General features: G+C 43.9%; 59 protein-coding genes (2 of these 59 only partly in view). 21 read left to right on the top strand and 38 right to left on the bottom strand.

Going from position 1 to position 55903, the window contains the following annotated elements; genetic code table 11:
- The 6 genes from VPNCDNU1_RS18420 to VPNCDNU1_RS18395 all read right to left on the bottom strand — a co-directional run.
- Nucleotides 1-552, bottom strand: partial view of a sugar ABC transporter ATP-binding protein gene (locus VPNCDNU1_RS18420; protein WP_104401677.1) — the 5' end (the start) only. The gene continues 951 nt to the left of window position 1, outside the view; the window shows 552 of its 1503 coding nt (coding positions 1-552); its start codon is at nt 550-552; the stop codon falls past the left edge of the window.
- Nucleotides 553-561: 9 nt separating this feature from the next.
- Nucleotides 562-1524, bottom strand: coding sequence for an ABC transporter permease (locus VPNCDNU1_RS18415; protein ID WP_104401676.1), 963 nt, complete (start codon nt 1522-1524; stop codon nt 562-564).
- A 56-nt stretch (nt 1525-1580) separates the two neighbouring features.
- Nucleotides 1581-2696 (bottom strand): sugar ABC transporter substrate-binding protein, encoded by a 1116-nt coding sequence (locus tag VPNCDNU1_RS18410; protein ID WP_104401675.1) that lies wholly within the window; start codon nt 2694-2696, stop codon nt 1581-1583.
- 164 nt (nt 2697-2860) lie between these two features.
- On the bottom strand, nt 2861-3793 hold the full coding sequence (locus tag VPNCDNU1_RS18405; protein ID WP_104401674.1) for an electron transfer flavoprotein subunit alpha/FixB family protein: 933 nt from the start codon (nt 3791-3793) through the stop codon (nt 2861-2863).
- Between the two features lie 9 nt (nt 3794-3802).
- Nucleotides 3803-4552, bottom strand: coding sequence for an electron transfer flavoprotein subunit beta/FixA family protein (locus VPNCDNU1_RS18400; protein ID WP_104401673.1), 750 nt, complete (start codon nt 4550-4552; stop codon nt 3803-3805).
- 78 nt (nt 4553-4630) lie between these two features.
- Nucleotides 4631-6124, bottom strand: a complete 1494-nt coding sequence (locus VPNCDNU1_RS18395; protein WP_237324167.1) for an aldehyde dehydrogenase family protein — start codon at nt 6122-6124, stop codon at nt 4631-4633.
- A 163-nt stretch (nt 6125-6287) separates the two neighbouring features.
- On the opposite strand from VPNCDNU1_RS18395, the gene VPNCDNU1_RS18390 reads away from it, so the two are divergent.
- The 4 genes from VPNCDNU1_RS18390 to VPNCDNU1_RS18375 are packed head-to-tail and all read left to right on the top strand — an operon-like array spanning nt 6288 to nt 11067.
- Nucleotides 6288-7448 (top strand): acyl-CoA dehydrogenase family protein, encoded by a 1161-nt coding sequence (locus VPNCDNU1_RS18390; RefSeq protein ID WP_104401671.1) that lies wholly within the window; start codon nt 6288-6290, stop codon nt 7446-7448.
- Nucleotides 7445-8212, top strand: a complete 768-nt coding sequence (locus VPNCDNU1_RS18385) for a 3-ketoacyl-ACP reductase (protein WP_104401670.1) — start codon at nt 7445-7447, stop codon at nt 8210-8212. Before VPNCDNU1_RS18390 ends, VPNCDNU1_RS18385 begins: the two co-directional genes overlap by 4 nt.
- Before the next feature lie 11 nt (nt 8213-8223).
- Complete coding sequence (locus tag VPNCDNU1_RS18380; protein ID WP_104401669.1) at nt 8224-9393, top strand: dihydrodipicolinate synthase family protein; 1170 nt, start codon at nt 8224-8226, stop codon at nt 9391-9393.
- 42 nt (nt 9394-9435) lie between these two features.
- Nucleotides 9436-11067, top strand: coding sequence for an electron transfer flavoprotein-ubiquinone oxidoreductase (locus tag VPNCDNU1_RS18375; protein ID WP_371410802.1), 1632 nt, complete (start codon nt 9436-9438; stop codon nt 11065-11067).
- Between the two features lie 55 nt (nt 11068-11122).
- Here the strand turns inward: VPNCDNU1_RS18375 and VPNCDNU1_RS18370 are convergent, their stop codons facing one another.
- From VPNCDNU1_RS18370 to VPNCDNU1_RS18355, 4 genes are all read right to left on the bottom strand, one after another.
- Complete coding sequence (locus VPNCDNU1_RS18370) at nt 11123-11488, bottom strand: VOC family protein (RefSeq protein WP_104401724.1); 366 nt, start codon at nt 11486-11488, stop codon at nt 11123-11125.
- Between the two features lie 143 nt (nt 11489-11631).
- Nucleotides 11632-12024, bottom strand: a complete 393-nt coding sequence (locus VPNCDNU1_RS18365; RefSeq protein WP_104401667.1) for an NUDIX hydrolase — start codon at nt 12022-12024, stop codon at nt 11632-11634.
- A 47-nt stretch (nt 12025-12071) separates the two neighbouring features.
- The gene (locus VPNCDNU1_RS18360; RefSeq protein ID WP_104401666.1) at nt 12072-12290 is read right to left on the bottom strand and encodes a DUF3565 domain-containing protein; all 219 of its coding nucleotides are present in this window, start codon (nt 12288-12290) and stop codon (nt 12072-12074) included.
- A 92-nt stretch (nt 12291-12382) separates the two neighbouring features.
- Nucleotides 12383-12814: a hypothetical protein gene (locus VPNCDNU1_RS18355; RefSeq protein WP_104401665.1), complete on the bottom strand. Its 432-nt coding sequence runs from the start codon at nt 12812-12814 to the stop codon at nt 12383-12385.
- Nucleotides 12815-12895: 81 nt separating this feature from the next.
- Between VPNCDNU1_RS18355 and VPNCDNU1_RS18350 the strand changes: the two genes are divergently transcribed.
- Nucleotides 12896-13333 carry an Rrf2 family transcriptional regulator gene (locus VPNCDNU1_RS18350; protein WP_104401664.1) on the top strand — a complete coding sequence of 146 codons (438 nt, stop codon included), beginning with the start codon at nt 12896-12898 and terminating at the stop codon, nt 13331-13333.
- A 450-nt stretch (nt 13334-13783) separates the two neighbouring features.
- On the opposite strand, the gene VPNCDNU1_RS18345 is transcribed toward VPNCDNU1_RS18350, so the two are convergent.
- From VPNCDNU1_RS18345 to VPNCDNU1_RS18335, 3 genes are all read right to left on the bottom strand, one after another.
- Nucleotides 13784-14638, bottom strand: a complete 855-nt coding sequence (locus VPNCDNU1_RS18345) for a sugar phosphate isomerase/epimerase family protein (RefSeq protein ID WP_104401663.1) — start codon at nt 14636-14638, stop codon at nt 13784-13786.
- Complete coding sequence (locus tag VPNCDNU1_RS18340) at nt 14631-16157, bottom strand: CoA-transferase (RefSeq protein ID WP_104401662.1); 1527 nt, start codon at nt 16155-16157, stop codon at nt 14631-14633. The genes VPNCDNU1_RS18345 and VPNCDNU1_RS18340 overlap by 8 nt, the downstream gene beginning before the upstream one ends.
- A 66-nt stretch (nt 16158-16223) precedes the next feature.
- Nucleotides 16224-17819: a GMC family oxidoreductase gene (locus VPNCDNU1_RS18335; protein ID WP_104401661.1), complete on the bottom strand. Its 1596-nt coding sequence runs from the start codon at nt 17817-17819 to the stop codon at nt 16224-16226.
- A gap of 186 nt (nt 17820-18005) precedes the next feature.
- On the opposite strand from VPNCDNU1_RS18335, the gene VPNCDNU1_RS18330 reads away from it, so the two are divergent.
- The 8 genes from VPNCDNU1_RS18330 to VPNCDNU1_RS18295 all read left to right on the top strand — a co-directional run bounded on the left by VPNCDNU1_RS18330 (nt 18006) and on the right by VPNCDNU1_RS18295 (nt 26015).
- Entirely contained in the window at nt 18006-18722 is a 717-nt protein-coding gene (locus VPNCDNU1_RS18330; protein WP_237324166.1) for a TetR/AcrR family transcriptional regulator, read from the top strand.
- 295 nt (nt 18723-19017) lie between these two features.
- Nucleotides 19018-20040 (top strand): aldo/keto reductase, encoded by a 1023-nt coding sequence (locus VPNCDNU1_RS18325; RefSeq protein WP_104401660.1) that lies wholly within the window; start codon nt 19018-19020, stop codon nt 20038-20040.
- A gap of 75 nt (nt 20041-20115) precedes the next feature.
- Nucleotides 20116-20631 (top strand): VOC family protein, encoded by a 516-nt coding sequence (locus VPNCDNU1_RS18320; RefSeq protein WP_104401659.1) that lies wholly within the window; start codon nt 20116-20118, stop codon nt 20629-20631.
- A gap of 45 nt (nt 20632-20676) precedes the next feature.
- Nucleotides 20677-22083: an ABC transporter substrate-binding protein gene (locus tag VPNCDNU1_RS18315; protein ID WP_104401658.1), complete on the top strand. Its 1407-nt coding sequence runs from the start codon at nt 20677-20679 to the stop codon at nt 22081-22083.
- A gap of 90 nt (nt 22084-22173) precedes the next feature.
- A complete protein-coding gene (locus VPNCDNU1_RS18310) occupies nt 22174-23064 on the top strand; it encodes a carbohydrate ABC transporter permease (RefSeq protein WP_104401657.1) in 891 nt (296 codons plus the stop codon).
- Nucleotides 23065-23075: 11 nt separating this feature from the next.
- The gene (locus VPNCDNU1_RS18305; RefSeq protein WP_104401656.1) at nt 23076-23888 is read left to right on the top strand and encodes a carbohydrate ABC transporter permease; all 813 of its coding nucleotides are present in this window, start codon (nt 23076-23078) and stop codon (nt 23886-23888) included.
- A 16-nt stretch (nt 23889-23904) separates the two neighbouring features.
- Complete coding sequence (locus tag VPNCDNU1_RS18300; protein WP_104401655.1) at nt 23905-25032, top strand: ABC transporter ATP-binding protein; 1128 nt, start codon at nt 23905-23907, stop codon at nt 25030-25032.
- Nucleotides 25029-26015 carry a zinc-binding dehydrogenase gene (locus VPNCDNU1_RS18295; RefSeq protein WP_104401654.1) on the top strand — a complete coding sequence of 329 codons (987 nt, stop codon included), beginning with the start codon at nt 25029-25031 and terminating at the stop codon, nt 26013-26015. Before VPNCDNU1_RS18300 ends, VPNCDNU1_RS18295 begins: the two co-directional genes overlap by 4 nt.
- A gap of 154 nt (nt 26016-26169) precedes the next feature.
- Here VPNCDNU1_RS18295 and VPNCDNU1_RS18290 read toward each other — a convergent pair whose 3' ends face one another.
- A complete protein-coding gene (locus VPNCDNU1_RS18290) occupies nt 26170-26922 on the bottom strand; it encodes an SDR family NAD(P)-dependent oxidoreductase (RefSeq protein ID WP_104401653.1) in 753 nt (250 codons plus the stop codon).
- Nucleotides 26923-27265: 343 nt separating this feature from the next.
- On the opposite strand from VPNCDNU1_RS18290, the gene VPNCDNU1_RS18285 reads away from it, so the two are divergent.
- Nucleotides 27266-27631, top strand: a complete 366-nt coding sequence (locus tag VPNCDNU1_RS18285) for a nuclear transport factor 2 family protein (RefSeq protein WP_104401652.1) — start codon at nt 27266-27268, stop codon at nt 27629-27631.
- Between the two features lie 134 nt (nt 27632-27765).
- Here VPNCDNU1_RS18285 and VPNCDNU1_RS18280 read toward each other — a convergent pair whose 3' ends face one another.
- The 3 genes from VPNCDNU1_RS18280 to VPNCDNU1_RS18270 form a co-directional block, all read right to left on the bottom strand.
- Nucleotides 27766-28158 carry a hypothetical protein gene (locus tag VPNCDNU1_RS18280; RefSeq protein ID WP_104401651.1) on the bottom strand — a complete coding sequence of 131 codons (393 nt, stop codon included), beginning with the start codon at nt 28156-28158 and terminating at the stop codon, nt 27766-27768.
- Between the two features lie 200 nt (nt 28159-28358).
- Nucleotides 28359-29015 carry a Qnr family pentapeptide repeat protein gene (locus VPNCDNU1_RS18275; protein WP_104401650.1) on the bottom strand — a complete coding sequence of 219 codons (657 nt, stop codon included), beginning with the start codon at nt 29013-29015 and terminating at the stop codon, nt 28359-28361.
- A gap of 271 nt (nt 29016-29286) precedes the next feature.
- A complete protein-coding gene (locus VPNCDNU1_RS18270) occupies nt 29287-30360 on the bottom strand; it encodes a serine hydrolase domain-containing protein (RefSeq protein ID WP_167404831.1) in 1074 nt (357 codons plus the stop codon).
- 462 nt (nt 30361-30822) lie between these two features.
- Here VPNCDNU1_RS18270 and VPNCDNU1_RS18265 point away from each other — a divergent pair, with 462 nt between their 5' ends.
- The 3 genes from VPNCDNU1_RS18265 to VPNCDNU1_RS18255 all read left to right on the top strand — a co-directional run bounded on the left by VPNCDNU1_RS18265 (nt 30823) and on the right by VPNCDNU1_RS18255 (nt 34016).
- Nucleotides 30823-31440 (top strand): NAD(P)H-dependent oxidoreductase, encoded by a 618-nt coding sequence (locus VPNCDNU1_RS18265; RefSeq protein ID WP_104401648.1) that lies wholly within the window; start codon nt 30823-30825, stop codon nt 31438-31440.
- Nucleotides 31440-33359: a monovalent cation:proton antiporter-2 (CPA2) family protein gene (locus tag VPNCDNU1_RS18260; protein ID WP_104401647.1), complete on the top strand. Its 1920-nt coding sequence runs from the start codon at nt 31440-31442 to the stop codon at nt 33357-33359. The genes VPNCDNU1_RS18265 and VPNCDNU1_RS18260 overlap by 1 nt, the downstream gene beginning before the upstream one ends.
- 318 nt (nt 33360-33677) lie before the next feature.
- Nucleotides 33678-34016, top strand: coding sequence for a DUF3316 domain-containing protein (locus VPNCDNU1_RS18255; protein ID WP_104401646.1), 339 nt, complete (start codon nt 33678-33680; stop codon nt 34014-34016).
- 232 nt (nt 34017-34248) lie between these two features.
- On the opposite strand, the gene VPNCDNU1_RS18250 is transcribed toward VPNCDNU1_RS18255, so the two are convergent.
- The 5 genes from VPNCDNU1_RS18250 to VPNCDNU1_RS18230 form a co-directional block, all read right to left on the bottom strand.
- Nucleotides 34249-35793, bottom strand: a complete 1545-nt coding sequence (locus tag VPNCDNU1_RS18250) for an ATP-binding protein (protein ID WP_167404830.1) — start codon at nt 35791-35793, stop codon at nt 34249-34251.
- 84 nt (nt 35794-35877) lie between these two features.
- Nucleotides 35878-36618: a substrate-binding periplasmic protein gene (locus VPNCDNU1_RS18245; RefSeq protein WP_104401644.1), complete on the bottom strand. Its 741-nt coding sequence runs from the start codon at nt 36616-36618 to the stop codon at nt 35878-35880.
- Nucleotides 36619-36807: 189 nt separating this feature from the next.
- Complete coding sequence (locus VPNCDNU1_RS18240; protein ID WP_104401643.1) at nt 36808-37284, bottom strand: GNAT family N-acetyltransferase; 477 nt, start codon at nt 37282-37284, stop codon at nt 36808-36810.
- Nucleotides 37285-37299: 15 nt separating this feature from the next.
- The gene (locus VPNCDNU1_RS18235; RefSeq protein ID WP_104401642.1) at nt 37300-37719 is read right to left on the bottom strand and encodes an N-acetyltransferase; all 420 of its coding nucleotides are present in this window, start codon (nt 37717-37719) and stop codon (nt 37300-37302) included.
- Nucleotides 37720-37727: 8 nt separating this feature from the next.
- Nucleotides 37728-38642 (bottom strand): GlxA family transcriptional regulator, encoded by a 915-nt coding sequence (locus VPNCDNU1_RS18230; protein ID WP_104401641.1) that lies wholly within the window; start codon nt 38640-38642, stop codon nt 37728-37730.
- A gap of 96 nt (nt 38643-38738) precedes the next feature.
- Between VPNCDNU1_RS18230 and VPNCDNU1_RS18225 the strand changes: the two genes are divergently transcribed.
- Nucleotides 38739-39287: a cysteine hydrolase family protein gene (locus VPNCDNU1_RS18225; RefSeq protein WP_104401640.1), complete on the top strand. Its 549-nt coding sequence runs from the start codon at nt 38739-38741 to the stop codon at nt 39285-39287.
- 139 nt (nt 39288-39426) lie between these two features.
- Here VPNCDNU1_RS18225 and VPNCDNU1_RS18220 read toward each other — a convergent pair whose 3' ends face one another.
- The 5 genes from VPNCDNU1_RS18220 to VPNCDNU1_RS18200 all read right to left on the bottom strand — a co-directional run bounded on the left by VPNCDNU1_RS18220 (nt 39427) and on the right by VPNCDNU1_RS18200 (nt 42708).
- Nucleotides 39427-40086 (bottom strand): hypothetical protein, encoded by a 660-nt coding sequence (locus VPNCDNU1_RS18220; RefSeq protein WP_104401639.1) that lies wholly within the window; start codon nt 40084-40086, stop codon nt 39427-39429.
- A gap of 206 nt (nt 40087-40292) precedes the next feature.
- Complete coding sequence (locus tag VPNCDNU1_RS18215; protein WP_104401638.1) at nt 40293-40703, bottom strand: GFA family protein; 411 nt, start codon at nt 40701-40703, stop codon at nt 40293-40295.
- A 101-nt stretch (nt 40704-40804) separates the two neighbouring features.
- Nucleotides 40805-41305: a GNAT family N-acetyltransferase gene (locus tag VPNCDNU1_RS18210; RefSeq protein WP_104401637.1), complete on the bottom strand. Its 501-nt coding sequence runs from the start codon at nt 41303-41305 to the stop codon at nt 40805-40807.
- Between the two features lie 13 nt (nt 41306-41318).
- Nucleotides 41319-41576, bottom strand: a complete 258-nt coding sequence (locus tag VPNCDNU1_RS18205) for a hypothetical protein (protein WP_145959466.1) — start codon at nt 41574-41576, stop codon at nt 41319-41321.
- A gap of 196 nt (nt 41577-41772) precedes the next feature.
- Nucleotides 41773-42708, bottom strand: a complete 936-nt coding sequence (locus tag VPNCDNU1_RS18200; protein ID WP_104401635.1) for a helix-turn-helix domain-containing protein — start codon at nt 42706-42708, stop codon at nt 41773-41775.
- A gap of 208 nt (nt 42709-42916) precedes the next feature.
- On the opposite strand from VPNCDNU1_RS18200, the gene VPNCDNU1_RS18195 reads away from it, so the two are divergent.
- Nucleotides 42917-43312 carry a rhodanese-like domain-containing protein gene (locus tag VPNCDNU1_RS18195; RefSeq protein ID WP_104401634.1) on the top strand — a complete coding sequence of 132 codons (396 nt, stop codon included), beginning with the start codon at nt 42917-42919 and terminating at the stop codon, nt 43310-43312.
- A gap of 78 nt (nt 43313-43390) precedes the next feature.
- On the opposite strand, the gene VPNCDNU1_RS18190 is transcribed toward VPNCDNU1_RS18195, so the two are convergent.
- Entirely contained in the window at nt 43391-43594 is a 204-nt protein-coding gene (locus VPNCDNU1_RS18190; protein WP_237324165.1) for a tautomerase family protein, read from the bottom strand.
- 350 nt (nt 43595-43944) lie between these two features.
- Here VPNCDNU1_RS18190 and VPNCDNU1_RS18185 point away from each other — a divergent pair, with 350 nt between their 5' ends.
- Nucleotides 43945-44154, top strand: coding sequence for a cold-shock protein (locus VPNCDNU1_RS18185; RefSeq protein WP_101110120.1), 210 nt, complete (start codon nt 43945-43947; stop codon nt 44152-44154).
- A 117-nt stretch (nt 44155-44271) separates the two neighbouring features.
- Here the strand turns inward: VPNCDNU1_RS18185 and VPNCDNU1_RS18180 are convergent, their stop codons facing one another.
- Complete coding sequence (locus VPNCDNU1_RS18180) at nt 44272-45123, bottom strand: hypothetical protein (protein WP_104401632.1); 852 nt, start codon at nt 45121-45123, stop codon at nt 44272-44274.
- A 327-nt stretch (nt 45124-45450) separates the two neighbouring features.
- Between VPNCDNU1_RS18180 and VPNCDNU1_RS18175 the strand changes: the two genes are divergently transcribed.
- The gene (locus VPNCDNU1_RS18175; protein WP_104401631.1) at nt 45451-45882 is read left to right on the top strand and encodes a hypothetical protein; all 432 of its coding nucleotides are present in this window, start codon (nt 45451-45453) and stop codon (nt 45880-45882) included.
- A gap of 120 nt (nt 45883-46002) precedes the next feature.
- Here the strand turns inward: VPNCDNU1_RS18175 and VPNCDNU1_RS18170 are convergent, their stop codons facing one another.
- From VPNCDNU1_RS18170 to VPNCDNU1_RS18135, 9 genes are all read right to left on the bottom strand, one after another.
- The gene (locus VPNCDNU1_RS18170) at nt 46003-46821 is read right to left on the bottom strand and encodes an alpha/beta fold hydrolase (protein ID WP_104401630.1); all 819 of its coding nucleotides are present in this window, start codon (nt 46819-46821) and stop codon (nt 46003-46005) included.
- A 96-nt stretch (nt 46822-46917) separates the two neighbouring features.
- The gene (locus tag VPNCDNU1_RS18165) at nt 46918-48375 is read right to left on the bottom strand and encodes a hypothetical protein (protein ID WP_104401629.1); all 1458 of its coding nucleotides are present in this window, start codon (nt 48373-48375) and stop codon (nt 46918-46920) included.
- The gene (locus VPNCDNU1_RS18160) at nt 48372-49391 is read right to left on the bottom strand and encodes a glycosyl hydrolase family 8 (RefSeq protein WP_104401628.1); all 1020 of its coding nucleotides are present in this window, start codon (nt 49389-49391) and stop codon (nt 48372-48374) included. The genes VPNCDNU1_RS18165 and VPNCDNU1_RS18160 overlap by 4 nt, the downstream gene beginning before the upstream one ends.
- Nucleotides 49388-51361 (bottom strand): cellulose biosynthesis cyclic di-GMP-binding regulatory protein BcsB, encoded by a 1974-nt coding sequence (locus VPNCDNU1_RS18155; RefSeq protein ID WP_104401627.1) that lies wholly within the window; start codon nt 51359-51361, stop codon nt 49388-49390. The genes VPNCDNU1_RS18160 and VPNCDNU1_RS18155 overlap by 4 nt, the downstream gene beginning before the upstream one ends.
- Nucleotides 51354-53588: a UDP-forming cellulose synthase catalytic subunit gene (bcsA, locus tag VPNCDNU1_RS18150; RefSeq protein ID WP_104401626.1), complete on the bottom strand. Its 2235-nt coding sequence runs from the start codon at nt 53586-53588 to the stop codon at nt 51354-51356. The genes VPNCDNU1_RS18155 and bcsA overlap by 8 nt, the downstream gene beginning before the upstream one ends.
- Before the next feature lies 1 nt (nt 53589).
- Nucleotides 53590-54132 carry a hypothetical protein gene (locus tag VPNCDNU1_RS18145; protein WP_104401625.1) on the bottom strand — a complete coding sequence of 181 codons (543 nt, stop codon included), beginning with the start codon at nt 54130-54132 and terminating at the stop codon, nt 53590-53592.
- A 267-nt stretch (nt 54133-54399) separates the two neighbouring features.
- On the bottom strand, nt 54400-54762 hold the full coding sequence (locus tag VPNCDNU1_RS18140) for an MmcQ/YjbR family DNA-binding protein (RefSeq protein WP_104401624.1): 363 nt from the start codon (nt 54760-54762) through the stop codon (nt 54400-54402).
- A gap of 53 nt (nt 54763-54815) precedes the next feature.
- The gene (locus VPNCDNU1_RS28845; protein ID WP_167404824.1) at nt 54816-54971 is read right to left on the bottom strand and encodes a hypothetical protein; all 156 of its coding nucleotides are present in this window, start codon (nt 54969-54971) and stop codon (nt 54816-54818) included.
- 118 nt (nt 54972-55089) lie between these two features.
- Nucleotides 55090-55903 carry the 3' portion of a hypothetical protein gene (locus VPNCDNU1_RS18135; RefSeq protein ID WP_104401623.1) on the bottom strand. It continues 644 nt past the right edge of the window, so the window shows 814 of its 1458 coding nt (coding positions 645-1458); its start codon lies beyond the right edge, outside the window; its stop codon occupies nt 55090-55092.

Below are 55903 nucleotides of genomic sequence, written 5' to 3'. Positions count from 1 at the left end.
GAATAGGAGTTCGATCTCTTTTCTTGGCAAAACCGACGTTGGTTCGTCAAGCAAGATCACCAAGTCACCATCTACGCGCTCTTCCAACGCCAATACTTTCGCCAGTTCCACAAGTTGCCTTTGGGTAAAAGAAAGGCTTGAAGTCATCACGCTCGGATCTATATCCAGCTTCACTTTTTTAAGCTGAACGCGAGCGGCTTCTGCCATCGCTTTCCAATTTAAAATGCCAAAGGTCTTGAATTGGTCTTCAAACCCAAGGAACAAATTCTCCATCACACTCAAGTTGAGAATCAGAGATTGCTCTTGGAATACCATTCCGATCCCTTGTGTCATTGCCTGTCTTGGGTTTTCAAATTTGACGGGTTGACCGTCAATCAAAACTTGCCCACCATCGTGCTGATAAGCACCATAGATCACCTTCATCAAGGTGGATTTTCCTGCACCGTTTTCGCCAACTAACCCAACTACTTCTCCGGGGTGGATCTCGAAGTTGATCTTTTTCAGGGCATGCACGCCAGGGAAGGTTTTATCTACGTCTACAAACTGCAACATCAGAAACTCCTATTTGACGAGCTGTGTTAGGTGGCGGTTAGTGGCTAGCGCAACAGCAAGAATCACCATTAGGCCAAGTACACCCTGTTGGATGTAAGTGGGAAAACCGACTAATACCATGCCATTGTTAATCACGTTCACAATAAGGACGCCAATCAAGCTTTGCCAAACACCTCCGACACCCCCTGTAAGTGCTGTACCTCCAACAACCACCGAGGTAATGGCAATAAACATGTAACCGTCACCGAGGTTACTGGCTACCGAGCCAATTCGTGCCACCGCAAAAATTGCTCCTGCCGCAAAAAATACTCCTGCTAAAGCAAACCCTAAAACTCGGACTCGGTTTACTTTTACACCGGATGCATGTGCTAATTCTTCTCCACCACCGATGGCGTAGAAATGCCTTCCTAATGACGTATGATTTTGAATGAACCACGCCCCTACTAGTGCAGCGAGCGCTGCGTATACCATGAGAGGGAAACCCCAGAATCGCTCAGTCAACAACATACGAAACACGGTATCTTTTGCTTGAATGCGGTTCCCATCTGTCAGAAACATGGTTAAACCAATGCAGGTAAACCCCATTCCTAAACTGGCTAGAAAAGAAGGAATTCGGAGCATCACATGCAATAACCCATTAATTAAGCCAAGTACGGCACCAATCAACAGGGCGATTGGCACTGCAAGCCAACCCCAAGATTCAAACCCGCCTAAATAACTAATCGTGATGGCGAGCATGGCACCGCTGAATGCCACTATTCCTTCCATTGACAAGTCAATTGAACCCATAAGAATGATGAAGGTCACTCCGATCGCGACCATAAGCGGAGCGGCAGATGCCGTAGCAATACGTGCAAAATTGCGAACAGAAAAGAAATTAGAATTAATGGTGGTAAGTATCAGACACAACACTAAAAGCACCAAAACAGGCGCCCAACGTTGTAGAGTAGACTTACTGATGTTCAATGACATATCACTTCCTTATGTTCTTATTTGGGGTGCTTTCACACCCCATGAAATATCAGTAATTAAAACGTACGGTATTGAATAAGACCGCTAGAAAGAGAGAAGTAGTCTTCCCAATTGTAGGTCGGAATATTGGCGACGTTTTCCTCGTACCATTGTTTGGCATCTTTCTGTGTGATGATTACAGCAGGACCATAAAACTCTCGGTGCGCTTTTGGCTCTTCAGAAGGCTTGTACGTACCAATAGCGGCGTGATAAGCCAAAGATAACGCAATACCACCAGCCCAATATGGGTTAGTGCTGACCGTACAAAGCACTTCGCCATCGATCACCAACTTAACCACGTCAGCCGTTCCGTCAAAGGAAACAATTGGAATTTCACCAGCAAGTCCTTCTGCTCGAAGGGCTTCTAAAATACCAAGCGTCATGCTGTCGTTAGAGGAGAACACTCCCTTAATATCATCACCAAATCGTGTCAGCATGGTGCCCATCACATCGACCGCTTTAGATGTACTCCAATCTGCCGCTTGCCAATCAAGAAGCTCAACATCTGGGTAGCCTTCCAACGCTTTTAGCAAGCCGGCTTTTCGCTCAATCGCAGGAACATTGGAGGCAATACCGCCAATCCCTACAATTCCGCCTTTGCCGTCAATTGCATCCAGCAAAATCTTGGCAATCTTTTGTGATGGCTCATAGTCGGACCAACTAATGTGGCAAACGTAGTTATCGCCAAAGTCCCAAGGATGAAGATCATCGGTTTTGTTCCAAATAGTACTAACAAAACCGTTCGCGTCTTTACATGCTTGAACGACAGATCGTGCATTGGGGGAATCGTTAGCATCGACTGCAAGCGCCAAGCGACCTTTGGTCAAAGACAACAGTGACTTTGTATCCGCCAGCACTTTCTCGTTGTTTCCGCCATGGATGATATGGGTTAAGTCCATACCCAATGACTCAGCAAACGCTTTACCGCCAGAGACTATGGTGTTCCAGTATGGGTTATCAGGCGTTCGATACCCCCACGCTAAAACAGGCGCTGTTTTTTGCCCAGCGGCAAGAACCGAACCAGCACCAAAGGTGGATGCCGCCGCTAGACCGCCCATACCATAGGCACTGCCGATGATAAAATTGCGTCTCGATATGGTTTCCTTTTCTAGGAATGTCTTGATGAATGACATAACAAAATCCTTCTTTAGATACGCTTTTGATCAAGTGTAGATGATTTTAATTATATGTAACCATCTAGTTACATACTTTTAACACACACCATTTGACCTCTCAAGGAAAATATGGTGATTTTATGTACAAATGTGATGTTTATACTCAGTAACATTGCCCGAATTTATACAGCCTTCAGCTCTGCTTTCAATTGCGGCAAGATCTCAAATAGATCTCCGCATAGCCCGTAATCTGCCACTTCAAAAATAGGCGCTTCTGGGTCTTTATTTATCGCTATGATGACCCCCGAATCTTTCATGCCTGCGATATGTTGAATAGCCCCTGATAGGCCAATAGCAAAATAGAAATCTGGCGCAACGATTTTTCCTGTTTGGCCAACTTGCCAGTCATTAGGGGCAAATCCAGAATCCACCGCAGCACGGGAGGCACCAACAGCAGCGCCTAATTCGTCGGCAAACTGCATTAATATTAGCTGAAACGCTCCTTCAGACCCAATCCCACGACCGCCCGACACAACAGTTTCTGCTGAGGTCAATTCCGGCCGTTCACTCTGGTTCAGCCTTGTTCCAATATGCTTGGTTTGGGGTTGCGGTTGCTCTTTTTGAATGCTTTCGATCTGTGCATTTGGCGTATTGCCGATCTGAGCAGCCTTAAAGCTGGAAGCTCGAATGGTACAAAGCTGTTTCTCATCATGACTTCGCACAGTTTGCAGCGCATTTCCTGCATAAATAGGGCGAACAAATGTCTTGCTGTCGACCACTTCCACCACATCCGAAACTTGCATCACATCCAAAAGCGCGGCAATACGGGGCAATAGATCTTTGCCGAAACTCGAACTCGATACCCACACCGCATCATAGTGTTGTGCGATCTCTGAAATCACAGGGGCAAGGCTTTCTGCTTGATGAGAAGCGACTTCCCAAGTAAGCACTTTACTTACCCCTTCGATAGCAGCCGCCTGTTCAGTTATGGCTGAATCGTTTTTCGTCAGCAAAACATGAATATCTTCGGCAATCGATGAAGCGGCACTGACCACTTTTGCCGTTGCATCGCTGAGTTTGTCGTTGGCATATTCACCAATCACTAGTAGTTTCATTTTGACTCCTTACCAAACGGCTTTATGCGATTTCAGTTTATCTACCAGTTCAGAAACACTATCGAGCATTTGCCCACCGCTTCGTTTTGGAGGCGACGTAACAGAAAGCACTTCCAATTTTGGCGATAAGTCCACCCCATATTCTTCGGCTGTTTTGTATTCCACTGTTTTGCGTTTCGCTTTCATCAAGTTAGGTAAACTCACAAAGCGAGGGGTATTCAAGCGTAAATCTGTCGTGATAATGCCGGGCGCTTCAAACGCCACAGTATGCAAGCCGCCGTCCACTTCACGTGTTACTTTTATATCCTTACCCTCTATTTCTATTTCGGATGCAAACGTTGCCTGAGAGCAATTCATTAACGCCGCCAACATTTGCCCTGTTTGGTTGCAATCATCATCAATCGCCTGCTTTCCCATAATGACCAGTTCACAAGCGCTTTCCTGACAATAAGCAGCCAATAGTTTTGCCACAGCTAACGGTTCTGCTGGTTGTTCACACTTAATCAATACAGCATTATCCGCGCCCATTGCCATTGCGTGGCGCAGTTCGCTTTCGCACTCTTTACCACCAACAGATATCGCGGTGACCTCTTTCACCTTGCCTTGCTCTTTCAGTGCAATAGCCGCTTCCACCGCTATTTCATCAAAGGGGTTCATGGCCATTTTCACGTTGTTTAATTCAATACCAGTATTCGAATCGTTAACCCGAACTCGAACGTTGTGGTCCACCACTCTTTTTACCGGAACCAATACCTTCATACTTCAACCTCAAGTAACTAATTAGTTATTTCAATATCTGAAAAAGGCGGTACTCCGCCTCTTCATAAATTCAGGGAATTACGACACCCACATATCGCGCTGACCCGTAAACACGTGAACTGACTTCACTTCGGTGTACTCATCAATGCCGTATTTGCCTGTTTCTCTTCCCAAACCAGACTGCTTCATGCCACCAATGGGCATATCAGGACCACCGGTTATTGTGGTGTTGACCCACACTCTTCCCGCTTGAATATCACGCATTGCTTTGGTTGCTGTGCTTAAGTTCTTCGTCCAGATACTGGCAGATAATCCGTATATCGAATCGTTAGCTTGCTTCAAAGCGTCGTCATACCCATCAAACTCGCTAACCGTTAAGATAGGACCAAAGATTTCTTCAGAAGCAATATCCGCTTCAGGGGGAACATCACGGAAAATCTTAGGAGAGAAATACAAGCCATTTTCCGGCACCTCAGTACACACACCAAAATCGTATTCGCATGTCGCCCCTTGTTTCGTACCGCTTTCGAGATACTCATTTACTTTGCCAAAATGCGTTGGATCGATCATTGAGCCCACTTGAGTATCTTCATCCAAAGGATCCCCTATCTTTACTTTGGATAGTCGTGTTTTTAGACGAGAGATAAATTCGTCTGCAATCGAAGAATCCACAAGAAGTCGGCTTCCACCCACACAGCATTGGCCAGCGTTAAAACATTGTGCAAACGCGACACCATCTGCCGCTTCATCCAAATCCGCGTCGGCAAACACCACATGAGGGTTTTTTCCTCCAAGCTCTAGCCCAACTTTTTTCATATTAACCTTAGAACCATCCAGCACGCTTTTTCCTACTTGAGTTGAACCAGTGAAAGAGATCATATCGATATCTTCGTGATGGCTCATGGCGTTACCAAGCTCCGAACCTGGACCGGTAATCATGTTCACGACCCCTTTTGGAATCCCCGCCTGCTCAATTAATTTACCTAACATCAAGGTTGTGCCTGCGGTGAGCTCACTGGGCTTTATGACCACACTGCAACCCGATGCCAAAATGAATGGTAAGCGTTCGCAAAGAATAAAGAATGGAAAGTTCCACGGAGTGATCAGCCCAACCACACCAATGGGTTCACGTAATACCAAGCCAAGGATGTCTTCACCCTGCTGGTTAAAACTTTCCCCTTCAAGGGCTCTGGCTTGTCCAGCCGCATAATCCCAAAAACCCGCAGCACCCATAACTTCACCACGGCTCTGTGAAATTGGCTTGCCTGTTTCCAGAGTTTCTTGGTAAGCCAGCTTTTCTTGGTTCACTTTAATCAGGCGAGCAACTTCTGAAAGTTTATCGGCTCTTTCTGCACCAGAGCAGCGAGACCACGCGCCATCATCGAATGCATTGCGAGCGGCAACGACAGCGTTGAATACATCCTGTTTTGTTCCTCGTGGATACACTGAAACCGCCACGCCATGCCCAGGGCTTTTTCTTTCAAATTCGCTGCTCGACGAGCCTATAGTCCACTCGCCATTTATTAACATCTGATAGTGTGTTACTTCCTTTGGTAAACTAAGAACTGCCATATCCCACTCTCACTCATTAAATTATATCGTTGTTTTATAACAACATTTAATCAAACCATTAGTGATTAACCTGTCATTATCAGTTATTTTTTAACCGATTTATATTTGACCTTAGCACAAGATTTCATTATAAGTAACCATATAGTTACAAGGAGAGTGAAAAATGTTAGTGACCCCACAATTACCTTTAGACGTCTATGAAGACATTAAGCAAACCACCCGCCGGTTTGCGCAAGAAGTAATAAGGCCAAGGGCAGAACAGCTAGATAAGGACTCCACATTCCCACGTGATATTTACCATCAAATGGGTGAACTTGGCTTATTGGGCATCACTGCCCCAGAAGAACACGGAGGCATCGGTTTAGACACGCTGAGTTATGCCATCGTGATGGAAGAATTGTCTCGGGGCTATGCTTCAATCGCGGATCAATGCGGTCTGGTTGAACTGATCACCTTCTTGCTCAGCAAATACGGTCATCAAGAACAACAAAATCGACTTTTTCCGCAAATATTAACGGCGGAAAAGTTTGTAGCGTACTGCATAACGGAAGCCGAAGCGGGTTCCGATGTCTCTAATATTCGCACCACCGCCACCAAGACAGAACAAGGCTGGCAGTTAAGTGGCGAGAAAATTTGGATCCACAACGCACCAGTTGCAGATTATGCCTTTGTATTGGCACGAACAGATTTAGACGCCGGTCACCGCGGTATGAGCATCTTCATCGTTGATTGCACATTGGAAGGGGTAAGCAAAGCACCTAAGGAAGAAAAAATGGGGCAACGCGCCTCGCAAGTCGGCTCGCTACTTTTTGATGATGTACAGCTAGAAGAAAGTGCCTTACTCGGAGAGGAAAACCGCGGATTCTACATGATGATGAGCGCACTGGATAAAGGACGCGTAGGCATTGCTGCTCTAGCTACGGGCATTGCTCAAGCGGGGCTAGAAGCATCTGTTGAGTTTTCTCAGACACGCAAACAATTTGGCAATCCCATCAGCCATAACCAAGGTTTGCAATGGATGATGGCAGATATGGCGAAAGAGATAGCGGCGGCAAGAGCACTGGTTCATCAGGCTGCCATGTTGTTAGACGCAGGCAAGCCCGCCACAAAAGCGTGCTCCATCGCCAAATGTTATGCCGGCGATACGGCGGTTGCTCAATCGGCTAACGCGGCTCAAATTCATGGCGGTGGCGGTTTTATCCGCGGGGTTGAAGCCGAGCGATTGTATCGAGATGCCAAGATCACACAAATCTATGAAGGGACGAATCAGATCCAACGCACCATTATTGCTCGCGAGCTTTTGAAAAATGGAGCGGAATCATGAGTGCTCCTGTCGCTTTTGTCACGGGCAGTGCTCGGGGCATAGGTAAAGCCATTGCCCTGTCTTTAGCAAAATCAGAGTATCGCGTTGCAATTAACGATAAAGAAGACAGTCCTGCCCTGCGAGAAACATTGGCTGAATTAGAGCAGATTAGCCAGCCACACCAGATTCTTTGTGGAGATGTGGCGGATATCGCCTCTCATACTGGTTGGATTAGGGATATTGAAGCCAATCTAGGCAGTATTTCCACCTTGGTCAACAATGCCGGCGTTTCGGTACAAAGCCGCGGTGACATATTGGACGTGACTCCAAACAGCTACGACCGATGTCAAAACATCAACACCAAGGCGATGTTTTTTCTGTCTCAAGCGTTCGCCAAACGACGTCTTGCTAATCCCATCAATGATCTTCCAGTTTCGATCATCAATATCACCTCTTCCAACGCCAAAGCGGCGAGCGAAAATCGGTCCGAGTATTGCGTATCCAAAGCCGCTGCTTCAATGGTTTCAAATCTATTTGCGGTTCGGCTGGGGCGAGAAAACATTGCTGTGTACGACGTTCAGCCAGGGCTAATTGAAACCGAAATGACCGCGCCCTCCATGCACCTGTATCGAGAACGAGTCGAAAATGGGTTTACCCTTCTGCCTCGAATCGGGTTGCCTGAAGAGGTAGGACAAGTCGTTACTTCATTGGCAACAGGGCAATTACCCTACACGACAGGACAATCTATTTCGGTTGACGCAGGCATGCTGATCAGCCGATTTTAAAGGGAATTTTTATGACACATGTAATTTTACCTGATGCGCGGCAGAAGCTAAGTAAGTATCAGGTGGTTGGAAAAACTCTGGATGAAAGCGCCATTAATGCCACCATTTTTAATCGCATCGCCTTTTCGGCTGCGCATGTTGTAGCTAACCCACTCACCACGTCCGACCCTTCGGGACGCGCTTCGTTAGATTGGGATAAAACACTCGCGTATCGCCATTATCTCATGTCGATGGGGTTTGGCATCGCAGAAGCAATGGATACGGCACAACGCGGAATGGGGCTCACTTGGGATGATGCGTTAGCGCTGATTCGTCACACTCAAGCGGCGGCATCTGATCTACCAAACGCTCTGATTTATCATGGCAGTGGTACCGACCAGCTTAATGACAATCAACACTATTCTTTGGATGACGTGATCGCAGCATATCGAGTCCAAATCGACGCCATTCAATCGGCTGGCGGTAAGCTCATTTTAATGGCAAGCCGCGCTCTAGCGAAAGCTGCCAATAATGAGCAAGACTACCTCAATGTCTATCAAAGCGTACTTCAAGATGTAGAACACCCCGTGATTCTCCATTGGCTCGGCGATATGTTTGATCCGCTGCTTTCTGGGTATTGGGGAACCAAGAATATCGATACTGCGATGGACACTGTCGTTACCTTGATTCACGAAAATCAGAGCAAAATCGATGGCATCAAGATTTCGCTCTTGGATGCAGATAAAGAGATTCAATTGCGTAAACGACTCCCTGCTGATGTGAAAATGTACACGGGTGACGATTTCAATTACCCAGAACTGATTGCCGGTGATAGCACCCACTATTCTCACGCTCTGCTTGGAATATTTGATGCCATCGCACCAGCCGCTGCACTTGCATTGACGGAGTTGGGCAAAGGTAACAAAGCAGCGTTTTTAAATATCCTTGAACCAACCGTACCGCTATCTCGATTGATATTCAGTGCACCCACGCGTTTCTACAAAACGGGAGTAGTGTTTTTAGCCTACCTCAATGGGTTTCAAGATCACTTTGTTATGGTCGGTGGTGCTCAGTCTATGCGCCCCATCACCTATTTCGCGGAACTATTCAAACTTGCTGATCAAGCTGGGTTGCTACGAGATCCAGATTTCGCAGCTGACAGAATGAAACGTTTTCTGACTATGTATGGCGTAGCGAATTAAAATTCTTAAATTGTAACTAACTAGATATTTATTATGGACGTAATGGAATACGATGTTTTGGTGATTGGTGCTGGCCCAAGTGGTCTCGCCAGCGCCATTCATTTAAAAACACTCAGCGAAGCTCAAGGAAAAGCACACTCGATTTGTGTGTTAGAAAAAGGAGCAGAAATCGGGTCGCATATCGTCTCAGGTGCGGTTCTCGAACCACGCGCTTTGGATGAACTAATACCTAATTGGCGCGATCTATCGCCAGAATTTGGTAACCCTGTCACGCAAGATGATTTTTATTGGCTTAAAAGTGGTACAGAAAAATTCCGTATCCCCCACATGTTGCTTCCTAAAGATCTGGATAACGCTGGAAATTGGGTAATCAGCCTTGGATCGTTATGCCAAATGTTGGGCTCACACGCAGAAAGTTTAGGCATTGAGATCTTTACTGGTTTTACCGCAAACACCATTGCTTTTGATGATGACGGTTCAGTTAACGGTATCATTACGGGGGAAATGGGTCTTAACCAAGATGGTTCTGAAAGCCCTAACCACGTGCCTGCTATTCACATTAAAGCCAAACAAACCTTATTTTGTGAAGGGGCGAGAGGTCATCTAGGTAAACAGTTGATCCGCCGATTCAATTTGGACGAGGGTAAAGATCCAAACCATTTTGCCTTAGGGTTTAAAGAAATCTGGAAAATTCCTAACCACAAACACATACCAGGAAAAACGGAGCATGCCATTGGCTGGCCATTGAGCCAACGTGCCCATGGCGGCGCTTTTTGTTATCACTATGGGGATAACCTCGTATCTCTTGGTTTGGTTATCGACCTTGATTACGGCAACCCTTCACTGCAGCCTTTTATGGAGTTTCAGTCTTTGAAGCATCACCCGTGGCTAGCCGACTTACTCGAAGGAGCCGAACGCATCAGCTACGGTGCGAGAGCCATTAATAAAAGCGGATTTCATTCCCTACCCGCAATGAGTTTTGCAGGTGGATTTTTGCTAGGCTGCGATGCAGGGACTCTGAATGTCGCTAAAATAAAGGGCACGCACACCGCGATGAAATCCGGCATGCTTGCCGCGCAGTCCATCATTGAAAGCTGGGAGAAAACGGAGCAGGACAAATCGCAGTGTTTTAACCGGTTATTCGAAAACTCGTGGTTACACCAAGAGCTTTACGCGTCACGTAACCTTATACCTTCAATCAAGAAATGGGGGAATTGGGCTGGAGGTGCTATGCAGACTCTAGAAAGCAGAATATTCGATGGCAATGCACCATGGCATTTACATCATCAAGATGAGGACGCCAAATCGATGCAATCTCTCTCGACGGTTGAGCTTTGTTCCTATGCAAAGCCGGATGGTAAACTCAGCTTCGACCGATTGTCTTCTGTTTATTTAGCAAACCTATCTCATAGGGATGATCAACCCAATCACTTAAAGCTTGAAGATACGACCATACCTATCAGTACCAACTTACGGCTATTTGGCGAACCAGCCCAGTTCTACTGCCCTGCTGGGGTCTACGAAATTGAATACTCAAAAAGTGCCGAACCCACTTTTCGCATCAACAGCCAGAACTGCGTTCACTGCAAAACCTGTGACATCAAAGATCCCAGTGAGAACATCACTTGGACACCACCAGAAGGAGGAAGCGGTCCGAATTATTCTGGGATGTGACTCTCTAGGCTTCGGCTGTCTGAGCCGAAGCCTGATTAAACCTTTACTCACTAATTCAAGATGAGTGAAGTGCTATACAGTTACCTTCTATGTCCTCAAATTCGGCAACCCAACCTAACTCTCCAATAGATGTTTTTGGGTAAAGAACTTTGCCACCATGAGACAACACTTTACTCAACGTTTCATCTATGTTTTCTGCATTGAAATAGAGCCGTGAACCGTCTTTTGAAGGGACATAGCTTTCTCCCTTAACCAAGGCTCCGGTGATTCCTTCCCACTGATCGTTGGATGAAAAAATTGCCATTTCATTACCATCAATTACAGCTCGTTCAAATTGATGACCGAATACGATCTCATAAAATTTTATGGCTCTATCAATGTCTCGCACAGGAATTTCAAAATAGCCAACTGGATTCTTCATTTCTGACTTTCCTTTTTTATCAATCTCGAATTGTCTTTTTCCAAGCGCTGTAACAATCCCATCAGGATATACATACATGCACCTGCCTTTGCATCAGTCGTCGGTACACAAAATTAAAGTTCTAGGATGCGTTAGAACGGAACTCAGAGGTATCGACTAACTCGTCTCACTTCATTCAACGCAATACTATCAGCAGCGATGTCGATTTGAGCCGATTCTAATAAGTGCCACTTAATTTCATCGGCTTCTTTAGCCACCATATCGCCTTTCCAACTGTTTATGATGAAGTAATGAATTAGCTGTAATTCTTGCGTGGGGTGATAAAGTGAACACAAATATTTGTATTCACTTGGGATAACATTCAATTCCTCTTCGACCTCTCGAAATAACGCCTGAACTTGAGTTTCACCGTCTTCTATATGACCACCAGGTATCGCGATTAAACTAGGGTCAGTTTCCTTCAGCTTACTGCGCCTTTCTAACAGTACTTCTGAGCCATTCAGCATAATAAAGGAAACGCATTCATGTGCTTTCAATACATAACATCCTTTTAAAGTTCTAACGAAGAGATTGAATTTCCATTCTACCAAGCTGGCTTAAGTCGATCTTTAGGTTCACCTAAATCGCATTTTTTACAATTCAGTTTGTAGCCCAACATAGAATCTCGACCAGTCTCCGTTTCAACCCAGGGCCTGTTTATAAAAGGAGGTTTATTCCGGACGTGTTGAAAATGACCGCATTGCAATTTGGCCACCCAGTCATCAAATTCATCTTTATGGTAACCGACAATGGACTGTTTCATCTTTCTCAATAGCCACACAACCAGCTTAAGTTATTGTCAGACTACCACAATAATCATGCTACCTATCAAAAACGGGGGAGAGTAAAGTAGAGTTACTCGCTCTCTTTTTTGAAGTAAGCAGTAATGCTTAAAACTATCGCTAATGCAGAAACCACGGTCATAATTGTTCCTGGAACAAAATTTACGTAACCACCTAAATCCAAGAAGATGAAATACCCCAGATCAGCCATGCCACCTACAAGTGCTGAAACAAAAATAGCGGTGGCATTGTTGCGCCAAATAAACACAGCACCGACAACGGTTACTATGCCAAACCAAGCCAAATTCCAACCGTGCTGGTTGATAATTGCACCAGCCGCATCAGGGTATGTCGCATCAAGCAAGCCTGTGCTGACACCGTCCGCAACAGCCTGAACGGCGGCAGGGGTCTCGTTACTCATGACTACAACGCCAGCGAATATATGAACTAGCCCCCAAACCACCCACAGAACGGCGGATATTTTTAACAACATCGATGTTTTCATAACTTGTTCCTTCCTTAAAAGATACTAAAAAGGTTACAATTAAGATATCGATAATGCAACCTATATGGTTACAATTAAAATATGAATATTGATTTTGCTATAGGGCTTCACATTGTTGGCTTTCTTACCTCTAATGACGGCGAGCTAGTTTCATCCAACGTGTTAGCCGCGAGTTTCGGAACTAGTCCTGTCGTCCTTAGAAGAGTATTGGTCCGATTAAACCAATCCGGGTTAGTCGATACGAAGAGAGGAGCGAATGGTGGTAGCCGCCTTGCACGCCCTGCTTCAAGCATTAATTTGAGAGAAGTCTATGAAGCGGCATCTCAAAACATTGAACTGTTCGCGCGGCACCCTGCTGGTGCAGAGCCAGTATCGAACATACTAGGAAACTATATCAATGAATTCTATTTGGAAGCCGAAAGCTCACTGCTAGCGCATTTAGAATCGATCAGTGTTGCTGATATGGATACTGTTGTAAGACCCAAAATTATGAAAGCGCTAAATTGCCATCCCAATTAAATCTCTGTGGGAGGTGGTCGGGCTCACGTGGGAACGCTTCTATAGATGGCGAATATGTTAGCCATACCACGTAAACCCATGCTTTCACGGCAACTTATGAGCGATAACTAGCGTCAGAAAAACCTACAAAGCGCAATTATTGCCTGTATGAGAAAGATGGTTGTGATATAGGATTCAGTGCTCAGAGACGATGTAATATTGGATAAAGATAGCGCCAACAGTTAAGTGCTAACACTATAGTCTCTGCATTATGAATTACTCAGCAACGGCTCCAGTCTTGAACTTTTTTATTTGGACTTAAATCCTGAGAAGCTAAATTTAATTCATCCAGCACTTTAAATATTCCCATTAAAAACAGAATTATAGAGCTATTTTGTATCGAAGTTCTATATGACTGACCTAAGTTTAATAGGTTCACTTTATTCCCTAATTAATGAGTAAACGCTGCGTTCAGCAACACCGAAACCTATCGACACAAGTTTCAAGCACCTTCCTAGGATGTTGGCTCCACCAATATTCTGAGAAAATTTCGATTTCACATAACCCTTGGTAGCCAGCGACATCTTCAACGATTCGGCGGATCTCTTGGATGTTTGCAACGCCATCGCCCATCATGCCTCTGTCCAGGAGCAGGTCTTTAGTTTCAGCCAGCCAGTCACACAGATGGAAGGAGAACACTTTGTCTGTGCCTTTTAGTGAAGCTTCTAACTGGGAATCCCACCACACGTGGTATACATCAACGGCAATCCCTAGGTTTTGCACACCCACGTTTTCGCAGATAGTCAGTGCATCTTTTACGGTCACAATACAAGAACGATCGCCGCCGTACATTGGGTGTAAAGGTTCTAACGCCAGTTTGACTCCGCACTGGGCGGCGTACTCCGCTGCCTGTGCAAGAATGGATTCGACCTGCCCCCATCCTGCGGTGATGCCTTTCAACCCGATAGGAACGCCTCCGGTAAGAATCACCAAACATTCAGCTTGAAGCTGCGCAGTCTGCTCGATAGCGAGTTTGACGTCATCCTTAACTCGTTGCTCATTTGGGGCAAAGGGGCCGCAAAAAAATGGGGAGCGGCATAATCCCGACACAGACATGCCAGCTCCCCTAACGGCTCTACCTACTGAGTCTAAACTTTGTTTTTGATTGAATTCCTGACGCCAAAAGGTAATACCTGAAAAGCCCAGTTCTGCACAGTTGTCGATAAGCTCCTCGGTATTCCAACCAAAACCTTTGCCTGGCACATTATGTCCAAGCGTTGCGGTATTGAGTGCTAACGCTTTCTTACTGGACGTAAAATCACGCATTTTCGCTCTCCAATGCAATGGTTGGTTTGAAAGGCAACCGGTCGAGAACGTCTTTCTTTAAGTCGGTGCCTTTGGCTAATTCAATCAACGTCAGCCCTTGTTCCGTGAGTTTAAATACCGCACGTTCGGTAACATAGACGACCTCTTGCCCATTTTTAAAAGCCTGCTTTCCGCTGAACGTTATGTGGCTCACTTCCTCTACCACTTTAGGCACACTGCCATATTGGTCGATGCTCAATTTGTCTTCGGCGTCTTTGCGGACTTTCAGCCCTTTGGCTTCGAAAGTGCCACAAAACACCACTTTTTGAGCGCCAGATGTGATGTCGATAAAACCACCGGGACCAACGAGATTGTCGCCAATTTTGGACACATTCACATTCCCTTCTCGGTCTACTTCACCCATACCAAGAAAAGTGATATCGATACCGCCACCGGTAAAAAAGTCGAATTGCTCTGGCGAGCTCATAATGACTTGAGGGTTTCTCGCCGCACCAAACATTTCTCCATCGAGCATGTCGCCATTATGAATACCCTGTTCGACGGTTCCCCAATAGCGTATTCCACGCTTTGCCAATACTGCCGGGATACCCCCAGATATACCAAAACCAAAATTTGCAGAACGCGCATTTTTTATTTCATCCGCTGCTCGCTCACAAATATACAAACGAATCCCGAATGGAAGCTCACTTGGTTCGGGATTGCTGCCATTTCCGTGGCTCCATTGCTCCCCACTAATGGATGGATCATATTCTGATATTCGGCACTGCTCTTGGCTGGGCTCGACGAAGACATGATCGAGAATAATGCCCGGTATAGTGACGGCTCTCGCGGGTAATATGGGTGAGTCGGTTAAACTTTTGACTTGGGCAATCACCTTGCCACCACAGTTATGGGCAGCTAACGCCATCGTATAAGCATCAAGATCAACGGGTTCATGTCGGGTAGAAAGGTTACCGTTGTTATCGACAATGCTACCGCGTATAAAACTGAAATCGACCCTGATGGGTTTGAAGTGCAAAATGTCTTCCCCATCTACATTAAGCTTTTCCACCAGCTCTTGTTTGGTCACTTCATTGCTTTTTCCACCACCGTGTTCGGGGTCGACAAACGTACCTAACCCGACCTTAGTAAAAAAGCCGGGGCGACCTGCGCCTGTTTCACGCAACACCCCTGAGATCACCCCGGCAGGAAAGGTATACGCTTCAATATCGTTATTACGGCAAAGCGCCTGCATGTTGGGTGCCCAGCTCCAATGTGCACCTATTACACGTTTGACCATTCCTTTGTGGGCGAAACGTTGAAGCCCCTTTTCCTGAGCGTCGCCGATCCCTAAAACATGGACTAATGTGAGATCTTTTGGGTGCCCTGTTGCCAAGAAACTTTGCTCTAACTCTTTAAATAATGCGTCCGCTTCCAGCAAACCACCACCAGAGCCACACAGCGCGATGGTGGCTCCATCAAATATCAATGGAGCTACTTCTCCCATTTGTAATTGTTTTAATTTCCCTACATGCTCCATGCTTACTCCAAGACAAATAACCAACTAGTTAGTTAATAAAAATTCAAATAAGAAGCATCTAATAAACTAGACGCTTTTTTCCAACACTAAGTCTGCGCCCTTTTCTGCCACCATGATCGCCGCAGCATTGGTATTTGAGCTCACTATCGTTGGAATAACGGACGCATCAATCACACGGAGGTTATTAAGCCCTTTGACTCGTAATTGAGTGTCGACCACTGCCATAACGTCATCGTCCGCCCCCATTTTACAAGTCCCTACGGGGTGGTAAGCCGTTCGACCATGCTCACGACAAAACTGGATTATTTGCTCGTCGGTTTCAACTTGGGTTCCGGGAAAATGCTCACGCTCTATTAGATCGCTAAAAGCCTGTTGATTGATCATATTTCGGCATAGCTTGACCCCTTCTATCGCAACTTGGACGTCGTAGGGGTCAGACATATGGTTCGTGTTCACAATAGGATTATCCGCCGGGTTGGTGCTGGCTAACTCAACGGTGCCACGGCTTCGCGGTCTTAGCTGATAGAAGTTCAGAGTCACGCCGTAACCGGATGGTACTTCAGGAATCCCCGCTTCAACTCCTGCACCGGGCAGAAAGTGAAATTGAATATCCGGTGTTTTTTGCTCTTTATCTCCCCACCAAAATGCACCCGCTTCTGCGATATTGGAAGTCACAGGTCCTGTTTTAAAAATCAGATACTGCAAAGCCACCATCAATTTACTCAGTGGTTTGTTGTAACGCTCCATGCTGTATGGGCCGTTCAACTCATGAATCGTATCGATGTCATAATGATCTTGCAGGTTTTTTCCTACCCCCAAAGATTCATGAACAACATCGATACCATGATCTTTCAACCATGCTGGATCGCCCACTCCACTGAGCATCAAAAGTTTTGGCGACGCAATAGCTCCGGCAGCAAGAATCACCTCCTGATTGGCTTTGTAAGTATGTTTCGCTCCCTCATGTTCGCACTCCACTCCAACAGCAGATTTGCCTTCGAACAGCAGCTTATGAACCATACATCCCGTAATGACCGTGAGGTTTGAGCGCTTTAGCGCTGGCGACAAATACCCAACCGCAGCGCTGCACCGTTTGCCATCTTTTTGCGTCACTTGGTAAAACCCTGCTCCGGCTTGTTTGCCATCGTTAAAATCGGGGTTGTAGGGCAGCCCAGCTTGCTGGGCACTGCGGATAAACGTATGAGATAGAGGATCTTTGTAGATAAGGTTAGATACCGATAAAGGTCCCTCCGTGCCGTGATGTTCATTGGCAAAGATTTGGTTAGATTCTGATCGAACAAAATAGGGCTTAACGTCTTCATAGGACCAACCAGCGCATCCGTTTTCGTTTGCCCAACGATCGTAATCTTCTGGGCAGCCGCGAGTAAAAACTTGCGCGTTAACCGAGCTCCCACCACCAATGACTTTTCCTTGGGGGTACACAATAGAGCGATTAGAGAGATGCTCTGTTGGTTTGGTGAAGTAGTCCCAAACCAATGGACCTTTAGTGGTTTTGAAAAAGCCTATTGGCATATGGATATACATGTCTTTATCGACAGGTCCGGCTTCCAATAGCAGAACGCGATTGTTGGGATCTTCAGTGAGTCGAGATGCTAAAACACACCCTGCCGAGCCGCCACCGATGATGAGATAATCGTACATCTTTCATCCTTAAATTTTAGGGTCTTTCTGGTGCCTAGTTGTCCTTAACTTAAAAGCAGCGACACCAAGTAACTATTTAGTTATATAATTGAATGGTTAAATTTTCAACTGTTATTTGTGTGACGAAGCACCATGAGTTACGCAAAAAGCCTAGAAAGATCGCACTGTTTTTATTAGCAGTTGCAGGTGAGTAAATATATAGTTACTTTATTGCACGCGTCTGTGCATCAAGGTCAAAACAACCAACGGGAACAAATTGTGGCGAACCAGAAAGCAAAGAAACCGATTCATCAAAGAGACAGTGAAGCCACTAAAGAACGTATTCTTCAGGCTGCAAAATATGAGTTTGCTCAAAATGGATATGCTGGAGCGCGTGTCGATGAAATCTCGGAACGCTCAGAAACCAATAAACGCATGATCTACCACTATTTTGGCGGCAAGCAAAAACTCTTTAAGGCGGTACTAGAACAGGCATATTTCGACATTCGTAAAGCTGAACGCGCTTTACATCTTGAAGAAATGGAGCCAGAAAAAGCACTAACAGTCTTAGTTGAATTCACTTGGCGATACTATTTAGATAACCCTGAATTTCTGACCTTAGTAAACAGTGAGAATTTGCACAAAGCGGTGCATCTAGAGTCTTCAGAGGTAATTGAATCGCTGCGCGACCCGTTTGTTTCAATGATACAAGACATTCTGAAACGCGGCGTGAAATCGGGAGTTTTCCGAGAAGGCGTCGACCCAGTGCAGCTTATCATCACAATTGCTGCTGTCAGCTATTACTATTTCACCAACCGTTACACTGGATCCATTTTGTTTGATCGGGATTTAATGGCCGACAAAGCGTTAAAAGAACGATTGGCATTTAACGTTGAAACCATTTTAAGAATGGTGAAGATCTAAGTTTGACTCAATCGCTTTCTGCGCTCGTCTATCCATTCGAGCGCGGTAAAGTCTTCCTGCTCTTCTATCTATCTTTCTATCTTTCTATCTTTCTATCTTTCTATTACCTATCTTAATGTGCCTATAACATCATATACCGACTTCTCAAGAAAACTTCTCCGTCACTTTTCTTAGATTTGACACTTGCAAATCAAGTAACTAACTGTTTACATAATTGCAACATTACTTTTTTCATTCTCATGCTGTTTGGAGCTGTTGCTTCAAGAGAAAGTACTTCTATTACTGAGGGATGGTTATGAAATCGAATCAAATCAATGTGTTTAAGCGAAGTGGACTCAATGTTACAGCAATGGGTTTTGGCTCTGCCCCCATTGGAAATATCTTTCGACCTATTGATGAAACAACATCTGAAGCCATGATTGAAGAGTCATGGAAAGCTGGTATTCGCTATTTTGACACGGCTCCAATGTATGGCCATGGCTTGTCCGAAGTACGTGTTGGTCATGCCCTTAGATGGAAACCTCGCAATGAATTTGTTTTGTCAACCAAAGTCGGTCGAATCTTAACGCCTCAAGCTAGGGAAAAAATCGATTTTACACCTTGGGTAAATGCCCTTCCCTTCGAAATGCACTTCGACTACAGCTACGATGGCACCATGCGCAGTATTGAAGACTCGATTCAGCGATTAGGGCTGGAGCGAATCGACGTTGCTTTTATCCACGATATTGATTCATTCACGCATGGTAAGGATGATCAACCCGCTCGGTTCAGAGAAGCAATGGATGGCGCTTATAAGGCGCTGAGCCAACTGCGCGATGAAGGGGTGGTCAAATCCATTGGGGTGGGTGTAAATGAGTGGCAGGTATGTCATCAAGCGTTGATAGAAAGGGATTTTGATAGCTTCTTGCTTGCAGGTCGTTACACCCTACTTGAACAAGAAGCGCTGGATGAATTCCTACCGCTTTGTGAAGAACGCGGCGCTTCAATCATCATCGGCGGAGGGTTTAATAGTGGCATCCTAGCGACAGGAGCAACCGAAAAAGCCAAGTACAACTACGCACCAGCTCCTGCCAATATTAAAAAGAAAGTCGCACAAATAGAAGTGGTATGCCAAGAGTTTAATGTCTCCCTTCCAGCCGCTGCTTTGCAATTTGTACTCGCCCACCCATGTGTTCCCTCTATTATTCCTGGCACACGAGATGTGGCTCAACTGAAACAAAACTTAACGTGGATTAATCAGACGATTCCATCAGAGTTTTGGGAAACCCTCAAGAAGCAACATTTGATTCGAGAAGACGCCCCTACGCCCAAAGATTAGCGAATAGCGAGATTCACAATAAGTGGGTTTCTTTATACTATTAATAACTAACTAGTTACTTATAAGGACGCATACATGATCAAAGTACACGGAATAAACCACATTGGCTTCACCGTTCCAGACATAGAACAAGCAGTCCAGTTTTTTACCGATGTGTTTGGTGCTGAAACCATCATGAATGTGGGCTACGTAGATGTAGACGATGAGTTCATGAAAAAAAGGCTAGGGGTAAATGCAGGCCGAAGAATCAAAGATATGCGAGTTCTGCAATGTGGTATTGGGGGCGCATTAGAAATTTTTGAATACAGCGGTGAAGACGCCACCCCTCAAAAAATGAACAGTGAAATTGGCGGTTTTCATATCGCTCTGGAAGTCGACAACGTGTACGAAAGTGCTGAGCGATTGAAGACAATGGGAGTCGATTTACTCGAAGGTCCAACGCTTATCGATGCAGGTCCAATGGAGGGATTGAACTGGCTTTATTTCCGCACACCTTGGGGATTGTACATGGAAATCGTTAGTACCGAGGGCGCAATGGGATACGAAAAAGAAGGAGGTCCAAAGATGTGGTCTCCTAAACCAAGTGTTTAGTCTTAACCGACTGAATTTGTTAGAACATGACAAGGAAAAATAGCCATGAAAAGGATGATATCGGCTTGCTTGATCAGTTTGTCTGCAATACTGGCTTTACCCGGACAAGCTGCGGACAAGCCTTTCGCTGGAACCAAACTAAAAATGCTCGCCATCGGCGATACGTCTGTAACTCGCGTCGCTCCGATAATCGGGGAGTTTAAAGAAAAAACAGGGATCGATGTTCAAATCGATCAATTTCCTTACCCTGGCCTTATCGATAAGATAATTATTGAATCGAGTGCCAATAGCCCAACGTATCAATTGCTATGGATTGATAGCCCATGGGTAGGTGTTTTGGGTGAGTCTGGAGCACTGGAAGATCTTACCTCTCGCGTAAAACGTGATGCCAATGACATTCATCTTGATGACATTATCCCCATCCAACTCCAAGAAAACTCTTGGCAGGGTAAGCTCCTTGCCTTCCCTGCATCTGGCATGATCTGGTCGATAAACTATCGAAAAGATTTGTATGAAAATCCAGCAGAGAAAGCGGCATTTAAAGCGAAATACGGTTACGAGTTAGCGCCTGCCAAAACGTGGGAACAATACATCGATATCGCCGAATTCTTTACTCGTAAGAAAGGCGACACGTTAGCAGGTAAAACGTTAACCAAGGACTTCTACGGTAACGCTCAAGCCTATAGCCGAGTAGCAGGGGCAATTACACACGATTACTTCCCAATAATGAGGAGCTTTGGTGGTGATTACTGGGACCCAGAAACAGGCTTATGCGCCATGACGGGAGAAGCCCACGTAAAAGCAGCAAATGTTATGAAGGAATTGGTGAAGTTCAACCCACCTGATTATCTCGGATTAATGTGGGATATCCGCACGGGATATATGGAACGTGGTGAAACCGCGACTTCTGGCTATTGGTCGGTACGAACAGTGCGTCTAACCAACCCTGAAGAGGCCGTTCTTCCCACGATTGGTGAAGCCGGATATGCACCAAGCCCAACCGGTGGCGGAGAGCCTCAGCCGACGTATACTGGCGCACTTTCGTTTGCTATTAACAGCAAATCCAATACCAAGCAAAAAGATGCGGCCTGGGAGTTCATAAAATGGAGCACAAGCCGCGATCTGATGAGCCGTTTTGCAAATGAAGGTTCAGGCGTAAGTCAATTCCACAAATCGATTCTTTCCAACCCTGAATTGCAGAAAAAATATCCGTACTACAAAGTCTTACTGGAAACACAAAGTCATGCAAAACGTCGTATTTTCCATCCATTCTATGCCGATGTTGAAGAGTCATTTGGTATTGAGCTAAACAAATTTGTGGCGGGTGAAACGGCAACGGCAAAAGAAGCGTTAGAGAAAGCCTGTACGCAAATTAATTCTCGCTTAAAAATCTTCTCCACAGACATGCGCTTACGTTGGATAAACGATGTACCTGTCGAAGCGCTTCAGTAGCCCTTCTTTAAGGTTTACTGACCAAGTAAACGTAACCTTGACTGGGCAAGTGCCCAGTCATACTTGCACGTGCTGACACGGATGTAGTTTATGAGTTTTATCAAACAACGGAACCGATCTCTTGCGACGACCTTCTTGCTACCAGCGATTGTTGTCCTGTTTTCGGTAACCATTTACCCGATGCTCTATGCGCTTTGGTTGAGTTTTCGAAGTTACGATCTTGCCAAGCCTTTTATTCCAAGAGTGTTCGTTGGGGTATCCAACTACCAAGAAATTCTGACATCGTCGCCCTTCTTCCATTCGTTGGTGACCACATTCAAGCTGATGGGGGCAACCCTATCTGTTCAATTAATATTAGGGCTTGGACTCGCGTATCTGGTTACTCGCCCTATTCCGGGAATGGCGATTGTAAGAACACTTTTGCTGATTCCGATGATGATAGCGCCAGTGATTGTCGGTTTAGTGTGGCTATTTCTTTATTTCCCTGAGCTTGGCTATCTCAACTACTTTTTGGGCTTAGTTGGCATTGATTCCGTCGGTTGGATCACCAGCACCAATTGGGCTCTGACGGCCATTGCAATAGCGGATATTTGGCAGTGGACGCCTTTCTTTATGATGGGTATAGCGGCTTCAATTCAAAGTATGCCAACCGAGCCATTGGAAGCAGCCAAGATTGATGGCAATTCAAACTGGGACATTTTCCGCCACATCACGCTCCCCCATTTGAAGCCGGTTCTGGTGAGCTTACTGTTTTTACGCGCCATTGATGCCTTCAAAATTTACGACATCATTTTTGTTCTTACTAAAGGAGGGCCGGGTGACTCAACAGAGGTCTTGTCGCTGTTCATATATCGCCAAAGCTTTACCTTTTGGCGAATGGGGGTCGGTGCTGCTGCCTCATTTGTCTCGCTGATCATTATCGTTGTACTCATCACTTTCTTCTTCCGCTCTTTGCAGAAGAGCCAGCAAGAAAATCATTAGGGATCGAAGACATGAAACAAAAAATACTCACTTATTTCTCCGTCGCTATCGCATTGCTTTTGTTCATGACACCAATCTATTTGATCTTGATGTCGTCCCTTAAGCCTGCCGCGTATATGTTTTCACAACCCCCCGCGTTTCTTTTCGAGCCTACGCTACAGCACTACTACGACCTATTCACGATGAGGCCCTTCCACCTCCAGATCCTCAACAGCTTGATTGTCGCACTCGGATCCACCGCATTCAGTTTAATTGTAGGCTCGTCTGCTGCGTACGCACTTTCTCGAATTCAGGGTAAATGGGTTGGCGATATAGCGTTCTGGATTTTGTCTTTGAGAATGTTTCCTCCAATTGCCGTTGTTGTGCCTTACTACATCATTTTTAAGTCGGTTAACCTGCTGGATTCGCCTTTGGCGCTGATCATTGTGTACTCCACCTTTAACATTCCACTGACAGTTTGGCTAATGAAAGGTTTCTTCGATGAGATCCCAATGGCGTTAGAAGAGGCTGCTCAAGTCGATGGTCACGGGCTGTTATCGGTGTTTTTCAGAGTCACGCTGCCACTTACGGCGCCGGGTTTGGCGGTTTCTGCCGTCTTTTGCTTTATCTTCTCGTGGAACGAGTTCTTGTTTGCGTTAATGCTCACGGGTTCCAACGCTCAAACCGTTACCGTTGCTGTGATGTCTTTCTGGTCGAGCGACGCGGTGCAATGGGGCCGAATTATGGCTGGCTCATTCATCATTTTAATTCCGGGGGTGATCTTTGTTCTGACATGCCAACGCTGGCTAGTTAAAGGGCTCACCATGGGTTCAGTTAAAGGTTAAGAAAAAGGAAGTTTTCATGACATCAGTGACATTAACGAACATTACAAAGAGCTATGGCGACACGGAAATTGTCCATGGTATCGATTTGAAAATTGAGCCCGGTGAGTTTGTGGTTCTCTTGGGTCCATCTGGTTGTGGGAAAACCACCACTCTAAGGATGATTGCAGGATTAGAAGATGTGACTTCTGGCGATCTGTGCATTGGCGATACGATAGTAAATGATGTGCCTCCAAAGGATCGTGGTATCTCCATGGTGTTTCAAAACTACGCGCTATACCCACATATGACGGTGCGTGAAAACATGGCGTTCGCGCTGAAACCCCAGAAACTGGTTCAAGCCGAGGTCAATGAACGCATTACCAATGTCTCCTCAATGCTTGGTTTAGAAGCGCTGCTAGACAGAAAACCCAGCCAATTGTCTGGCGGACAGAGGCAAAGAGTTGCAATGGGCAGGGCTATGGTAAGAACCCCTAATGTATTCTTGTTCGATGAACCGCTGTCAAATCTCGACGCCAAGCTACGGAGCAAGGTGCGTTTCGAAATTGCTAAGTTGCATCAAACGTTAAAATCGACCGTTGTGTATGTCACACACGATCAAATAGAAGCGATGACATTAGCCGATAAAATCGTGGTCATGAGAGACGGGTTGATAGAACAGATCGGTTCACCTGAATCCATTTATCGTCACCCTGCCAATACTTTCGTTGCAACCTTTATTGGCAGCCCAGAAATGAACCTTTTGAACGCTACCATGGAACGAAATAGCTCCGGTGCTGAAATCAAGTTCAACGGTGTGACTTTCACGATAGAAGGGCTCAAACTAGCTAAAAAACCATCGGATAGCCGGATTGTTCTGGGTGTACGGCCTGATCACCTTCTTCTCTCACATCACGCCTTGTCCGATACACCAAGTTTGGAAGCAACGGTGACGCTCATAGAATATCTAGGGCAAGAAAAGCTCATTAATCTCTCTGTCGGAGAGACAAAAATGTGTGCATTAGTTTCCAGCACCACTTCGTTTTCGGAAGGGCAGACGTTGCACGTCGGTTTTGATATGTCACAAGCCAGTATTTTCGATAGCAGAACGAAAGAAAATCTATTGCCAAATGGTCACTCATCTTCCGAAAAACGGAGTGCAGCATGAATAAGGAAATTGTGTTTACGGGGTCAAAAACCGCCCATTTTGAAACGTTTGAACTCGACCCGATAAAGGAGACAGAAATACGAGGAAAAACCGTTTGCTCGCTGATTAGCCCTGGAACGGAATCGGCATGGTTTACGCAAGGTGATTACCCTATTAAACCCGGATATGCCGCGGTATTTCGAGCTGACGAAATGGGGGATAAAGTCCAAAATATCAAACTTGGACAACTGCTTTTATGCATGGGAGGGCATCGTTCATCACAGCAGTTTGATGAAAAATATGTGGTTCCCATTCCTGAAGATATGGTGGCAAGCAAAGCCGTCATTGCGAGGTTGATGGGGGTTTCCATGACCACTCTGATGACCACAAAAGCCAAAGTAGGAGACAAAGTCATTGTATCTGGTGCTGGCCCTGTGGGGTATCTCGCCGCTCATCAATGCAAACTTGCGGGCTACGATGTACTGGTAATCGAACCCAATGAGCAACGCAGAATGGAAGCGACCGAAAGTGGGCTAAATGCGCAGCAAAACTTCCCATTAGACGACCCTAGCTACGCTAAAAATATTGCTTTGGTGATAGATTGTTCGGGGCACGAAGCTGCGGTACTCGATGCTTGCCGCATAGTACGTAAAGGCGGCGAAGTCGTATTGGTTGGTGTTCCGTGGAAACCAAATACCGATATTCTGGCGCAATCTATTCTAAGCGAAGTGTTTTTCAACTACGTAAACTTGCGTTCAGGTTGGGAGTGGGAAGTACCACTTCGTTCAAAAGGATTTGTTTGGGAAGAACTCTATGAAGGCTATAACAATAATCCCTACAGCACCTTTGGTGGTTTTGAAAGAGCATTAAAGTGGTTGTCTTTAGACGGAGGAATTCCGCTTGATACTCTCACTGAGGAGTTGGTTTTGACCGATCCGCAGGCGGTATACAGTGACCTAATCAACCATAAACTGACCAAACCTTTCAACATTCTAATCTGGTAAGCTCCTCCCCACTAGCGTGGGGAGCAGGCAATAACCATTAGCAATACAACCATCAACTATATAATCACCAGCAATATAACCATCAACAATATAATCGCCAGCAATAATACTGCTCGGCACAATAGTGTGAACAGAGATATAGAGTGAACAGAGACTACTGTACAGGTTGCCCTGTGTGCCCATCCATTCCACCAGAAATCGGTAGATTGACACCGTTGCATGAACGAGATGCTTCTGTCGCCAAGAAATACATGGCTTCTGCGACTTCGTCGGGGGTACAGATTCGACCAAGGGGATTCTTTTTGTTGAAGAGATCGACCACATCTTCTGGATTGGCTAAAAACATTGGAGTCGCGCATGCCGACGGGCAAACACTGTTTACTCGGATATTATACTTTCCATAATCTAGCGCCATCGCTCGGGTTAAGTTAACGACAGAACCTTTGGCAGCATTGTAAGCCGCCATGCTGTAGTCACCGTAAAGCCCAGACACAGAAGCTGTGTTTACTATGGTGCCTCCACCATTTTCGATCATCTTAGGAACAAAGCTTCGAGTGGTAAGAAATACAGATTTCACATCAACATCAAAAATGGCATCCCAATCTTCTTCAGAGGTATCGTGTAGCTCTCCCCCCCGCCAAATGCCGGCGTTGTTGATGACACAATCCACATGTTTGGCGTTTTCGAACGTGAAAAGAGCCAACTTCTCTACGTCTTCACGTTTACCAATATTGCAGCAGTAAAACCATACATTTCCATGCCCTGCTGCTTTGAACTGCTTAACGTGTTCAGCCCCTGCCTCTTCACTTAGGTCGGCCATAACGACTCCCCAACCTCGCTCAAGAAATAACTTAGTCGCACTAAGCCCCATGCCTGAGCAAGCCCCGGTAATCACCACATTTTTCATATCGCACTCCTTTGCTTAGATAAATGAATATTTGTAACTATCTAGTTATATACCTGTAAATTAAAAATTGCAACGTGCAGAATTTAGAATCAGCATTCATACCATGAGAGCATTCAATCATTTGCACCTTCCTGTAATACCAATCACAGTAAGTAAGTGTTCATAAATAGCGAAGGAAAAACGCTTGAGAACGAGGCAAAAAATTTCGATAAGTAGTTATTCTACAATCAAATTTTTTAACGCAGTTATCGAGTGTTTTAACAAGCTAGAATGAGTAATTACTTATTACGATTGGTATAATTTGCGTATACCCTCTTTCTCAAACTAGAAATAAGGACAATACATGCACACAGAAACGGAACAGTTGACGATAGCCATCGTAGACAGACAATTAGATGCCTACAACGCGCGCGACATTGATGCATTCGCGGCTACTTATCATGAAGATGTGGAGATTCACTCTTTCTCTAAAGGGCTTCAATATACAGGGAGAGATACGTTGATTGAGCGCTATGGAAAGAAATTCGCCAGCTTAACGTATCTCAATGCAACGTCGTTGAAGCGTATTGTTCACGACCGTTTTTTGGTTGACCACGAATTAGCGGAGTCTTCAAGCTTAGCCTCTGGCGAGGTTGAAACAAGCCTTAAGGTTATCGCCGCTTATGAAGTGGAAGATGGTTTGATTAAGCGTGTCACGTTTATGGGTTAAGACAGCGCTTTGAACGCACAGATTAGCGATGTTTAAAGCTCTAAAAGAACAAGTAGTTTGGAAACCGGCAGAATACGCAAACTGTCGGTTTCCAGATGATGAAGGTGACTATGTGCAATGCATTTGGCGCAGAGCTAATGTGCCGTCATTTCATTGTACGCTTTGAGAGCGTGGAATTTTTCGATCACCAAGATATAGTCTTCTCTAGATACGGTTTTATGTAAACCAGTATCCAAATCTTCGGTTTCAGGATTTCCCGATTTAACAACAGCGCGTAATTCATAGATGGGGGATTTGGCATACGCGTACCAATACACCAACAAAAAGGCAGGCAATCCGGCGTACAACGGGTGGACAAGCAAGGCAACAAAACCAAATACAAATGCAATGAGTGCAGCCCGTTTCACTTTATCTATGGTGGTGTAATCCTTCACATACAGTTCTTCAATTCGGTCTAATGAAATCACAGAGTCGCCTACTTTTAGCCCTGCTGACGTCATACTCGGAACATCCACTTTTTTAAACATCAAAACATCCTATTTCAACGCAAACTTCTTGTTCAGATCGGGTATGGCTTGTTTAAAAAGCTCATATCCAAGTGGAGATAAAATTTAACACATAACCTATTGATCTGGTGTGCCCGAGATTACAAAATCATCAAGAAGCTCGCGAAATTCTGCGCTATATCGCAAGAATTCGACACATCTCCTTAAAAGAATGACGTGCTTTATGCTGGTAAAACAATCACACCAAGTGGCTCCAAAAGCTGTTCTTGTTGCCATTCGCATATCTTCACGCCTTTTAAAGAAACCCTTCTCGGATCGAGCCCGTAAAGCTCTGTATGGGTTAAGTCGCAATTCTCAAAGCGGAATTGAGACCAAGCGTCTTCCGAAAATTCTCCGCGGGATAAGTCCGATCCACGCAGTGATGCACCTTGCAAAAGCGCACCTGTCCAACGATTTTCAAACAAATCGCATTTTTCGATGCAGGCATTTTCGAAATTGGTATACGACAAATTGCAGCCAGTAATAAATACGCTGCAAAAGTAGACTTGGTGACTTACTCGATTGGCAAAATTGGCTTTTACAAAATTCGCCCCTTTTAAGTCGCACTCTCTAAATTCTGCACCTAAGCAATTCGCGCCAACAAACTGGGCCATAGCTAACTGGCAGTTTTTAAAGCTCGCGTCTTTCAAGTTTGTGTATTGGAATTGGCAACCTTCAATCTCGTCTGCCTTAAAAAACTGGCAATCAGTAAATACGGCGTCACTTAAATCTGCTCGCGAGAAATCGCATTGGTCAAATGTACATTGAGTAAAACGCCATTCCGACATATCGGTTCGCACGAAGCTTTCGGATACAAAGTGCTTTTGTTTAAATTCCATGTTCTCTCTCACGTTTAATTGGACGCCGCTACGTTACCGATTAAGCCATTGAAAAACAAACAATTTAAAACCTTAAAAATCATCAACTTAAAACCCCTCAAAATCGCCATTTTAAGGCACCTAGAAGCCACTCTAGGACCCTCATTTCCTGATGAACGAAGCAGCAAGCGCAGAAAAAAGTTTTGTTCGATAGCGAGGCGTTCGAAGAAACTGACTTTCGCCAATTGTTCAAGTGCGTTATTCAATTGACTGACCAAGATTGAACGGCATTCTATAAAAATGAGCTCATAAGCTTGGATAGCTTTCCGTGATCCCCAGTTAGTTCCCCACCATTACCAAGAATTATTACTTGAATGTTTTTATCTCTATTTATTAGTAACCAAGTTCTAAATCCATCATGACCACCAGCATGTGAAAAAGCATCACTTCCTTGAGGGGCAAGCATCCACCCATAACCGTAATCACTGCCACTCAATAAATTGGGAGTATGGTGTTGTAACATTAACTCAAGCGTTTCAAGTTGGACTACCTTCCCTCCTAGTAACGCTGAAATAAAAATATTTAGATCATTAATTGAACTAACAATGCCGTTAGCCCCATTAGTAAAATTGTTCTTTCCATAGAAAGTGGTATTTTGTGCAAAATTTAATGCATCATTGGCTCTTGGCGATGTGGTTTCATCAGCGACATAGCTACTATTCATATCTAATGGTTCAAAGAAAACCTGCTGGATATAATCCTCATAACGAGTCCCCGTTACCTTAATAAAGATCTCTGCAAGTAGAAAATACCCAACGTTACTATATTCACCCTTCGACCCCGCTTCGAAAGATAATTCTGGATGAGAAAGATAAAACTGCAATACATCGCTATTAGTCTGACCATCAAGCCAATCCCCCAGATTGGGGTCATTATTATAATCGGGGATGCCAGACTGATGCGATAATAGGTGATGAATGGTAATGCCCTGCCATGAGGATGGTAATTCAGGGAGGAATTTCAGTATCGAATCATCCAATTGAATAAGTTTTTTTTCGTAAAGCTTCATAATGGCTAGCGCAGTAAAGGTCTTACTTATAGAGGCCAAACGAAACCCAGTATCCAAACCTATTGGAATATTTTGGGGTTTACTGGCTAGCCCTTTTACTCCAATATATTCAATCTTTCCATTTTTAATAACAGAAATGGCAATGCCAGGTCCCGAGTCTGGGATAGTTACATTCAGGTAGTTATCTAATGTTTCAGCAAGAGTACTTTTTACATCGATAGAAGAATCTTTATTATTTGAACCGCAACCACTTATAGTGATTAATACCATAAGCCCCAAAATCTTTAAAACAGTCATAGACATAATCCTTTATAATAAAATAACAATTAAATTTATTTCTATTCTTATAATCCACCACTGCCTTTATGCTAATGATAAAAGTATAAAAAACTGCAAAAAACAACATTAAATAAAAATTAAAACGCACTAGATAAGACGTACAAACCTTAATTAAGTTCAACGACTTTAAAATGGTCATATGTACAATATTATTTGTGCAAAACCACCCCCAGTAGATTGCACTACATTAAAGCTCATATAGGAAACCAACCCATTGATAAGTATAAATATAACTGTTAGTTACTATTTAGCGCACCTAAACGCCACTACATGGATTTTGGTTATTAAAAAGCGAGAATCGTGAGCGAAAGCCAAATTTTCAACTCTTTTCTCGACTACTTTCTTCAAATTAATGGTGTTGTTACACACCTGATACAAACTGTATGGTATTCGTATAAAAAACACGAAAGGGAAACTCTAATGCCCCAAAAGAAAGTACTGGTTCTGTTTGCTCATCCATCGCACAAATATTCAGAAGTAAACCTGCCATTGTTTCATGCCGCGCAGAGCGTGGAAGGTGTAACCACTATCGACCTTTATCGCGAATACCCGCGCTTCAATATCAATATAGATAAAGAACAACAAAGACTGCGCGACCATGACATCGTGATATTTCAATTTCCAATGTACTGGTACTCCACCCCTGCCATTCTTAAAGAGTGGCAAGACTTGGTGCTCGAATACGGCTTTGCCTATGGCTCGACCGGAACCGAGCTGCATGGCAAATACTTCATGTGTGCCACCTCAGCAGGGGGAAAGGAAGAAGCCTACTGCACAGACGGCTTTAACCATTTCACCATCGGTGAGCTACTGCAGCCTCTACAGCAAATGTCTTCATTAACGGGGATGGTTTACCTTGCCCCATTTGTTTTGTTTGGCTCCCGCACCGCATCCGAAGAAGGGCGAATTAAAGGTCATGCCGAAAAATACCAAACACTTCTGAACGCCTTAGTTGAAGACAAGGTGGATCTTGAAGCCGCTGCTTCTATGAAGAAAATCACCCAAGACCTTTCACCATTGCTTAAAGGGGATGCGTAATGACCAGCTATTTCTTACAAGCTTTTATCTACCTTGTCGCGGCCGTAATTATGGTTCCGATCGCGAAGCGTTTAGGGTTAGGCAGCGTATTGGGTTACTTGATTGCCGGTGTCATTATTGGTCCAGTTATCGGATTAGTGGGTGAAGAAACCACCACCATTCAGCATTTCGCCGAATTCGGGGTCGTCATGATGCTGTTTCTCGTCGGTTTAGAGCTGGAACCCAAAATGCTGTGGTCGATGAAAAACCGTTTAATCGGGCTGGGGGGATTACAAGTTGGGTTAACTACCGCTGCGGTAATGGGTATTTCTCTGTGGTTGCAACAGCCTTGGACCATCGCACTCAGTATTGGTCTTATTTTCGCGCTTTCTTCTACTGCTATTGTTCTTCAAACTTTTAATGAGAAAGGGCTATCGAAAACAGAAGGAGGCCGTAACGCGTTCTCTGTATTGCTGTTCCAAGACATTGCCGTTATTCCAATGTTGGCCTTCATTCCACTTCTTGCGTTACCTGAATTAGTAGAAAAAGCCCAAAGCGCCGCGCAAGCTGCAGCCGATCACCACGAAGAAATGAGTTTGGTTGCGGGGCTGCCCGGGTGGGCTTATGGATCTGTCATCATCGTAACCATTGTTGCACTGGTGGTAGGAGGGCATTATGCCAGCCGACCTCTTTTCCGCTTTGTTGCCAGTTCTGGTCTACGAGAAATTTTTACCGCTACAGCACTGATGCTGGTTGTCGGTATTGCCGCGCTTATGAGCTTGGTTGGGCTATCGCCAGCACTTGGAACCTTCCTTGCGGGTGTAGTATTAGCCAACAGTGAGTTTCGCCACGAACTGGAATCGAATATCGATCCGTTCAAGGGCCTTTTACTGGGGCTGTTCTTTATCACCGTCGGAGCGGGAATTAACTTCGATATTTTGGGCAACCAATTCTTTGACATCATCGGAATGACCATTGGCATTATGATGCTCAAAGCGCTCGTTCTACTCATTTTAAGCTTTGTGTTTGGTATTCGAGCCAGCGATAGGTGGCTTTTCTCACTTAGCCTCGCACAAGCCGGTGAGTTTGGATTTGTGTTGTTGAGCTTTACCGTACAAAGCCACGTGATCCCAACCGAGCTTGCTCAAACCCTTTCAATGGTGGTGGCGTTGTCTATGTTCCTAACGCCGGGGCTGTTTATTCTGTTTGATAAAGTCATCGTGCCAAAGTACTTGGATACAGAAAACCAACGTGAAGAAGACACCATTGAAGAGAAAGGTAAAGTCATCATTGCTGGTGTTGGTCGATTCGGTCAGATCGTGAATCGCCTCCTTGTGAGTAACCATATTCAAACCGTCGTGTTGGACTGCGAAGCATCGCAAGTCGATAACCTGCGTAAAATCAATACCAAAGCCTATTTTGGTGACGCCACTCGCCCCGATCTTCTGCATACCGCAGGTATAGAAGAAGCGAGCTTGCTGGTTGTGGCAATGGATGCGCGGGAAAGTGCTGTCGAGCTAGTGCAATACGTGAAACATACCTACCCACAGGTAAAAGTTCTGGCTCGGGCTTATGATCGGGTTCATGAATACCACCTTCGCCAAGCGGGCGCGGATTTTATTGAAAAAGAAACCTTTCATGCTGCGCTGGAAATCGGTGCAGAAGCGCTGCGCAATATAGGAATGCATCCTTTTCAGGTGGAGCAACAGAAAGCGGCGTATATCGATGTGGAACAAGAAGGTTCTGAACAGCTTTTCAAAGCGTGGTTAGGGGAGTCCGACGGCGAACAGCGTTTCGATAACAACTATCGTAAGTTATTTATGCAATTAGAAGAAACATTGAAAACTTCTTTGCATAGTAATAGGCGTGGCACGCATGATCAAACAGAGCGAAGCTGGACACCGCCTCCAAAAGACTATTTGAAAGATTTTGAAGATTAAGGGCTATAAATTCTGACCAAAAATCACAGAAGACAGGGAATTGACCTTCCCTTGTTTTACATGGGCAGATCTTTACCAATACTCTAGAGAGTTTTACACAGCTTGACGGACTCTTTACATAACAATCCGTAATATGAGTACTACCAGCTTGGGGATAGCGAAGCCAACGACTTGCTTAACTGTAAGTGAAGCTGAAGCGATTTTCAGGCTGGTCCAATCGCAAGAATTGGTCTACTTCCAAGAACCGGGTCGTTCCTAAATACTGGTTCGTTTGTAAATACCGATTCGTTTGTAAAATAAGCTTATAGGGGTATTGTTATGAAGAAAGTAACCGTGTTAGCAGCAACCATGCTACTGAGTTCTACTGTATTTGCTAGTAACCAACTAAACAGCAGTGCAACTTCGATAACAACTGAAGGCTATGCCACGCAGGAGCAGGCATTAAACGCCGGATATACTCTCATGGATGAAATCAACGAAATGACGTCTAACCAACTGACGAATAAGTTACCCATTTCGGCCACCACTGTGATTTACAACAGCGTAAAAGTGAAAGATGTGGAACTACACATCGAAGCTTTTTCAAAAAAGCGCGGAGAAATTCAGTTTCGTGCCATTGTTGATGTCGACTACCAATATGAATCCAAAGACAGCTAATCGGAACTCAATAAGACCTTACTTGAAACAGCAAAACCGGGCGACTTAGCCCGGTTTCTTTAATTACAATATGAATAGAATGGATGATAATACCAACGTTATCGTTGCTGGCAGCCCATCCTGCCAACGGCCATACCTCAGGTGAAAAAAGATTGCACCGACCGATGTAAGAGCTCAAAGCCCCGCACCACTAAGTAAAATTCAACCTTCGACTAGGTATTTAGAAAAAATATCAGGACAGAGAAGCTAAACCTAAAGGAACAGTAATAATAAATTGAGCGCCAGATTCGATATCGCTATTGCTTTCGATTTGTCCTTTGAGTAACTGGGTTACAAGGTTATAGACAATGTTCGCCCCTAGCCCTGTGCCACCTTTACCTCGCTTTGTTGTCACAAATGGCTCAAATATTCGGTTATTAACTTCGCTTGAAATACCTTTACCCGTATCACGATAGTCGATGACCAAATTGTTACTATTCGATGTAATGGCGATAGAAATACACCTTTCCCCATCCCAATCATCGAACCCGTGCTTCAAGCTGTTTGTGATTAAATTAGTGAAGATTTGAACATAAGCACTGGGGTAACTTTCGATACTCAAACTGTCTTCACATTGAACATCTACTTTAGCGCTATGAAGCTTTAGTTCATGTGAAAGCGAAACAATAAGCTTCTCTAGATGCTCTTTAAACAAAAAGCGTTGATAAGACTGATCGGATTGATCAACCGCTACTTGTTTAAAACTCGAAACCAGAACCTCTGCCCGTTGTAAATTCGACGTTAATATCGAAACCGACTCTGCAATGTCTCCCATCGATGCTGAAAATTTTGAACGCGTCAACTTTCCAGATTCAAAATCCTCAGACAGCCCTTTTATCTGGTTTTCGAGGAACGAGCTGGCAGTAATACTGATTCCCAGTGGCGTATTTATCTCATGTGCCACGCCGCCCACCAAACCACCTAGCGATGCCATTTTCTCTTGCTCAACAATGCTTTTTTGAGCTGCTTTCAGCTCTTCCAACGTCGATTCTAATATGGCAGTTCTATCTTGAACCATCACCTCTAGGTTTTCTTTAAAGCTAATTTCTTGCTCTAAAAGTTTTTGCTTGTCATCCAATGCTTCCGCTAACTGCTTTCGAGATTCCATTAAAACGTCATAGGATTGAGTGAGTTCCGAACACATTTTGTTTACGATGGAGACCATAAAGTCAATCTCATCACCGTATTGCTTGTTTCTTTCAATCACCATAGGAGGGTTAACTTGCTTAAATTGGTACCCTCTAAAATATTGGCTCATCTGATTGAGAGGCTTAGTCACCAGTCGGCTCACCATAAATATAATGAACCCTGCAACAAAGAAGGTTTTCAGGCCATTAGACATAAGAATGAGGAAACCTTTATTGAGCAACTTTTGATAGACAACGCTTAAGTCGGACTGAATAGTTAACCGACCAATATCAACCACTTTTCCACCAATATACTCATGTTGTAAAACGACCGATTGTTTGACGATATGCTTGTCCAAGTTAATGCCAGAACTCCAAACATCGCCGTCTCTACTTTCAATATGAACATACGTTATTTCAGGGATGCTGATCATCCCATTGACTTGCGATTCAATGAGGTCACTATTTAATACCCACAGGCTGGTTTCCAACGCATCTTGGTAGGATGAAAAGATGTATTCCTGACTGGAGTTGATGTTCTTTTTATCAATCGCATAATCCGTATACAGCTGGAAAGCGGTAATAAAAATAGTCACTAGCGAGCTGAACATCACGATTCTAAACGCTAAACGCTTATTTATAGACCTAGCCCTAGGAAGTATAGGTTGAGTCATCCCTTCTTTATCCATAAAAAACTATCGGTAGCGGTTTAGCAGTTCATCAAGCGTCCCATCTTTTCTCATGTTTTCGAGATTAGAAGAAATAAGTTGGATGTACTCTTGATCACGGCCTACAACGTAAATGGCATTTTTGAGAGGGAATATTTCATGGAAAACTAAGCCTTCCATATTTTTTACACCTGCTTGGCGGGCGTAGTAATACGCCATACTTCTATCTAAAAGAATGACTTGCGTACGGTCTTTCATCAGCATATCAAATTGAGATTTCTGATTTTCAATTTCTCTATACCCTTCCCAATTTTTTAGTTCCTGACTATGGAAAGTGGTGAACGGTTCTTTTAGGTGTTGATTGGCATTGTTAAAACCAACAATGTATTTGCCTTTAAGGTCAGAAATTCTGTCTATTTTTAGCTGGCTAGAAGCTTTAGAAACGGCTACGTTATCAAACTCGTAAACCTTTCCGTAGGAATAATCGACTCTGAAGTTAAGCGGTGTACCGATGAAGATATCAAGCTCTTCAAACGCGTTAAGAGGATCTTGATCGAACTGCTTGCTGGGGAATTCATAATTTACAACCTTGTACTCCGACCTCCCAAGCGCTTCCGTAACTAGGTCCACTAAAATACCTGAATCACCCACAACGAAAGGTGGAATGCCCACAACAAACCCGACATTAACGGCTTTTTCTTCAGCTACGCTCACACTAGCGAAGAAATGACAGGACATTACAAAAAAAATCACGACCCACTTTTTCATTATTTTTATCTCTCTTTTCTGGCACAAGCTTTAACCTACTCAATATGAGCGGTAAAGCGACTTCATGTTAAAAAAGTATAGAAGCTATACAATTTGACTGCCTAAATGAGGAGAAATAAATCAAAAATGGAACACATCATTTTGAATTAGTGGATAAAAAAGAACGAATAAAAAAGGGTGACGTAAGTATTACAGTGCTAAAACCATTTGAAACAGAGGCCATTCCTCGCCATCAAATATTTTAAAATGAGGCCCTCGCTCACTGACTTGAAACCCAAATGATTCATAGCACTTTTTTGCTATAACGTTGTGCTGAAAAACCGCTAGTGAAACCACCGAGAATTTACCGTGTTGGCAAATATTATCAACCGAAAGCTGAACCAGTTTTTTCCCGTAACCTTTACCACGAAAGGCAGGGTTAATGGCGATTCGACATAGCCTCATTTCATTTTCAGACACTTTGTTGTGCTCGATAAAACCAACAACCTCCTCCTTTTCTAGCAAAACAAAAAACGTTAAATCCTTTTCTTGCGAACGTTGGAGCATTTTTTCCGTGGAAATTGGCCAGCCAAACACTCTGCCACCCCACATCAACGACTCTTCTCTAGTCGGAAACCATGCCTCTACTTGCGCTGCGTAACTTGCTTTAAATGAGAGTAACTCCATGTACCTCGCCTCAATTTAAATGGTCATTGTAATCTCTGGATGCCCAGTATGTTCATCATCTTGCTCGCTGACCGCTCTAAAGCCTTGTGAAAGGTAAAATTGATAACTGGCGTGGTTATCCTTGTAAACCGATAAAGTAAGCGATTGGCGACGCGCTTTTGCATCAGAGATGAGCGCTTTCCCAACGCCTTTTCCCTGACACTCTGGGGAAACAAAAATGGCAGCTAAGTTGTCTTCATACAATGCGTAGAACCCGACAATGTCACCGCCTTGTTCATAAACACAGACTTCCGATGCGGGAAGGTATACATTTCGCATGTTATCTAGCTGGCTTCTCCAGAAGTCTGCTTTGATGAAGTCGTGTGCCTGAATAGAAGCTGTCAGCCATATGTCTAATACGGCTTCAATCTCTTGGTTTTTAATTGGTCTAATCATAGTTTTGCTTATTTTTTTCCGGATCGCTGTTTAAATTCAGCAGGGGTGATCCCCGTTGTTTTTTTAAACAATTTAGTGAAATTACTGACGTCTAAATACCCTACGGATGCGCCAACAGCTTCAATGGTGATATGTTCAAGTTCTATCAATTGCTTAGCGCGCTCTATCCTAAGCTGAATAATGTACTGCTTAGGCGTATAACCCGTCGCACTTTTAAATCGGCGCAACAAACTTCGCTCACTCATATGACAGTGCTTAGCAATGCTTGAAACGGATAATTCTTCCCGATAGTGCACCTCGCAATATTGTTGCGCTTTCACAATAGTGGCGTCGCCATGAGTCAACTCGGGAATGAATCTTTGATAGTAAGCCTGCATTCTGCCTTTAAAATCCAGTAAACAGTAATCCGCGACTTGTTTTGCTAACTCAAAATTGGCGTATCTAGCCATGACATGCAACGCCAAATCTTGAAACGCGTACAGCCCCGCGGCTGTGACCACCTTTCCTTCATCCACTAACATCTCATGCGCGCAGACTTTAGCAATTGAAGGGTGAGCTTTTTCAAGCTGGTCGCACAACCGCCAATGCGTAGTGGCGTATTTCCCATCAAGCAATCCTGCATTCGCTAACCAAAATACGCTGGCACAAGAAGACACAATGACGGCTCCTGCTCGGTGCCAGCTTTGGATAAGTGAGATCACATCCTCCGATTGGAAATCGGGCAATTCATCAGATAAACAAGGCGGTATAAAAATGAGCCCTTTTCCATCAATAGGCAACGCACTCTCACAAGACAGTTCCTGAACGATAAAAAAATCGCTCCCGACATGCTGGTTAGCAATTCGAAACAAGTCTTTTAACCCTTGCAAGGCTGAAGGCATCACTTCGGGAAACGTCAGTATATAGATATTAAGCATTTTCATATTGGCGAAATTTAACCACAAAAAGTCTATTTACGCCATTAATAATCCACCAGTCAGAGCGTACATTGAACTAATACTCAACGAGGATGATTACTCATGGAAAACACAGCGTTAGTACTAATCGACATTCAAAACGATTACTTTGAAGGCGGAGCTCTGCCATTAGAAAACCCGATAGAAGCCGCCACTAAGGCGCAGCAATTACTAAATGAGTTTAGAAATGCAGACCGCCCCATCATTCATATTCAGCATTTAGCTGCAAACTCTGAATTAGGATTTATGCTGCCAGACACAAAAGGGCAAGAGATTCACTCCACAGTCATTCCCAAATCTCAGGAAACGGTGCTGACTAAACACTACCCTAACTCTTTCTGGGAAACCGACCTTGAAAGCACACTGCGCCAGTTCGGAGTCGAGCATGTCGTTATCGCAGGGATGATGACTCACATGTGTGTGAGTACCACAACTCGAGCAGCCATGGAGCGCGGTTTCCAAACCACGGTGATTCAGGATGCTTGCGCAACAAGAGCGTTGGAGTTAGGAGATAAAACCATTCCAGCCTATATCGTTCATGAAACGGCATTGGCGGAATTAACCTTACTTGCGAACATCAAACCTCTGGCTGCGTTTTTGTCCAAAGCATAACCTTATAAGCCTTGAAACCGGAGCACCGTTCGATGCTTCGGTTTCAAGGTTATAGGTTTCAAGGTTATAGGTTTCGAGGTATTAGGTTTCGAGGTATTAGATTTCAAGGTTATATACGCACGATTATGTAGGTTGGCAGCTACTCACGAACTCGAATGGATACTCCGTACCAAGACGCGCCTTCGCGCTTTTCTTCTTGGTCGCTCTTCCACTCTTCAATTGGCTTCCAATGGTAAAGGTGATTATCCATATCAGAATCGAACCATTCGCCTCTGTCGTTGTTTGCAACATAGTGGAGATCACTATGCTCAATAACGGATATTAACACGCTATCTTTTGGGGTTGACGCTTTAGGGCTTGGTGGATCGTTAGCTAATATCTCTATGGGCGAACCGAGTGTTTCTATCAACTCAAACTCTATAGGAAAGTTCTTTTGAATGGCTTCTAAAGCAGCTTGGTCTTGAAATACGACCTCGGCTTTTAGCCCACACTCTTGCAAGATATAAAGCATCGCTCCCAATGAGTTGTAACTTTCTGAATGATGACCATATTCTGGATTCGTTCCTTTCGTAAGAATCCCCGTCACTTTATACAGCTCTAGCGCCAGATCGGTTAAGTTGGAACTGTCTACAATATCCAACTTTGGCCCTGAAAAGGACTTTGTCTGGATATCGTAGCGATTCAAAGATGGAGGCGCAGTAAATGGTAGCTTATCGAAGGCATAAAGCGTTGCAACGACACAATACGCCCCACAATAAAGGCTTCCATCAGGTTGCTGCATATTAGGAAAAGATTTCATATAGATACCACCTTATGTGATTGCCAATGGAAAGAAACTAACAGTGTCTTGTTCACAGTAATCACACAGTATCATATGCATTCTGTTGGAGCGCTAAGCTCCCATATAATTAACCAAATATTTAAGTTCATTATTTAGTGAGCGGTGCATGACATTTTCTTCGAACCTCTTTTGCCTATTCGATCCTCTACTCTCAATAAGAGAAGCTATTTATCTCGGCTGGGCTCATGCCGCTCATAATGAGGAAGTTTTTCGTTCAAGCTGTCCCAATTCGCTTTTGAGGTCACGAAATTGTGAGAAATGGGTTTTTCCTCGATATCAGAGTCCAAAATGCCTAAACGGATGCGGATTTGACTTGGATTTTCGTTGTTGGAGCTGTAAACCGGAGACGCACATCGTTGGCAGAAATGCCTTTTTTTGCCTGGTTTCACTTCGAAAAAACCAAGTAAATCTCTGCCTTTAGTGATTTCAAAGTCACTCGTATTCACAAACCCATTGGTCGCAAATGCCGTACCACTGGACTTTCGACATAGAGAACAGTGGCAATGAATAATGTCGGTTATTTTCCCTTGTATTGAAAGTTCGACACCGCCACACAAGCAACTTCCTTTGTACATATTACTTCCTACATAAGCTTTTGATTTTTTATATACTTTAAAGCGAATCAGCACTAAGTAATGTGACAGTAGAGAGGTTTATTGCGTTGAACGATCCTTTTTCATTTTGAAAGCTTTCGGAAATAAAGGTTATTGTCGTCACCGTAGAGTAATTGGGTGCCTTGGAGAGTAAACCCCAACTTTAAAAGCAGTTGATTGGAAGCAAGATTATTTGGCAAAGTCACAGCTAATACTTCACGGACATCGTGATTTTCCAAGCCATCTTTGAGAACAGCGTTGCATGCTTCTGTAGCGTAGCCATTTCCATTGTATTCAGTAAGTAATGCGTAGCCTAAATCGGGTAATTCGAGCTCATCGCGTTTCAATATACCGCACATACCAATGGGTGTTTGAGTCTCTTTTAACATGACCATACTCAAACTAAAGCCATATTGGGTATAGCTTTGGGTAATTCGAGTTAGGTAATTTTCGGCATCATCAACAGTGCGTACATTTCTGTCGCCGATATAACGGACAAACAATGGATCATTAAGTAACTTAACAATGAATTCCGCATCCGATATTTCAAAATGTCGGATGATTAATCTTTCAGTATGATACATTTTCTCGTTTCTCCTAGACGCTCACGCCGCTTTGAAAACCCAGTTGCTGCTTGAAGAAAACCAGTAAAACAAGAACCAATCCACAGATCCACATTGCAGTAGGCATTTTTGCTTTTTCCCAGTTGAGAAACGTGAATAGAACGCCCATTAAAGGACCGAGTAGCAAGCACCCAACTCCCCAAAGTTTACTTTTTCGAAACGCCTCTGTGACTATCAGCACACTTCCAAGCAGAAACAGGACAAGCCCTGAAACAGCCATTACATCAATCACAATTATTCCCTTAACCCAGCGCCATAGCTGCACTTTTGCACTCATTATTTTTGGAAACAGTATCATGTTACTAAGACAATTCGAGTGTATGGCAACACTTACTTTCAAAATTGCGATGAGGTTTTATAAAAAGCTCAGCCCATCAAGCGTAACGTTAAAAAAAAACAAATAATACGCACAAAAAACAGTCGAAGTATTACATCGATGAAAACTGGTTTCGGTATTGATTCGGGGAAATACTGAGTTGCTTTCTAAAATGATGGCGCATGGTTATAGCATTTTCAAAACCACTAAGCTCGGCGATTTTCTCGACGCTGTAATGTTCGTTTTCCAGTAGCGTTTTGGCTTTCTCAAGCCGCTGCTGCGTAAGCCATGCTTTGGGGCTTAAATGAAAACTGGTGCGAAACTTACGGTCGAAGGTTCGGCGCGACATATTGGCGCGTGAAGCAAGATCATCGACCTCAATATTTTCATTGAGATGAGATAGCGCCCAGTCTATCGACTGTGAAAACTGATTGGGGACTTCCAAAATGGGGGTTTCGACAAACTGGGATTGCCCCCCCAATCGATGTGCCGATACCACTAATCTTCTCGCCACTTGGTTCGCGATGGCGTAACCGTAATCCTGACGAATGATCTCTAATCCAAGATCGATGGCGGACGCGCTTCCAGCAGAACACCCTATAGTTCCATCGTATACGTAAAGAACGTCATCAATGTAATGAAGGTGCTTAAAACGCTGTTGGAAAGCATCGGCATACCGCCAATGCGTCGTGGTATTACGGCCATCAAATACACCAAGCTCTGCCAATAGAAATGCACCAGAGCAGAAAGAAACCATGCGCTTTCCTGCTTGATGGAACGCGGTAACCGCTTCTTTTAACACAGAAGGAATCTCCACGCCTTGAGCAGGCCAACTTGGCACCACCAGCATATCGTAGCCGTTCAAGTTGCTTACTAGTTTGGCTTGAAGCAACAGCCCAGCCGTGGATTCAAACGGATCAAATTCAAACGACACCACATCGCACTGATACCAGTTTTCAAACTCCGGTCTTGGCAGGCCAAACAACTCCACGGCGCACGCTAATTCAAACAGTGCCACATTGGGGTAACTTAATATTGCTACACGCATGCTTTTCCCTCTATTCCTTTTGCCTAATCCTTTCGTCTATTTCCTTCCAGCTTATTCCTTCCTAACGAATAGGTTGTTTGGTTTACATATTGGCTGAAAGTTATCGAACTATGACTTTTAAGCCAATCGTAAGTCAACAGAAAACAGCACACAATGGCTACAACATTAAAAGACACCAGAATTGACAAACGAAGTAAAGGAGAGACTTATGTCATCAATCGTTGCAAGAATACCAGCCGCATCAAGCGAAGACGCTCTAGCACATTTCGAGTTACTACTGAGATTCGAAACAGACTGTTGGGATGTTCACCACGCGATGACCAACAATCGCCAAGACTTTGTGTTACTTGATGTCCGCGGCGAATCGGTTTTTGAAACTGGTTATATAGATGGTGCTGTCAATTTGCCCCATTCGCGCATTAACCCAAAAAACTTGGTAGCGTACCCAGAAGATACGTTATTCATTGTCTACTGTGCAGGACCACACTGTAACGCGACAGAAAAAGCAGCGATTCGACTCGCCAAATTAGGAAGACCCGTCAAGAAAATGATTGGAGGCATTACAGGTTGGGCAGATGAAGGATTTACTCTGGTTACGAAATAACGCACTAAGCTCACAATAAGGGTACATACGTACCCTTTTTGTTTTTTGTTTTTTGTTTTTTGTTTTTTGCAGACAAGTTTACTTCCCAAGTTCTTGCTTCAGCTGCTTAACGGATTTTCCGCCGACTGCGACGTTAGTATCTGGCCACTCTCGAATCGCAACCAAAAACAACTCTTTCGGAATACCTGTCACTTCTACAGACACATCTGTAAGTTTCTTGATCAATTCTTCTTTCACGTCTTCAGAAAGCTGACCTGCTTCAAATGCGATAAAGGGCATCATTAACTCCTTTTTAGGTGATTTCCCAGAGGCTCTGAGTATTCACCAACATTATCAACCTGCCAAAGTAACCACAACAACTTCATGGATTAAAGCATTTCAACTTAAGCACGTTCTCATATTCGCGATTCGCATCATCAGAATGCACTTCATCTACACGCCTTCCAAAAAAGAATGTTTCTTGTGTAAAGACAATTGCCTTTCTTGAATCAAATAAATATAAAGAAAAATATCACTAAAATATTTCAACTATTAATACGCGTTAATGTGATTTTGTCCCTTGCTACCTTTATTTTTTATGGTAGCTTCCTATGCAATCACATATTAAATAATCTTTTAACTAGGAAAACATCATGTCAGACAAAGTAGTGGGTAGCGTAAAATGGTTCAACGAATCTAAAGGTTTTGGTTTTATTCAACAAGAAAATGGACCTGACGTATTTGCGCACTTCTCAGCAATTACAGGGGACGGCTTCCGTACTTTGGTAGAAGGTCAGAAAGTTGAATTTAAAGTCACTCAGGGTAATAAAGGGCCTCAAGCGGAAGATATTTCTGTTCTTTAATTCCTTTGAGTAAATTTAGTTTGAAAAAATAGCCAGATGATTCTGGCTATTTTTTATACCCAAACCGTCTCACCTCTATCGATGTAGTTTGAATAAACGCAATATTATTACTTTTCGTTATTGCTTTTTCGTTATTGTATTTTCGAGTATAGAAAACAATCTATTCACATCTACACCCAATCCTTTTAACTTAATTGGCTTTCTTAAATTTCTGCAGGTCAACAGAACATAAGGAGTACGGCTGCCTTTTTCTAACGCATCCGCCATCTGAAGACCGATCACTTCATCAAACCCTACATGGGTATGGCGTAATCGATAACGTACTGAGAATGCGTTTTTTCGAATCACCAATTGAGTTGGCGTATTAAAATACTCGAAAATGATAAGGACAGTGACAAAAAGCAATCCCAGCACCAGAAACCAACTCAGCTCAAGTTCAGTCCAAAGAACAATGAGAGGCATAAACAAGAAACATATCACTCCCGCTAAGTGGAAAAACTGGGCAAGCCTTCCTTTTTTAAACTCAGATTGATCTTGCGCCGTTAAACCTGAATTTATCCGATCACACAGCGCATACCTTAAAATCTCAAAGTCTGCGAGTTTGTAATCTATGCTGATGAGCTTACGCTTTTCACTATCCAGCAAATCTAATCGCTGTAAAAAGGCACGCTCTTTGATACAACAAACACGATCAAATAAGACTTTGCCGTTTACTTCGCCTTCATGCTGATACCAAACACCATCATTACTTAACTCAATCGCTTTGTTTGGTAAGTTGCGTGCCAAGTGTCCCAACACAAAAGCAAGCAACAGAAACGGTAGTGAGGCCATCATACCCAATGCATCGATACCCTCTATATCTTGCTGCGTTAGGTACAAAAAACTGCCCCCCATCAATGCCAATACCACTACACAGATTTTGATGGTTTTTTGCCATTCAGTGCTATAACGAAAAACTTGGTTAGTCATAAATCCCTTTTAATGATTTCACGTTCTATACAAAATCTACTCATTGACCAGAGGATGCTTGGGTAGGTAATCCTCCGTCTTCAATCCAAGACTTTCTAGTCGCAAGAAGAATAGCATGATGAACGTGAGTTAAAATCTTGAATAAAAAGCCGTTTCACGTAATCAATAGAGATGGCTCGCATTATTCTCATTCACTCACAATGTGATTTTCATTCCTGTTTAGCTTTAAATCTTCGATTACTTTATAAAATAACCAATCGTTCAGAAATAAATTAAAAAGCCGGTCGGTCTGTATTCTCCGCATTCATATAACTGGAGAAATTTATCTTGAACATCTCACCACAACAGCAAAAACATCTCGCGCTCGGCTTACTGGCTCTGCGCGTTACGATTGCCCTTGTTTTCTTTGTTTGGGCTTTCGACAAAATCCTTGCACCGGAACATTCCACTAAAGTATTTTCAGCTTTCTATGGGCTGGACGTATCCGCTGGTTTTTCTTTGATCATTGGCATTGTTCAGCTTATATTCGTTGGCGCATTCTTACTGGGTATTCAACGCTCCACTACCTACCTGATTGCACTGATTCTTCATGGCTTCTCGACGTTTTCTTCCTTCATGAAGTATCTGGATCCGCTAGGTAATTTGCTGTTCTTTACAGCTTGGCCAATGCTCGCCGCCTGTCTTGTACTTTACTTAATGCGAGATTTCGACAGTTACACCATGGGGTACAAGGCGCCATCTAATTCAAAAGACAGCTAACTCAGAAGGCAGTTAACTTGCTAAATTAAAACCTCCTCTCCACCAATGTGAGGGGAGGCTTTCAAGCCAATTAAAATGCCTAGAACCCATTCAGATTTAACCGCGAACGGTTAACAGACTCTAACTCCCAAAGAACTTCTGTATTTCTGCAACCAACGCTTTCGGGTTTTCTTCAATGACTAAATGGCCTGTGTTAGGAATTGTGGCCAATTTAGCGCCCTCAATCTTGCTTTGAAGCTGGTAAGCTTGCTCGCAAGGTATCCATTGATCTTCTTGCCCCCACAAAACAAGGACGGGTGCACTTACTTCCGAAAACTTATCCTGAAAATCATCTGTGAATTTTGAATCCGCTTGTGCTATTTGACGGTAAAAAGCAGGCTTGCCCAACTCTCCCATCCAAGGGGATAAAATGCCCTCTATCGTTTCTGCATCGAGTTCTTGGTGGGCAGCGGTCTTTATATATGCCTCTACAATTGCTGCATGAATATAATCCGGTACACCAGAAAATGCAGCTTCATGTTCCTCGATGTGTTTGAAAAATGGCGATCCCCAAGGTGACAAGGCAACAGGGTCGATTACTACTATCTTTTTGTACTGTCGCTTATCTAAAATGTGATTTCTTAGCACCGTTGTGCCGCCAAAATCATGCCCAACAATATATGGCGTATCGATCTTCCAATGCTCAACCAAAGCATCGAGCAACGTATTTTGTATTCCGAGAGAAACATCGCCATCGCTTTTGTCAGACGATCCATAGCCAAGAAGATCAAAAAAATGCACTTGGTAATGGCGAGACAAATCGCGGATCAGGTGTCTTAAGTTAAAGGAAGACCACGGTGTACCGTGCACTAAAACCAAAGGCTCCCCTTCCCCTTCAATACCGTATTTAACCTGTCGCCCTTTAAATTCAAAAGTATTGGGTAAATTCCATTTACTCATTTAAAAACCTCACGTAAAAACCACCTCCATTATACCTAGGTGGCCTCAAGATACAGGATTCAGAGCTTCATATTCTGTTCCAGTTCCTGAGGTTATTTAATAATCAAGCCCGTTACACACCGATGCGTGTTCAGCAAAGCCGCATTTAATGATCAAGTAAGAGCGTTGCATTTCCTCATTATGGGGGAATGCTTCTGCTAAAACCGTATATTCAGCGTACGCTTCTTCTTTTCGCTGGCTGTTATAAAGCGCCCATGCTTTGATTTCAATAAGCTTTACATCTTTGCCGTAATCTTGTTCGTACTGTTCGATACGCGTGAGGGTTTCTTCATAAGCTTCAGCTTGGAAAGCAGAGTAAAACCTTCTCACCGCAACCTTCTTATCAATTTCAGCGCGTTTTTCCACATCATTGATTTGCATTGCTAAGGCTATTGCTTTATCTGAGTACCCCATTTTTTCTAACGCTAATACATACCCATACTGCGTGAGATCTCTCTGGGGATCATCACTTGGCATCATGTCGAGCGCCTCTTCAAATGCAATCGAAGCAGACATAGGTCGTTGAAGTTCGTACAGCTTCCAACCTTTCATCACTAAATCTTGCGCGGCTAAATTGGGTTTGCTATTCAAGCTTTCCAAACATTTCGCTGCAGATTCTTCACACTCAAGATCTTCTTTAGCACCAGTGCTGATTTCCATCTCTGCGATGGACGGGTATTTTTCCGACCAAACCTGATGCTCTAAATGCAGGCGTTCCAACTCTTCCATCGCTTGCAAGCTGAGCAGTTTTCCTTCAATGCGCTTTTCGTTGGGTCCACCCCAATTGATTGCATTTTCAAACCACTCAAGTGCGATATCTGGTTGCTCCGATTCCATGTATTTCCAAGCGATAATTTCAGCTGTTTTCGTGTCTTTTCTAGATTTAGCCAAGTGCCCGATACTTTCCAATCGATTGCCAGAAACATTCGGTGACTCCAATTGACTCAAGCGAATGTCGTATTCCATTTGATCAGCAAATTTTTTATCGTATCCCGCTGATGTTTTGTACCTTGCCAAGATATCACTGCCTGCACTTGACGGTGTCCAACTCAGTAACTTTTGTGTGGTACTCAGCTCTTGCCCTTCACAGTTGTCGAGAATCGATTGATATTTAGTTTGTGCATTCGGACCATAGCCAGTCATGGTTTCATTTTCCAAATCCAACCATTGCCATTGGATGCGATCGCAGGTACGCCACTGAGGGTGTTTTTCGAGTAACGCATTGGCTGATGTCAGGTTGCGATTTTTGATGTGCTTATTTAATCTGTAAACCGACTCTTGATAGTTAAGCTCCGTTAGCAATGCCGAAGATATGTTGAGGTCTTCCGTTGCTTTTTTCGTCTCCTTCCAGCCCTCCTTCTCCAACATATTCCAATACACCGTTTCATCAAACCCTGTTTGGGTCTGTGTGGTGATTTCTACTTTAATACGGTCGTCGAATACGGTGATTTCATGATGATCCTGAGCGTGTGCTGTCAACGCAGTTAGCGTTACCAATAAGGTGTATCTGTTCATTGGCAAATCCTCTCGTTATAAGCGATATGAGACAACAGCACCAAGCTGTCGGAGTAATAGTCTTTTCCTTTGGGGTAAACTTCGATGCCTTGGTCATGTTTTCTCGAAGTACGTGAAAGGCGAACAAGTTGAGCTATCGCAATGGCACCGTCGGGCGGCGGGTAACTAGCGGATTCACCCGATTGCACATTCACCCACGCCGTATTCCGTGCCAACCAATTGATATAGTGAGTGTTCAGCTGGTGTGATTGCCCACCCCAAATAACGTAAAGCGGAATACGATAACTTGAGTAACTAAAACGTGATTCAAAGCCCGAGGCTGGCTTCCAATCACCATTTTTGTACTCCAACCAATCCGACGTCAGTTTTTCACGTCCGTAAAGGTTTTGATTCAGAATCGACAAACCACTTTTGGACAACTTCGACCACTGGCTGCTGTATTGATTGAAATCCTGCAATGCCGGATACACCCAGTACGCAGGGTTAACAACCGTTCGATCATCAAAGTTGAACCCATACGCTCCGGGGAGCAAAATGCTTTGCCGATTCACCGTTTTTATATGAGACTTTTGCAGCTCGCTAATGATTTGTTTAGCGCTAGTGCCATACCCTTGACCTGACCATTGCTTTTGAGCTCGTTGCAATGCCCATGCAATTAACACATCGCCATCACTGGCATTATTACTGTCGGGAATATGTGGCTTTGTCGGTTGCCATTTCCAAGAAAACAACCTGTCTTCTTTTCGCTGTAAGTTATTTTGGGTCCAATGCCACATGCGGTCGAAGGCTGACTTGTCACCAAAATATTCAGCGATAAGCATTCCATAACCCTGCCCTTCACTGTGCGATATACCTTGATTGCCGACGTCTACGACTCGCCCATCTTGATTGACAAAACTGTTTTTGAACGTATGCCACATGCCAACATCACTCTCGCACACGGTAAGTGCCATAGTGTTTGTGCTCATCACCAAGCTCGTCATCGTACCCGCAAACAAAACTATTCTCTTCTTCATTTACGCGATTCCAAATAACGGGAAACAAACGCCGACATCCACCAAATAATGATGAGAGCAATGACAGACAATGCCGCCGGATATCCGATAAAAGCGGCTTTAAAAAACTGCGATGAATGACTAGAAAATTCTTTTTCGCTTAATATTCCCTTCGGAGGGGCACTAGCTTCACTGCGAAGAAAGTCATCAAACTTTTCAGGTGTGCTTTTTGTTAACTGAAGCCGATACCAACCTTTGTCGTTAGTATGTCTCACATAAGCCAGTTCATGGCTATTCAGCGATTGACCAAAATCTTCATCTCGGCTTTCTGAATGCGCGATAAATTCAAACAGCCTATGTTTGAGTTCACCCCACCTAGAATCGCTCTCGGTTTCGTCATAAACAAAGTTTTCTTCGTTTGTTTCATTTAGCTTTATATGGAGTTGTCGCTTTTGTTGTGCGTCGCTCGTCACCAATAAACCGGGCATCGCTTTGTGCGTGCGGTGAGATACGTGGGCAAGCAACCTCCAAAGCTTTTTAAGCTGCTCTGGGTTGCTCGGGTCCAATGTTATCTGAGCCTGCTCGCCGCAATCGTCGGTTATGGCTAGAAAATCAATAGGGGAAACGCTGTGACCTTCCGTTGGAATGAAATTAACCCAAGAACTCAATTGAAGATTAGATTTATCAGACATATACACCTTAAACCGACGCTGTTGATTGCGTATATCAACGGGGCCATAAACCTGTACGCTTACATGATTAATTCCAGGTCTAAAGTCTTTCATGGGTATGTTAATTCTATAATGCTGATTGTCTCGCCAGTAACTCGACCGCAAAGGTAAACTGTTTGAATATTTTCCGTTTACACGCAATATCATAGAGCCTTCACCTGGGGCTACACGTGAATGCTGTAACAATAGATTTAACTTGGCATTATCTTCATCGCTGAACAGTATATTGCTCGGCATGACTAACGATAATTCGAGAGGGGAATCGGTTAGCTCTACTTGATCGGTAAACTCAGACACGAGGTATTGCTCTGCACTTTTTAGTGATGTGTCTTTCATCGCATCATCGACTTTTATGGTAGTAGAAGCACTCTCAGGTAACCGTCGTAAGTTATTTGCAAAAACTTTGGACGCTCGCTTAACTTCCATTGGACTGCTCCCAGACACCACAAGGAGCCAATCAATCCCTTTCGGGTTTTTTCCCGTTTTTAGATACGGCCCCGAAATGGCATTATGCGTATCCAAGTTTATCCACCCAGCTTTAAGAAGATGATCCCGTGTTCCATAAACCACGGTTGGTTTTGAAGTAGAAAAAGAAGTGGAGTGGACATTCAAATAATCGAATTCATAGTCTTCCGAGCCACTTTTTAGTGTCCACCCCTGCACCAAAGATGCCGCGATCCCCAAAGAGAGATCCTGATTTCCCTCTACTAAAGAAACCAATTGAACAGGCAAACCATGTCCTTGCCCGCTACGAATCATGTCATTGTATGAGAGTAATGTCTGATCCTCTTTATTCACGCTTTCAATGTAAGTCAGAGAATAGTTCGAGCTTTCTGCATTAATGACGGTTGTCAGCTCTGTTGCATCAACCACATTTGAAGGATCATTCGAGATATGTTGAATTCTTAGGTTCAAGCTGGAATCACGTTTGGAGATAAGCTCAGGGGGAATAGTCACATCCAACTGCTGGAACTGAGTACGCTGCTTGAGCTCAATATTCACCAAGGTACGCTTGCCCGTTAAGATCCATAGCAGCGATTTATCAACCGCATTATTATTAAACACCGCCAGAGAAAGATGGAGTTTTTCCACCTTTTGACCATCCAGTATCGAAATAGGTAGGTTGATCATTTGTGTCTGACCACGTAACACGATATCACCTTGATTTGCCGTTGAATAAGTTAAAGGAACGGTCACCTTTTTTTCTGCCACTGCATTCAAGGACACAACAAAGCATAATAGGAAGAAGAATCTAGTCATTTTGAAATCCCTTTTTACCGCTCACTTTATTGCCGCGTGATTTCGACGAGTCTATTTGCTGTTTAATCGAAGTAGTCAGCACTCGGGTTAGGCTTTCGCACACGAGCGAGAACAAGCTCAATACTGACGAAAACAACCCTTGATGCAGCCCTTCTTCGTAACGCCTTCTGTCATCCCAGCGGCTACTTTGTCCATACGCTTTGGCGTATTGAATCTGCATGTCTTCCGCCAAATTGCTCTCCATCAAGCAGCAGACTTGTATGCCATGATGCCCATTTTTAACCGCGACAACTCGCATGTTTAAATGCACTTGTTTATAGAGCGTTTTACCCGTACTGCATTTCCCGTTCTCGGTGAAATACACCACATCAACCGTGTCACCACGATGAATATTATGTTCGGGATCGTGAAGAGTCAGCCTTGCCCCTTTTATCGAAACATCGTTCAAGGTCGCACTCAGGCTTCTTTCATCAATTTTGATCACCGCTTTTTCATTCACGAGGAGGCGAGGTTCACTGCGACGCTGTTGTTTTTCTAACATCGCACCTAAACACAAAGTGATGAGAAGAAGATTGAAAGTGTTAAACAAAATAACCAGAATCAGTTGGCTTTGTTCGGTAGGAAATTGCATATACCGATAAATTCCCCACGCTTCCGCAGCGACCACCAGCCCAAAGATAAATGCCATAAACGGCGTCAATTTAGAAAAGCAGACTTTACGTGTTGTTTCTCCTTTAGGTGTTACCACAAAGCTGGGTTTGGTTGGATGAAGTAATGTTGATAATGCTGGCAGGAAAAGGTAAATCGACAATGCCGTTTCATACAATTCAGAAAAGAATGCACGCCGAGTTTTTCCAAATAACCGCTGGGTGATCATGATGCTTATAACTAAGTGAGGCACCACAAAAATCAAAAAGTCCGTCGCATTGCCCACGAAAATTTGGAGGTCGAGTAGTAAATACAACAACGGAGAAATCAGGAAGACGGTTCTAAAAATCGGGAAGAACCAATACACAGTGGAATTGAGATAACAAACGCGCTGACCTAAGCTCAAACCGCGCTTTAATAAAGGGTTGTTCAACAAAAATATTTGTATCATTCCCTGCGCCCAACGAGATCGCTGAGTCACATAAGCACCAAATGTGTCAGGTGATAAGCCAGCAACCATCGCTCGGTTTAAGTAAGCACTGTCCCAGCCTTTTGAGTGAATATTTAAGGCTGTGTCAGCATCTTCTGTGATGGTTCGGGTGGATATACCCCCAACTTCTTCCAGTGCTACTCGTCGTATAACCGCCGCGGAACCACAAAAGAAACTGCCATTCCAAAAATCCATGCCTACCAAAATTTTGTTGTAGAACATTTCGTTCTCAGAAGGGACTTTGTCTTCAATACCTAGATTTTTCTCAACTGGTCCGGGGGTAATAAAGAAGTGAGGTGTTTGCACAAACCCTAAATTCGGCTCTTTCTGGAACATACCAACCGTGTTCATTAAAAAGTCGCGAGTTGGTACATGGTCGGCATCCAAAACCAATACTAAGTCGCCGGATGACTTACTTAGCGCGTGGTTTATATTCCCGGCTTTGGCCCGCTCATTTTTCTTGCGTGTCATGTAGGTCGCCCCCACTTCAACACAAAAGTCCTTCAAGGTGTTGGCTCGCTTTTGTGCGTAATGTGCGGCATCCGTATCTTCATCGTTCAGTTTATTGTACGTTCCACCATCATCCAGCACATATACTCGCACCTCTCCTGGGTATTCCATCCTGCTCGCAGCCAAGATCGTCGGCTCAACGACACTGATTGGCTCATTATAAGTAGGCACAAATACATCGATAGACGGTAATGCCATTTCTGGATTTATGGGGACACGTTTACGTTCATAGGGTTTGACTGTTACAAACATCCCCATTACGTAAACCAAAATTCCATAGCATTCGGCAAAAAAGAGGAGTAATGCGAAAGGTAAATCAATTTGGCTTTCCCAAGGAATCGTTTCTTGGAAACGCCAGTAAATATATCGGAAAGAAATGAACGCACCGATGATAAGAATGAACGTCGTTGCTCTAGTCGACATATTTTTCGATAAAAGAAGAATCAAAATAAACGCACTTGACGCCAACCAAATGTGAGTATCGGTAGAGATGTTCAACGTTGCCAGCTTAAAAAGACAATAGATAGCGCATAGCACCGACAATATCTTAAATAACAGCTTTGGAAGATTAGTTCTCATTCTAGAATCCTTCTAGCATCGGGGAGCGTTCAAAATGGCTTACCCACGATAGGTCTTGGTCTTTATCTTGCGTGCAGTAATGAGTAAAAATAGAAATCCAATAGCCTTCCATTTTCACGTTTTGAAGTGCTTGTAGGCACTTACCACCGCTTTCAGTTTTGGTTGTCCATGATTGGAAAGGACCTACTGGGTTGTAAGCCAAATCTCCGCCCAATTCAGGAACCGAGAATGAAAATATGGCTGGAGGCTGCTTTAAAGGTACGTCACTGATAATCTGTACAACGAGGTTTTCGCCGGGTAGGAAGGTATCGTTTGTAAGAAGTGCCCAGAACCACGTTTCACTGGCTTTAATCTGACGAAAACTGCGCTCAGTTTCGATATCACCAACCAAAATGGGAAGCTGGTAATCCTCGATTTGATTGGGGTCGTAGGTTCTATCTTGCCCTAGTCTTGTCTGCTGAGTCGTTTTACAGCCCACCAGTAGCAAAGAGCTTAATGAAAGAGCAACCAACCCCTTCATTGTCATTACTGTTTTAAAGTCCATGTGCCCCTGCTCTTGTATTTCCAACCTTAGTAGAGATACGTATAAGCAAGATGTTTGCCAGATGGAGAAATTCTTTTTCTATCTATTATTCAATAACATAGAATAAAAAAATAATCATTGTCGCAATTAGAGATTATTTTTCCACGCTTTCGATTTCAGTTTCTCAATCTGACATTGAAAATGAAAATGAACGTAAAGGAAAAGACAGCGCTGCAGTTTCTTATCCAAAGTAGAGGTGAAGTAAAGGCGAGAATGGATTGGATGACATTACTGGTTTAAGCCCAGTTCTTTTTGTTTAGCTTTGGTCAGCCCTAAGGAAACAATGCGATATGACTCTTTGATGTAGTAGATCAACTCTTCATCTTTATCGCCAGCGGTATCCGTTTGTTGGATCCACTTCATACCACGGGTCGCAAAGTAAGGGGCAGGACGATAGCCTTCGTTATCACTTAAAAAATCAAAATTGTTATTTGATGTTTTGAAGATATAAGCTGGTTGTTTGTTATCGCCCCAGCCTCCTATCGCAAATACTTTGCCTCCGACCTTCCATACATGAGAATCGCCCCACTGCACAACATGAGTCGTTGCAGTTAAGGAGCCACAAAATTGGTTAAACTCTTCGTATGTCATAAGCTCGCCCTTGTATTCGCAATATCTAACCCCAGTGATGCTGGATATATCTTTTATACGTTGGCGAGAGCGTTTTGATAAGCGCTTTTTGCGTTGAGTGAGAGGTATGGCTGCATTGCGTCCCTTCCAAGTGGGTGATTAAGGAACCATTTAAATGCTGAAAATCCCCCTGCCCCTAACACTTTTAGTGTTTCAAACTTATCCTTCATGTACCTGTTATTCCTTTCTCTATCCAATTAGGTAACTCATTAACAAAGCGCGTTATTTCATATGATTGGGTAGTGTAATTAAAAACCCTTCCATAGTAGGAAGGGTTTCAACATATTTTTAATAACCTAACTTTCGACACTCTGTATTGTGTGAGTAAACACTGCATTTGATAACCAAATAAGAATGCTGAGTTTTTTCGTCATGTGGGAAAGCTTCTGCGAGAACTGCGAACTCATTCAATGCTTCTTTTTGACGCTCATTGTTGAAGAGTGCCCACGCTTTAATTTCAATCAGCTGGACCTCTTTTCCATACAATTTTTCATATTCATCAATTCGAGACAGGGCAACATCGTACTCTTTGCTGTCGAACGCAAAGTACACCTGTTTTAATGCGGTTTGTTTGTCTATTTTCCGACGTTTGTCAGAATCATTAATTTGCTGGGCAAGTAGATCGGCTTTGTCAGCATAACCCGATTGTTCCAGCGAAAGCATGTAGCCGTATTGAGTTAAGTCCCACTCTTCATCAGCAGGAGACATTCGGTTAATGGCTTTTTCAAACGCTATATTTGCCGACATTGGACGCGATAATTCGTATAATTTCCACCCTTTCAACGCGTATTCCTGAGCAGACAGTTCTGGTTTATCACGCAAAGATTGCAAACACTTAATCGTGGATTCTTCACACGCCAGATCCATTTCCTCACCGGCTCCAATATTCAATTCAGCAATGGCAGGGTACTCTTTAGACCAAATCTTATATTCAACTTGCAGGCGATTTTGTTCTCCCATTTGTTGAAGGCTTAGCAATTTTCCTTCAACGCGTTTGTCTGTTGGTCCTGCCCAGCCGATTGCTGTTTCAAACCACTCTAACGCTTTTGAAGGCTGTCGATTTTCAAGGTATTTCCAAGCGACCAATTCGGCAAGTTCCGCA

Origin of the sequence: Vibrio penaeicida, from assembly GCF_002933855.1 — a bacterium.
In the GTDB taxonomy this organism is placed as follows: Bacteria; Pseudomonadota; Gammaproteobacteria; order Enterobacterales; family Vibrionaceae; genus Vibrio; species Vibrio penaeicida_A.
The sequence above is the reverse complement of the archived record's forward strand: the minus strand, read 5'-3'. Positions and strand labels throughout refer to the sequence as shown.

What these genes read in the sequence shown, in the direction of transcription:
- VPNCDNU1_RS18415 (WP_104401676.1), bottom strand. Translation starts at nt 1,524, where the DNA reads ATGTCATTGAACATCAGTAAGTCTACTCTACAACGTTGGGCGCCTGTT.
- VPNCDNU1_RS18410 (WP_104401675.1), bottom strand. Translation starts at nt 2,696, where the DNA reads ATGTCATTCATCAAGACATTCCTAGAAAAGGAAACCATATCGAGACGC.
- VPNCDNU1_RS18405 (WP_104401674.1), bottom strand. Translation starts at nt 3,793, where the DNA reads ATGAAACTACTAGTGATTGGTGAATATGCCAACGACAAACTCAGCGAT.
- VPNCDNU1_RS18400 (WP_104401673.1), bottom strand. Translation starts at nt 4,552, where the DNA reads ATGAAGGTATTGGTTCCGGTAAAAAGAGTGGTGGACCACAACGTTCGA.
- VPNCDNU1_RS18395 (WP_237324167.1), bottom strand. Translation starts at nt 6,124, where the DNA reads ATGGCAGTTCTTAGTTTACCAAAGGAAGTAACACACTATCAGATGTTA.
- VPNCDNU1_RS18390 (WP_104401671.1), top strand. Translation starts at nt 6,288, where the DNA reads ATGTTAGTGACCCCACAATTACCTTTAGACGTCTATGAAGACATTAAG.
- VPNCDNU1_RS18385 (WP_104401670.1), top strand. Translation starts at nt 7,445, where the DNA reads ATGAGTGCTCCTGTCGCTTTTGTCACGGGCAGTGCTCGGGGCATAGGT.
- VPNCDNU1_RS18380 (WP_104401669.1), top strand. Translation starts at nt 8,224, where the DNA reads ATGACACATGTAATTTTACCTGATGCGCGGCAGAAGCTAAGTAAGTAT.
- VPNCDNU1_RS18375 (WP_371410802.1), top strand. Translation starts at nt 9,436, where the DNA reads ATGGAATACGATGTTTTGGTGATTGGTGCTGGCCCAAGTGGTCTCGCC.
- VPNCDNU1_RS18370 (WP_104401724.1), bottom strand. Translation starts at nt 11,488, where the DNA reads ATGAAGAATCCAGTTGGCTATTTTGAAATTCCTGTGCGAGACATTGAT.
- VPNCDNU1_RS18360 (WP_104401666.1), bottom strand. Translation starts at nt 12,290, where the DNA reads ATGAAACAGTCCATTGTCGGTTACCATAAAGATGAATTTGATGACTGG.
- VPNCDNU1_RS18355 (WP_104401665.1), bottom strand. Translation starts at nt 12,814, where the DNA reads ATGAAAACATCGATGTTGTTAAAAATATCCGCCGTTCTGTGGGTGGTT.
- VPNCDNU1_RS18350 (WP_104401664.1), top strand. Translation starts at nt 12,896, where the DNA reads ATGAATATTGATTTTGCTATAGGGCTTCACATTGTTGGCTTTCTTACC.
- VPNCDNU1_RS18345 (WP_104401663.1), bottom strand. Translation starts at nt 14,638, where the DNA reads ATGCGTGATTTTACGTCCAGTAAGAAAGCGTTAGCACTCAATACCGCA.
- VPNCDNU1_RS18340 (WP_104401662.1), bottom strand. Translation starts at nt 16,157, where the DNA reads ATGGAGCATGTAGGGAAATTAAAACAATTACAAATGGGAGAAGTAGCT.
- VPNCDNU1_RS18335 (WP_104401661.1), bottom strand. Translation starts at nt 17,819, where the DNA reads ATGTACGATTATCTCATCATCGGTGGCGGCTCGGCAGGGTGTGTTTTA.
- VPNCDNU1_RS18325 (WP_104401660.1), top strand. Translation starts at nt 19,018, where the DNA reads ATGAAATCGAATCAAATCAATGTGTTTAAGCGAAGTGGACTCAATGTT.
- VPNCDNU1_RS18320 (WP_104401659.1), top strand. Translation starts at nt 20,116, where the DNA reads ATGATCAAAGTACACGGAATAAACCACATTGGCTTCACCGTTCCAGAC.
- VPNCDNU1_RS18315 (WP_104401658.1), top strand. Translation starts at nt 20,677, where the DNA reads ATGAAAAGGATGATATCGGCTTGCTTGATCAGTTTGTCTGCAATACTG.
- VPNCDNU1_RS18310 (WP_104401657.1), top strand. Translation starts at nt 22,174, where the DNA reads ATGAGTTTTATCAAACAACGGAACCGATCTCTTGCGACGACCTTCTTG.
- VPNCDNU1_RS18305 (WP_104401656.1), top strand. Translation starts at nt 23,076, where the DNA reads ATGAAACAAAAAATACTCACTTATTTCTCCGTCGCTATCGCATTGCTT.
- VPNCDNU1_RS18300 (WP_104401655.1), top strand. Translation starts at nt 23,905, where the DNA reads ATGACATCAGTGACATTAACGAACATTACAAAGAGCTATGGCGACACG.
- VPNCDNU1_RS18295 (WP_104401654.1), top strand. Translation starts at nt 25,029, where the DNA reads ATGAATAAGGAAATTGTGTTTACGGGGTCAAAAACCGCCCATTTTGAA.
- VPNCDNU1_RS18290 (WP_104401653.1), bottom strand. Translation starts at nt 26,922, where the DNA reads ATGAAAAATGTGGTGATTACCGGGGCTTGCTCAGGCATGGGGCTTAGT.
- VPNCDNU1_RS18285 (WP_104401652.1), top strand. Translation starts at nt 27,266, where the DNA reads ATGCACACAGAAACGGAACAGTTGACGATAGCCATCGTAGACAGACAA.
- VPNCDNU1_RS18280 (WP_104401651.1), bottom strand. Translation starts at nt 28,158, where the DNA reads ATGTTTAAAAAAGTGGATGTTCCGAGTATGACGTCAGCAGGGCTAAAA.
- VPNCDNU1_RS18275 (WP_104401650.1), bottom strand. Translation starts at nt 29,015, where the DNA reads ATGGAATTTAAACAAAAGCACTTTGTATCCGAAAGCTTCGTGCGAACC.
- VPNCDNU1_RS18270 (WP_167404831.1), bottom strand. Translation starts at nt 30,360, where the DNA reads ATGACTGTTTTAAAGATTTTGGGGCTTATGGTATTAATCACTATAAGT.
- VPNCDNU1_RS18265 (WP_104401648.1), top strand. Translation starts at nt 30,823, where the DNA reads ATGCCCCAAAAGAAAGTACTGGTTCTGTTTGCTCATCCATCGCACAAA.
- VPNCDNU1_RS18260 (WP_104401647.1), top strand. Translation starts at nt 31,440, where the DNA reads ATGACCAGCTATTTCTTACAAGCTTTTATCTACCTTGTCGCGGCCGTA.
- VPNCDNU1_RS18255 (WP_104401646.1), top strand. Translation starts at nt 33,678, where the DNA reads ATGAAGAAAGTAACCGTGTTAGCAGCAACCATGCTACTGAGTTCTACT.
- VPNCDNU1_RS18250 (WP_167404830.1), bottom strand. Translation starts at nt 35,793, where the DNA reads ATGTTCAGCTCGCTAGTGACTATTTTTATTACCGCTTTCCAGCTGTAT.
- VPNCDNU1_RS18245 (WP_104401644.1), bottom strand. Translation starts at nt 36,618, where the DNA reads ATGAAAAAGTGGGTCGTGATTTTTTTTGTAATGTCCTGTCATTTCTTC.
- VPNCDNU1_RS18240 (WP_104401643.1), bottom strand. Translation starts at nt 37,284, where the DNA reads ATGGAGTTACTCTCATTTAAAGCAAGTTACGCAGCGCAAGTAGAGGCA.
- VPNCDNU1_RS18235 (WP_104401642.1), bottom strand. Translation starts at nt 37,719, where the DNA reads ATGATTAGACCAATTAAAAACCAAGAGATTGAAGCCGTATTAGACATA.
- VPNCDNU1_RS18230 (WP_104401641.1), bottom strand. Translation starts at nt 38,642, where the DNA reads ATGAAAATGCTTAATATCTATATACTGACGTTTCCCGAAGTGATGCCT.
- VPNCDNU1_RS18225 (WP_104401640.1), top strand. Translation starts at nt 38,739, where the DNA reads ATGGAAAACACAGCGTTAGTACTAATCGACATTCAAAACGATTACTTT.
- VPNCDNU1_RS18220 (WP_104401639.1), bottom strand. Translation starts at nt 40,086, where the DNA reads ATGAAATCTTTTCCTAATATGCAGCAACCTGATGGAAGCCTTTATTGT.
- VPNCDNU1_RS18215 (WP_104401638.1), bottom strand. Translation starts at nt 40,703, where the DNA reads ATGTACAAAGGAAGTTGCTTGTGTGGCGGTGTCGAACTTTCAATACAA.
- VPNCDNU1_RS18210 (WP_104401637.1), bottom strand. Translation starts at nt 41,305, where the DNA reads ATGTATCATACTGAAAGATTAATCATCCGACATTTTGAAATATCGGAT.
- VPNCDNU1_RS18200 (WP_104401635.1), bottom strand. Translation starts at nt 42,708, where the DNA reads ATGCGTGTAGCAATATTAAGTTACCCCAATGTGGCACTGTTTGAATTA.
- VPNCDNU1_RS18195 (WP_104401634.1), top strand. Translation starts at nt 42,917, where the DNA reads ATGTCATCAATCGTTGCAAGAATACCAGCCGCATCAAGCGAAGACGCT.
- VPNCDNU1_RS18190 (WP_237324165.1), bottom strand. Translation starts at nt 43,594, where the DNA reads ATGATGCCCTTTATCGCATTTGAAGCAGGTCAGCTTTCTGAAGACGTG.
- VPNCDNU1_RS18185 (WP_101110120.1), top strand. Translation starts at nt 43,945, where the DNA reads ATGTCAGACAAAGTAGTGGGTAGCGTAAAATGGTTCAACGAATCTAAA.
- VPNCDNU1_RS18180 (WP_104401632.1), bottom strand. Translation starts at nt 45,123, where the DNA reads ATGACTAACCAAGTTTTTCGTTATAGCACTGAATGGCAAAAAACCATC.
- VPNCDNU1_RS18170 (WP_104401630.1), bottom strand. Translation starts at nt 46,821, where the DNA reads ATGAGTAAATGGAATTTACCCAATACTTTTGAATTTAAAGGGCGACAG.
- VPNCDNU1_RS18165 (WP_104401629.1), bottom strand. Translation starts at nt 48,375, where the DNA reads ATGAACAGATACACCTTATTGGTAACGCTAACTGCGTTGACAGCACAC.
- VPNCDNU1_RS18160 (WP_104401628.1), bottom strand. Translation starts at nt 49,391, where the DNA reads ATGAAGAAGAGAATAGTTTTGTTTGCGGGTACGATGACGAGCTTGGTG.
- VPNCDNU1_RS18155 (WP_104401627.1), bottom strand. Translation starts at nt 51,361, where the DNA reads ATGACTAGATTCTTCTTCCTATTATGCTTTGTTGTGTCCTTGAATGCA.
- bcsA (WP_104401626.1), bottom strand. Translation starts at nt 53,588, where the DNA reads ATGAGAACTAATCTTCCAAAGCTGTTATTTAAGATATTGTCGGTGCTA.
- VPNCDNU1_RS18145 (WP_104401625.1), bottom strand. Translation starts at nt 54,132, where the DNA reads ATGGACTTTAAAACAGTAATGACAATGAAGGGGTTGGTTGCTCTTTCA.
- VPNCDNU1_RS18140 (WP_104401624.1), bottom strand. Translation starts at nt 54,762, where the DNA reads ATGACATACGAAGAGTTTAACCAATTTTGTGGCTCCTTAACTGCAACG.
- VPNCDNU1_RS28845 (WP_167404824.1), bottom strand. Translation starts at nt 54,971, where the DNA reads ATGAAGGATAAGTTTGAAACACTAAAAGTGTTAGGGGCAGGGGGATTT.